50 protein-coding genes (1 of these 50 only partly in view) are annotated in these 56,685 nt (G+C 66.6%); 24 read left to right on the top strand and 26 right to left on the bottom strand.

Translation table 11 applies throughout. The features are described 5' to 3' along the window. On the bottom strand, positions 1–1,452 hold the 5' portion of the coding sequence (locus G578_RS0107255; protein ID WP_028793667.1) for a hypothetical protein. The gene continues 21 nt to the left of window position 1, outside the view; only the first 1,452 of its 1,473 coding nucleotides appear in the window; its start codon is at positions 1,450–1,452; the stop codon falls past the left edge of the window. Positions 1,453–2,008: 556 nt separating this feature from the next. Between G578_RS0107255 and G578_RS0107250 the strand changes: the two genes are divergently transcribed. The 6 genes from G578_RS0107250 (at position 2,009) to pcaG (ending at position 9,268) form a co-directional block, all read left to right on the top strand. Continuing rightward, positions 2,009–3,106, top strand: coding sequence for a TRAP transporter substrate-binding protein (locus tag G578_RS0107250; RefSeq protein WP_028793666.1), 1,098 nt, complete (start codon positions 2,009–2,011; stop codon positions 3,104–3,106). A gap of 219 nt (positions 3,107–3,325) precedes the next feature. Continuing rightward, the gene (locus tag G578_RS0107245) at positions 3,326–4,252 is read left to right on the top strand and encodes a TRAP transporter small permease subunit (protein WP_211228878.1); all 927 of its coding nucleotides are present in this window, start codon (positions 3,326–3,328) and stop codon (positions 4,250–4,252) included. Positions 4,253–4,330: 78 nt separating this feature from the next. After that, positions 4,331–7,003 (top strand): TRAP transporter large permease subunit, encoded by a 2,673-nt coding sequence (locus G578_RS30150; RefSeq protein WP_028793664.1) that lies wholly within the window; start codon positions 4,331–4,333, stop codon positions 7,001–7,003. Positions 7,004–7,183: 180 nt separating this feature from the next. Beyond that, positions 7,184–7,984, top strand: coding sequence for a 3-oxoadipate enol-lactonase (pcaD, locus tag G578_RS0107235; RefSeq protein ID WP_051244225.1), 801 nt, complete (start codon positions 7,184–7,186; stop codon positions 7,982–7,984). Continuing rightward, the gene (pcaH, locus tag G578_RS0107230) at positions 7,977–8,690 is read left to right on the top strand and encodes a protocatechuate 3,4-dioxygenase subunit beta (protein WP_028793662.1); all 714 of its coding nucleotides are present in this window, start codon (positions 7,977–7,979) and stop codon (positions 8,688–8,690) included. Before pcaD ends, pcaH begins: the two co-directional genes overlap by 8 nt. Further along, entirely contained in the window at positions 8,687–9,268 is a 582-nt protein-coding gene (gene pcaG / locus G578_RS0107225) for a protocatechuate 3,4-dioxygenase subunit alpha (protein WP_028793661.1), read from the top strand. Before pcaH ends, pcaG begins: the two co-directional genes overlap by 4 nt. Positions 9,269–9,366: 98 nt before the next feature. Here pcaG and G578_RS0107220 read toward each other — a convergent pair whose 3' ends face one another. Beyond that, the gene (locus tag G578_RS0107220; RefSeq protein WP_028793660.1) at positions 9,367–9,576 is read right to left on the bottom strand and encodes a cold-shock protein; all 210 of its coding nucleotides are present in this window, start codon (positions 9,574–9,576) and stop codon (positions 9,367–9,369) included. 49 nt (positions 9,577–9,625) lie between these two features. After that, a complete protein-coding gene (locus G578_RS25205) occupies positions 9,626–11,194 on the bottom strand; it encodes a DEAD/DEAH box helicase (protein ID WP_084618742.1) in 1,569 nt (522 codons plus the stop codon). Between the two features lie 360 nt (positions 11,195–11,554). Between G578_RS25205 and G578_RS0107210 the strand changes: the two genes are divergently transcribed. The 5 genes from G578_RS0107210 (at position 11,555) to G578_RS0107190 (ending at position 18,181) form a co-directional block, all read left to right on the top strand. Beyond that, the gene (locus G578_RS0107210; protein WP_028793659.1) at positions 11,555–12,607 is read left to right on the top strand and encodes an alpha/beta hydrolase family protein; all 1,053 of its coding nucleotides are present in this window, start codon (positions 11,555–11,557) and stop codon (positions 12,605–12,607) included. After that, positions 12,604–13,575 (top strand): glucokinase, encoded by a 972-nt coding sequence (gene glk / locus G578_RS0107205; RefSeq protein ID WP_028793658.1) that lies wholly within the window; start codon positions 12,604–12,606, stop codon positions 13,573–13,575. Before G578_RS0107210 ends, glk begins: the two co-directional genes overlap by 4 nt. Positions 13,576–13,637: 62 nt before the next feature. Continuing rightward, positions 13,638–16,058, top strand: coding sequence for a GcvT family protein (locus G578_RS0107200; protein ID WP_028793657.1), 2,421 nt, complete (start codon positions 13,638–13,640; stop codon positions 16,056–16,058). A gap of 160 nt (positions 16,059–16,218) precedes the next feature. Continuing rightward, entirely contained in the window at positions 16,219–17,523 is a 1,305-nt protein-coding gene (locus G578_RS0107195) for an NAD(P)/FAD-dependent oxidoreductase (RefSeq protein WP_028793656.1), read from the top strand. A 10-nt stretch (positions 17,524–17,533) separates the two neighbouring features. Beyond that, positions 17,534–18,181, top strand: a complete 648-nt coding sequence (locus tag G578_RS0107190) for a TetR/AcrR family transcriptional regulator (RefSeq protein WP_051244222.1) — start codon at positions 17,534–17,536, stop codon at positions 18,179–18,181. A 59-nt stretch (positions 18,182–18,240) separates the two neighbouring features. Here the strand turns inward: G578_RS0107190 and G578_RS29860 are convergent, their stop codons facing one another. The 5 genes from G578_RS29860 to G578_RS0107170 form a co-directional block, all read right to left on the bottom strand. After that, positions 18,241–20,088 (bottom strand): cold shock domain-containing protein, encoded by a 1,848-nt coding sequence (locus tag G578_RS29860; RefSeq protein WP_169400832.1) that lies wholly within the window; start codon positions 20,086–20,088, stop codon positions 18,241–18,243. A 173-nt stretch (positions 20,089–20,261) separates the two neighbouring features. After that, the gene (locus G578_RS0107185; RefSeq protein ID WP_028793654.1) at positions 20,262–20,642 is read right to left on the bottom strand and encodes a nuclear transport factor 2 family protein; all 381 of its coding nucleotides are present in this window, start codon (positions 20,640–20,642) and stop codon (positions 20,262–20,264) included. A 51-nt stretch (positions 20,643–20,693) separates the two neighbouring features. Further along, positions 20,694–21,614: a homoserine O-succinyltransferase gene (locus G578_RS0107180; protein WP_028793653.1), complete on the bottom strand. Its 921-nt coding sequence runs from the start codon at positions 21,612–21,614 to the stop codon at positions 20,694–20,696. 56 nt (positions 21,615–21,670) lie between these two features. Further along, entirely contained in the window at positions 21,671–22,903 is a 1,233-nt protein-coding gene (locus G578_RS0107175) for an aminotransferase-like domain-containing protein (RefSeq protein WP_028793652.1), read from the bottom strand. Positions 22,904–22,941: 38 nt separating this feature from the next. Next, the gene (locus G578_RS0107170) at positions 22,942–23,730 is read right to left on the bottom strand and encodes a short-chain dehydrogenase/reductase (protein ID WP_028793651.1); all 789 of its coding nucleotides are present in this window, start codon (positions 23,728–23,730) and stop codon (positions 22,942–22,944) included. 207 nt (positions 23,731–23,937) lie between these two features. Between G578_RS0107170 and blaOXA the strand changes: the two genes are divergently transcribed. Next, a complete protein-coding gene (gene blaOXA, locus G578_RS0107165) occupies positions 23,938–24,765 on the top strand; it encodes a class D beta-lactamase (RefSeq protein ID WP_028793650.1) in 828 nt (275 codons plus the stop codon). A gap of 174 nt (positions 24,766–24,939) precedes the next feature. Here blaOXA and G578_RS0107160 read toward each other — a convergent pair whose 3' ends face one another. Next, complete coding sequence (locus G578_RS0107160; protein ID WP_028793649.1) at positions 24,940–25,440, bottom strand: hypothetical protein; 501 nt, start codon at positions 25,438–25,440, stop codon at positions 24,940–24,942. A 100-nt stretch (positions 25,441–25,540) separates the two neighbouring features. Next, on the bottom strand, positions 25,541–26,188 hold the full coding sequence (locus G578_RS0107155; protein ID WP_028793648.1) for an RraA family protein: 648 nt from the start codon (positions 26,186–26,188) through the stop codon (positions 25,541–25,543). Between the two features lie 89 nt (positions 26,189–26,277). Between G578_RS0107155 and G578_RS0107150 the strand changes: the two genes are divergently transcribed. Then, the gene (locus G578_RS0107150) at positions 26,278–27,651 is read left to right on the top strand and encodes a glutamine synthetase family protein (RefSeq protein ID WP_028793647.1); all 1,374 of its coding nucleotides are present in this window, start codon (positions 26,278–26,280) and stop codon (positions 27,649–27,651) included. Between the two features lie 23 nt (positions 27,652–27,674). Here G578_RS0107150 and G578_RS0107145 read toward each other — a convergent pair whose 3' ends face one another. The 4 genes from G578_RS0107145 to G578_RS0107130 all read right to left on the bottom strand — a co-directional run bounded on the left by G578_RS0107145 (position 27,675) and on the right by G578_RS0107130 (position 31,132). Further along, positions 27,675–28,142 (bottom strand): methyltransferase family protein, encoded by a 468-nt coding sequence (locus tag G578_RS0107145; protein ID WP_028793646.1) that lies wholly within the window; start codon positions 28,140–28,142, stop codon positions 27,675–27,677. Positions 28,143–28,146: 4 nt separating this feature from the next. Further along, complete coding sequence (locus tag G578_RS0107140; protein ID WP_028793645.1) at positions 28,147–29,259, bottom strand: serine hydrolase domain-containing protein; 1,113 nt, start codon at positions 29,257–29,259, stop codon at positions 28,147–28,149. A 379-nt stretch (positions 29,260–29,638) separates the two neighbouring features. Then, complete coding sequence (locus G578_RS0107135; protein ID WP_028793644.1) at positions 29,639–30,823, bottom strand: pyridoxal-phosphate-dependent aminotransferase family protein; 1,185 nt, start codon at positions 30,821–30,823, stop codon at positions 29,639–29,641. A gap of 15 nt (positions 30,824–30,838) precedes the next feature. Then, positions 30,839–31,132, bottom strand: a complete 294-nt coding sequence (locus G578_RS0107130; protein WP_028793643.1) for a DUF1330 domain-containing protein — start codon at positions 31,130–31,132, stop codon at positions 30,839–30,841. Between the two features lie 158 nt (positions 31,133–31,290). On the opposite strand from G578_RS0107130, the gene G578_RS25200 reads away from it, so the two are divergent. Next, on the top strand, positions 31,291–31,623 hold the full coding sequence (locus G578_RS25200; protein WP_051244219.1) for a hypothetical protein: 333 nt from the start codon (positions 31,291–31,293) through the stop codon (positions 31,621–31,623). 164 nt (positions 31,624–31,787) lie between these two features. On the opposite strand, the gene G578_RS0107120 is transcribed toward G578_RS25200, so the two are convergent. Further along, positions 31,788–32,531 carry a dienelactone hydrolase family protein gene (locus G578_RS0107120; RefSeq protein WP_028793642.1) on the bottom strand — a complete coding sequence of 248 codons (744 nt, stop codon included), beginning with the start codon at positions 32,529–32,531 and terminating at the stop codon, positions 31,788–31,790. A gap of 285 nt (positions 32,532–32,816) precedes the next feature. On the opposite strand from G578_RS0107120, the gene G578_RS0107115 reads away from it, so the two are divergent. Beyond that, a complete protein-coding gene (locus G578_RS0107115) occupies positions 32,817–33,845 on the top strand; it encodes a class I SAM-dependent methyltransferase (RefSeq protein ID WP_028793641.1) in 1,029 nt (342 codons plus the stop codon). 294 nt (positions 33,846–34,139) lie between these two features. Here the strand turns inward: G578_RS0107115 and pyk are convergent, their stop codons facing one another. Next, entirely contained in the window at positions 34,140–35,555 is a 1,416-nt protein-coding gene (gene pyk, locus G578_RS0107110) for a pyruvate kinase (protein ID WP_028793640.1), read from the bottom strand. Between the two features lie 143 nt (positions 35,556–35,698). Between pyk and G578_RS0107105 the strand changes: the two genes are divergently transcribed. From G578_RS0107105 to G578_RS0107095, 3 genes are all read left to right on the top strand, one after another. Continuing rightward, positions 35,699–36,691 (top strand): DMT family transporter, encoded by a 993-nt coding sequence (locus tag G578_RS0107105; RefSeq protein WP_028793639.1) that lies wholly within the window; start codon positions 35,699–35,701, stop codon positions 36,689–36,691. A gap of 108 nt (positions 36,692–36,799) precedes the next feature. Continuing rightward, positions 36,800–37,987: a thiolase family protein gene (locus tag G578_RS0107100; RefSeq protein ID WP_028793638.1), complete on the top strand. Its 1,188-nt coding sequence runs from the start codon at positions 36,800–36,802 to the stop codon at positions 37,985–37,987. 36 nt (positions 37,988–38,023) lie between these two features. Further along, a complete protein-coding gene (locus G578_RS0107095; protein ID WP_028793637.1) occupies positions 38,024–38,614 on the top strand; it encodes a PAS domain-containing protein in 591 nt (196 codons plus the stop codon). 4 nt (positions 38,615–38,618) lie between these two features. On the opposite strand, the gene G578_RS0107090 is transcribed toward G578_RS0107095, so the two are convergent. The 6 genes from G578_RS0107090 to amrS form a co-directional block, all read right to left on the bottom strand. Beyond that, on the bottom strand, positions 38,619–39,923 hold the full coding sequence (locus tag G578_RS0107090; protein ID WP_028793636.1) for a glycerate kinase type-2 family protein: 1,305 nt from the start codon (positions 39,921–39,923) through the stop codon (positions 38,619–38,621). Beyond that, the gene (locus G578_RS0107085; RefSeq protein ID WP_028793635.1) at positions 39,923–40,648 is read right to left on the bottom strand and encodes a ribonuclease activity regulator RraA; all 726 of its coding nucleotides are present in this window, start codon (positions 40,646–40,648) and stop codon (positions 39,923–39,925) included. The genes G578_RS0107090 and G578_RS0107085 overlap by 1 nt, the downstream gene beginning before the upstream one ends. A gap of 63 nt (positions 40,649–40,711) precedes the next feature. Further along, the gene (locus tag G578_RS0107080; protein WP_028793634.1) at positions 40,712–41,029 is read right to left on the bottom strand and encodes a virulence factor; all 318 of its coding nucleotides are present in this window, start codon (positions 41,027–41,029) and stop codon (positions 40,712–40,714) included. Between the two features lie 7 nt (positions 41,030–41,036). After that, entirely contained in the window at positions 41,037–41,717 is a 681-nt protein-coding gene (locus G578_RS25195; protein ID WP_038013809.1) for a DUF1638 domain-containing protein, read from the bottom strand. 32 nt (positions 41,718–41,749) lie between these two features. Then, entirely contained in the window at positions 41,750–42,466 is a 717-nt protein-coding gene (locus G578_RS0107070; protein WP_028793633.1) for a corrinoid protein, read from the bottom strand. Positions 42,467–42,599: 133 nt separating this feature from the next. Next, positions 42,600–43,724, bottom strand: coding sequence for an AmmeMemoRadiSam system radical SAM enzyme (gene amrS / locus G578_RS0107065; RefSeq protein ID WP_156907230.1), 1,125 nt, complete (start codon positions 43,722–43,724; stop codon positions 42,600–42,602). Here amrS and amrB point away from each other — a divergent pair. Both amrB and G578_RS0107055 read left to right on the top strand, forming a co-directional pair. After that, positions 43,660–45,240 carry an AmmeMemoRadiSam system protein B gene (gene amrB / locus G578_RS29005; RefSeq protein ID WP_156907229.1) on the top strand — a complete coding sequence of 527 codons (1,581 nt, stop codon included), beginning with the start codon at positions 43,660–43,662 and terminating at the stop codon, positions 45,238–45,240. The genes amrS and amrB overlap by 65 nt on opposite strands. Positions 45,241–45,257: 17 nt before the next feature. Then, the gene (locus tag G578_RS0107055; RefSeq protein WP_156907228.1) at positions 45,258–45,839 is read left to right on the top strand and encodes a hypothetical protein; all 582 of its coding nucleotides are present in this window, start codon (positions 45,258–45,260) and stop codon (positions 45,837–45,839) included. A gap of 37 nt (positions 45,840–45,876) precedes the next feature. Here G578_RS0107055 and G578_RS25190 read toward each other — a convergent pair whose 3' ends face one another. Continuing rightward, positions 45,877–47,448: a gamma-glutamyltransferase gene (locus G578_RS25190; RefSeq protein WP_051244217.1), complete on the bottom strand. Its 1,572-nt coding sequence runs from the start codon at positions 47,446–47,448 to the stop codon at positions 45,877–45,879. 195 nt (positions 47,449–47,643) lie between these two features. Here G578_RS25190 and G578_RS0107045 point away from each other — a divergent pair, with 195 nt between their 5' ends. Beyond that, on the top strand, positions 47,644–48,222 hold the full coding sequence (locus tag G578_RS0107045; RefSeq protein WP_169400831.1) for a hypothetical protein: 579 nt from the start codon (positions 47,644–47,646) through the stop codon (positions 48,220–48,222). A 79-nt stretch (positions 48,223–48,301) separates the two neighbouring features. On the opposite strand, the gene G578_RS0107040 is transcribed toward G578_RS0107045, so the two are convergent. After that, entirely contained in the window at positions 48,302–49,615 is a 1,314-nt protein-coding gene (locus G578_RS0107040) for an NAD(P)/FAD-dependent oxidoreductase (protein ID WP_038013805.1), read from the bottom strand. A 169-nt stretch (positions 49,616–49,784) separates the two neighbouring features. Between G578_RS0107040 and G578_RS0107035 the strand changes: the two genes are divergently transcribed. Then, positions 49,785–51,419: an ABC transporter permease gene (locus G578_RS0107035; RefSeq protein ID WP_038013803.1), complete on the top strand. Its 1,635-nt coding sequence runs from the start codon at positions 49,785–49,787 to the stop codon at positions 51,417–51,419. A gap of 79 nt (positions 51,420–51,498) precedes the next feature. Here the strand turns inward: G578_RS0107035 and lepA are convergent, their stop codons facing one another. After that, positions 51,499–53,301 (bottom strand): translation elongation factor 4, encoded by a 1,803-nt coding sequence (gene lepA / locus G578_RS0107030; RefSeq protein WP_028793626.1) that lies wholly within the window; start codon positions 53,299–53,301, stop codon positions 51,499–51,501. Positions 53,302–53,481: 180 nt separating this feature from the next. Between lepA and G578_RS25185 the strand changes: the two genes are divergently transcribed. Continuing rightward, positions 53,482–54,303 (top strand): phytanoyl-CoA dioxygenase family protein, encoded by an 822-nt coding sequence (locus G578_RS25185; protein WP_038013801.1) that lies wholly within the window; start codon positions 53,482–53,484, stop codon positions 54,301–54,303. A 21-nt stretch (positions 54,304–54,324) separates the two neighbouring features. Next, positions 54,325–55,089 carry an aldolase gene (locus G578_RS0107020; protein ID WP_051244846.1) on the top strand — a complete coding sequence of 255 codons (765 nt, stop codon included), beginning with the start codon at positions 54,325–54,327 and terminating at the stop codon, positions 55,087–55,089. Between the two features lie 26 nt (positions 55,090–55,115). Here G578_RS0107020 and G578_RS25180 read toward each other — a convergent pair whose 3' ends face one another. Then, positions 55,116–56,462, bottom strand: coding sequence for a globin-coupled sensor protein (locus G578_RS25180; RefSeq protein ID WP_084618739.1), 1,347 nt, complete (start codon positions 56,460–56,462; stop codon positions 55,116–55,118). Between the last annotated feature and the right edge of the window lie 223 nt (positions 56,463–56,685).

The following is a 56,685-nucleotide window of genomic DNA, read 5'->3' as shown; positions in this document are numbered from 1 at the left end:
CAGGCCGTCGGCGAGCCGGACCGAGAGCTGCCGCGCGCCGTCCGCCCCCCGGGCCTCGACCAGCCTCCAGCAGGCCGGGTGATCGGCCAGGGCGGTCCGTGCGGCGTCGAGCAGACGGATCGCGGCCAGCGGGGCCATGTCGGCGATGGCGTCGGCGTCCGAGCGCCGGGTCCCCCACGGATCGATCCAGTCGACCTCCACCGCCATCAGCAGCACCGATCCGTCCAGCCGCCGGCAGACCAGGGTTTGGCCCGTCGCTCCGTGAAAGGCGAGCGCCGCCGCCATCACCGCGGCACAGGCCTGCGGCGACAGGGCGGCCCGTCCCTGCCGCGCCAGCGCCCAGATCGCCTGCCGAACCGCGTCGCGCACGGCCCCCAGACTGCGATCGATCAGCACCACCGCCGTCCCGCCGACCACGCGCAGCCGCAGGTCGGAACAGCCCGCCTCCGCCCGCAGCGCCAACCAGTCCCGCGACCCGACCGACAGGGTGGCAAGCGTCACGGCGTCCCTGCCCCACCGGGTAAGCGGGCGGCCCAGCATCCGATCGAAGGCACAGCGCCGTGACGTCGGCAGGCCCGTCAACCGCCACTGGGCGATCGAGCGGAACAGCCCCCGGTCGGCCGCCGGATAGATGGGGATCACCGTCGGCCGGGGCTCGGGTCCAATCGGCCGAGCCTCCCGGCCCACGGCACAGGGAAGCCTTGCCGCCGCGGAACCGACCGGCAGCCGCCGCAGAAGCAGGCGCGTGAGCACGACGGCATCGGGAAGGTTGTCGCCCTCCGGCCCCACGGTCGACCCCTCGATCCGGCTCTCCAGAGCGGCAACGCCGAAAGCCACAGGGCCGGACCATCGTTTCGCACATGCGGGAGGCCCGGCCGCACCGCCCTCCGTCGCCCGCGTCGCGAAATCGCAGAGCAGGCCGGCGATCTCCGGTGCCGTGGCCGCGACCGCCGCGACGCCCGATGCCGGGAGCACCGCCAGACGGCCGAGACACACCAGTTCCCCCCGCACGGCCGGGGCGTCGAAACGCAGGGACGCATCCGCCGGTACCGCCCCATGGTCGGCGAGCGCGCGAAACAGGGCCGACAGGGCGTCCAGGGCCGGCGTGGCCGGCCACGGGACATCCGCCGCTCCGTGGACCGCTGCCGACAGACCGGAACGGCCGGCGACGACGGTCAGCGCCAGGCCGATGAAATCCGCGGCCTCGAACCGGCGGGCACGGGGGCTTTCCGCGCTGGGTGCGGGGACGGCGGAGCGGGCAGAGCGGATCGAGCGGATGCGCCCCGCGTCCATCAGCGCATCGACCAGCCGCCGCCGGGCGCGGGCGATGACGATCACGGCGGCGGTTGGGCCGGGGTCCAGGGTGTCCGAAACAGCAGGCGTGATGCGCGATCCGAAGCCATCGGCATGGCCGGAGGTCCTTGTGGAGTCGGTCGCCGCGCGTGCTGCCATGCTAGCCTCCTGATTTTAGATGGCCACATTATATACACGCTTTGATAGTTATTATCGTATTTTTCCGAAAGAACATAGGAGAAACTCAACATTTCCCGCAGCGCACCATTCCCGGCCGCCTAAGCCGAGTGAGCTCAACGGATTTCAATCCCGGCGCAGAGCTGCGTGAAACCAACTCAATCTTGCGAAAGACCGGCTTTCCGCGACCCACGGCGGCACATCTGCGTCACCCGGCCGCATCGCGATGCGAGATCGGTGGTTTCCGATCCGAACCCCAATTTCCCGCCATGGGTAAAAGGGCGCAAACCGCCACACTCGGCCACTCAAACTCGTTGTCGCAACGTCTGTGGCATTCGTGTTAAGGAGCATCCAACAAGAAGTCACGAGGCCGGGGGACGCGGCTCGCGTGGACATTGATCATGTCATGGCGCAGTGCACACTTGGGCTTTACCAAAAATCGCCGCTAGGTATGATCGCCCCCGGAAAGCTTAAGTGGGGCAACGCTTTCAATTGACCATACGTCCCAGAAACGACCTTAAGCAGGGAGCAGACAACCATGAAACGTCGTGAATTTATCAAGAACGCAGGCATCGCTGCGGTCGGCGGTGCTGCTGCATCGACCACCCTTGCGGCGCCGGCGATCGCGCAAGAGCGCATCGAGATGGTGATGGTTTCGACCTGGCCGCGCGACTTCCCGGGTCTGGGCACCGGTGCCCAGCGTCTGGCACAGCGCATCCAGGACGTCTCCGACGGCCGCTTCCAGGTTCAGTACTTCGCCGCCGGCGAGCGCGTCGGTGCGTTCGACGTGTTCGACGAAGTCGCCTCGGGCAACGCGCAGTGCTACCACGCGGCCGACTACTACTGGAAAGGCAAGCACCCGGGCTGGGCGTACTTCACGTCCGTTCCGTTCGGCCTGACCGAGAACGAAATGGGTTCGTGGATCCACTTCATGGGTGGCCAGGAGCTCTGGGACGAGCTCGCCGGCGAATTCGGCCTGAAGTGCCTGGCCTCCGGTAACACCGGCGTCCAGATGGGCGGCTGGTTCAACAAGGAGATCAACTCGGCGGAGGACTTCAAGGGGCTGAAGATCCGCATGCCGGGCCTCGGCGGCGACGTCATGGCCAAGCTGGGCGCCTCGCCGGTGTCCCTGCCGGGCGGCCAGATCTACGAGAACCTGGTCTCCGGCGCCATCGACGCCACCGAGTGGGTCGGTCCGTGGAACGACTACTTCCTGAAGTTCTACGAGGCCGCGAAGTACTACTACTATCCGGGCATGCACGAGCCGGGCGGCTTCGACTCCCTCGGCATGAACAAGACCTGGTGGGAAGGCCTGAACAAGTCGGATCAGCTGCTGATCCAGGCCTGCGCCTACGAGGAGTGCCAGGTCATGATGTCCGAGTACAACGCGAACAACGGCCGCTACCTCGCCAAGCTCGTCAACGAGCACGGCGTCGAGCTGAAGGAGTTCAACGACGACGTCTATGACGCGTTCGGTGACGCCTCGGCCGAGGTCTACGAAGAGGCCCGCGCCCACTCCGAGCTGGCCAACCGCATCCATGAGAGCTTCGCCGCCGCGCGCGCCGATGTCGGCTCCTGGATGAAGCTGTCCGAAGGCGCTTACTACTCTCAGCGCAACCGGGTGCTCGGCCTCTAAGGTCGATACGCCGGACATTTCCGGGGCAGACGGAGCGCAAGCTCCGTCTGCTTCCCTGTTTCGGCCGACGGGAACGTCCCGCGGTCTGATCGGACCGGTCCTTCTCAAGGGTTAGACATGAGCACGGCAACTGACGGCGCCTACGCGGACGCCATGGGCGCAGACGCATACCGACCCGGAACCGCGGTGATCCGCACTTTCGGCTGGATATCCGTCACGATGGCCTTTGCCTACGTCATCAACAATTTCCTGTGCTTCTGGCTCGAATGGCCTGGCGTCTTCGCGCTGATCGCCGAGCCCCGGCCGACCGGCACCGGGCTCGTGCTGGCGCTGCTGCAGACGGCGCTTTTCGTGCTGAGCATCGTCCTCGCGATCGTGTTCGTGACCCGGTCGCCGTCGCGCAACCTGCGCGCCGATGCCATGGCGATGGCCGCCATCGCCAATTTCGTCGTGCGCTTCGCCTTCTGGAGCGTGCTGCTGATCGGCCTGGTCGACGCTGTGATCTCCTTCCTGCGGGTCGAAGCGCTGGCCGACCAGCTCCTGGGCGCCGAACTCGGCACCGAGCTCGGCCGATCCCGCTTCCGCGGTCCCTTCGTGCACGCGCCGATGCTGATCGTGGCGCTGGTGATCGCCGCCCGGTCCCGGTCGCTCGGTTTCCACTGGCTTGCCCTGCTGGTCGTCCTGGCCGAGCTGGGCATCGTTCTGAGCCGCTTCGTGTTCTCCTACGAGCAGGCCTTCCAGGGCGACCTGGTGCGCTTCTGGTACGGCGCCCTGTTCCTGTTCGCCAGTGCCTACACCCTGTTCGAGGACGGGCATGTCCGCGTGGATGTGCTGTATGCCGGCTTCAGCGACAAGACCAAGGGCCTGATCAATGCGATCGGCGCCATCTTCCTGGGGCTGCTCCTGTGCTGGACGATCATGATCCTCGGCATGTGGAATCAGTCGAGCATCATCAACAGCCCGCTGCTCGCCTACGAGGTCTCGCAGTCCGGCTTCGGCATGTATGTGAAGTACTGGATGGCCGGGTTCCTCGCGATCTTCGCCGTGACCATGTGCGTCCAGTTCACCAGCTGCGTGCTGGAGAGCATCGCCAATTACCGCCAGGAGCCCGGCGCGCGCGAGATCGCGCCGAGCGCTGCCGCCTAACCGACCGCCAATTCACCGACCGACCGCGGTCTCGACCCCGGATACGGAACGCCCCGGACTCAGGAAAGCCAAAGCGTCATGGAAGTCCTTTTCGTCGTCATTCTGGTGCTGCTTATGGCCGGGGCTCTCGCCTCCGGCTTCCCGGTCGCCTTCGCGCTGCCGGGATCGGCCATCATCAGTATCCTGCTCGCCGCTGCCGCCGGCATGCTCGCGACCGGAAACCCGGACGCCTTCTTCGCCCAGGGCGGGCCGACAAACTGGCTGAGCGCCGGCGTCACCAACTTCCGAGGAATTTACTGGGAGGTTGAACGCGACACGCTCATAGCGATCCCGCTGTTCGTGTTCATGGGGATCATGCTGCAGCGCTCGAAGATCGCCGAGGACCTGCTGGTCTCCATGGCGCAGCTCTTCGGTCCGATCCGCGGCGGTCTCGGCATCTCGGTGGTGTTCGTGGGCGCGCTGCTGGCGGCGACGACCGGCATCCTGGGCGCGACCGTCGTGGCCATGGGCCTGATCTCCCTGCCGGCGATGATGCGCAACAACTACGCCAACTGGCTGTCGACCGGCACGATCGCCGCCTCCGGCACCCTGGGCCAGATCATTCCGCCGTCCATCGTGCTGATCATCCTGGCCGACCAGCTCTCCAACGCGGTCGACCAGGCCAGCAGCCTGCGTACCAACCTGTACAAGGCGGCGACCGGCGAGTTCGCCATGCCGAGCGAGTTCGCCGTGTCCTCCACCAGCGCCGGCGACATGTTCATGGGCGCGCTGGTCCCGGGCCTCGTCCTGGTCGGCCTGTACATGCTGTTCATCTTCGTCGTGGCCTTCATCCGCCGCGACATCGCCCCGCCGGTGCCGTTCGAAGGGTCCTATGACCGTCGCTTCGCGATGCGCGTCACCCTCGCCCTGGTCCCGCCGCTGACCCTGATCTTCGTGGTGCTGGGCTCGATCATCACCGGCATCGCGACGGTGAACCAGGCCGGCGCCATCGGCGCGGTCGGCGCCACGGTCATGGCCGGCTACCGCCTCTACGACGGCAAGGCGCGGACCTACTGGCCGGCGATCCTGGCCGGCGGCGCGGTGGTCGCCATCCTGATCATCACCAGCGTCTGGCACGTCAACATCCGGGCGATCAACGGCCCGTCGGATCAGCTCGGCGTCACCCTGGCGGTCATCGCCACCGTGGTGTTCCTGATCGGCGTCGTCTGGAGCCTGATCCGCACCTACCGGACCAACGAGACGCTGCAAGGCGTGATGATGGAGACGGCGAAGACAACCTCGCTGGTGTTCATCATCCTGCTCGGCGCCGCCATGCTGACCGCCGCCTTCCGCGGCTTCGGCGGCGAGGAGCTCGTGAAGGAGTTCCTGCTGGGTCTGCCCGGCGGGTTCTGGGCCCAGTTCATCATCGTCATGGCGGTGATCTTCGTCCTCGGCTTCTTCCTGGACTTCATCGAGATCGCCGTCGTCGTGGTGCCGATCGTGGCGCCGATCCTGCTTGCCGACCCGTCCGCCAACATCACCGCCGTCTGGCTTGGCGTGATGATCGGCCTGAACATCCAGACCTCGTTCCTCACCCCGCCCTTCGGCTTCGCCCTGTTCTACCTGCGCGGCGTCGCTCCGGCGGCCGTGCGGACCCTGGACATGTACAAGGGCGTGGTGCCGTTCATCACCCTGCAGCTCATCGCGCTGCTGATCGTCGGCGCCAACCCGCCGCTGGTGAACTATCTGCCGTCGCGTCTCTCGCTGCTCGGCGAGACCGCGCCGCCGCCGCAGAACCCCCGCCTGCAGGCCTGTATCGAGGAGTACGTGTACCAGGCGTTCCAGGAAGAGGGCGATACCATCCGCTCCGCCATCCAGACCGCCAAGGGCTGGGATCTGTCCGGCGTTCCGAAGACGGTTGCGGGCGAAGTGACCCGGGCCGTCAACGGAGCCGAGAACGCCTTCCAGGCCCTGGACGACGCGCGTGCCACCAGCGCGGCGATCGCCGCCGCTGCAGGAACCTACGATCCGGTTCGCACCGAGGTGCGCCGGATCGAGGCGGCCCTGCGCCGCAACGCCGAGGAGTTGGAAGCCGCCCAGCGCCGGGCCGGTCAGCTTCAGCGCCAGGCGCCGGACGAAGTCGAGGACATCGAGCGGCTGCAAAACCGGGCAGAGGAACTGACGGCAGAAAAAGAAACCCTGATGTCCGAGATGCCGAGCAACTGGGATCAGGTGCACGGCGAATTCAAGAAGCTGCTCTCCGAGGAGAAGCGGGCCTATCTGAACTACCGCCGCGTCGTCGACAACGCCTACGAGCCGATCCAGACCTTCATGCGGGTCCTGCGGGGCGCCGACCAACTCGTCGCACTCGAGAGCGAGATCAAGGCTCTGGCGGACACCATCCGCACCAAGGATCCGGAAGTGGCGATGGAAGAGATCCAGGCGGTCGAAGGCCGGGTCGGCGACATCGAGGGAGCGGGCGACATCCGTTCGGCCCTGTCGAAGGCCCGCCGCGAGCTGCGGACCACCAACACCAGGCAGCCGGATCCCGACCAGGCACTGGCCGAGCATGCCGAGGCCGTCGCAGCACTGGAGGCCGACATCGCCTGGCGGGCTGAGGCGTCCGACGCCCTGCTGCCGCAGGTGGAGGCCTATGAGGACGCGATCGACGACACGATCGGCCTGCGCCAGCAGGCGAGGCTGCCGCGCGAGGTCGCCCTGTACGTCGCCTCGTGCAGCTCCGAGCACCGCAACATCTCGCTGAACTTCTAAGCACCCGGAAGCGGACGGGCCGGTCCCGCTCCGCTTCCGGTCGGCCGACCTTCGCCTCGCGAAGCCAATGCCCCGGTCAGGTCTGGCCGGGGCATTTTGCTGTCGGCGGGCAGCGCACTCGACGTCCCTCTCCCTTGGAGGCAGGATAGGCGAAAGACCGCGTCACCAAGGGGAGGATTGATGGCATCGACTTTCGTCGACGTGGGCGGGTGCGTGCTGCATGTCCGCCAGGACGGGCCCACCGACGGACCCGCCCTGCTGTTCTCGAATTCGCTCGGCACCGACTTGCGCATCTGGGATGCGGTGGTCGAGGCCCTCTGCGACCGCTGGCACTGCATCCGCATGGACAAGCGCGGCCACGGCCTCTCGGCGTTGGGCGGCGCCCCGATCACCATCGAACGCTACGCCGCCGACGCCCTTGGGGTGCTGGACCATCTGGGCGTCACGCGTACGGTCATGGCCGGTGTCTCCATCGGCGGGCTGATCACCCAGGCGGCCTACGCCGCCCGGCCCGAGGCCTTCGCCGGGCTGATGATGTGCGACACGGCGGCAAAGATCGGTGCCGCCGATCTCTGGCAGCAGCGCATCGACATGGTGCGCACCGACGGGCTTGAGGCGATGGCGGACACTGTCCTGCAGCGCTGGTTCGCGCCGGTCTTCCACCGGGACCGGGCGGTCGATCTCGTCGGCTACCGGCAGATGCTGACCCGCACCCCGGCCGACGGCTACGCCGCCGCCTGTGCCGCCCTGCGCGACGCCGACTACACCGCCAAGGCCGCCGAAATCGCCGTCCCCTGTGTCGTGATCTGCGGCGCCGAGGACGGGGCGACGACGCCGCAGGTGGTCTCCGCCTTCGCCGCCTCGCTGCCGACCGCACGCTATGTCGAGCTGCCCGATGTCGGCCACCTGCCCAGCATCGAGGCGCCCGACGCGGTCGTGTCCGAGCTGAAGACCCTTCTGAAGGAGGTCAACCATGGCTGACGGAAACAGCATCACACCGCGGGACTGGGCGGCCCATCCGCCGCTGATCCATCCCGACTATAAATCGACGGTCAAGCGCGGGCCGACCAAGCCGCTGGTTCCGATCCGGCACTCCCTGTCGGAGCTGACCGGCCCGGTCTACGGCCACGAATCCCTGGCGCCGCTGGACAACGACCTGACGAAGAACGGGGCGAAGAACGGCGAGGCCCTGGGCGAGCGCATCGTGGTCACCGGCCGGGTGCTCGACGAGCTCGGCCGGCCGCAGCCGAACGCGCTGATCGAGATCTGGCAGGCGAACGCCGCCGGCCGCTACGTGCACGAGAACGACCGGCACGACGCCCCGCTCGATCCCAACTTCTTCGGCGGCGGCCGGGCTGTCACCGATGCCGAGGGCCGCTACAGGTTCTACACGATCAAGCCGGGCGCCTATCCCTGGCCGAATCACGCCAATGCCTGGCGGCCGAACCACATCCACCTCTCCCTGTTCGGCCCGGCTTTCGCCAGCCGACTGGTCACCCAGATGTATTTCCCCGGCGACCCGCTGCTGGCTCTCGATCCGATCTTTCTGGGGACGCCCGAGGGCGCCCGCAACCGCCTGGTCAGCGACTTCTCCCTCGACGTCACCGAGGAGGGCTTCGCGCTGGGCTATGTGTTCGACATCGTGCTGCGGGGGCCGAGGGAAACGCCGATGGAGGCCGGCCGATGAGCCAGTGGAAGCAGACGCCGTCGCAGACCGTCGGCCCGTATTTCGCCTATGGCCTGACCGCGCGGCAATACAACTACCCACAGACCTCCATCGCCGAGGGCGCGATGGCCGGCGAAGAGGTCGAGGGCGAGCGGATCCGGGTGGAGGGCCGCGTGCTCGACGGCGACGGCGCCCCGATCCCCGACGCGATGATCGAGATCTGGCAGGCCGACACCCGGGGCCGCTATGCCCATCCGGCGGACCCGCGCGGCTCCAACGCGGGTTTCACCGGCTTCGGGCGCACCGGCACCGGGACCGATCCGAAATGCCGCTTCGTCTTCGACACCATCAAGCCGGGAGCCGCCGCCGAGGGCGACGCGCCGCATCTGAACGTGATCGTGTTCATGCGCGGCCTGCTGACCCACGTCTATACGCGGATCTACTTCTCCGACGAGGCGGACGCGAACGCGGCCGACCCGGTGCTGAGCGCGGTTCCGGCGGACCGCCGCAATACGCTCATCGCGGACCGCGACGGGAATACCTACCGGCTCGACATCCGCATGCAGGGCGACAACGAGACGGTGTTCTTCGACGTGTGAGCCCCGAGCGAGCCGTCCCCGTCAGGATGACGGCAAGAAAGAAGCCCCGCCGGTTTCCCGGCGGGGCTTCCTGATGGGCGTGCCTTGGCTCAGGGAGCTCAGGCGGCCGACAGATTGCCGGCGAAGACCTTGTTGCGGCGCGGGTCAGACTGCAGCTCGTACTCGATCTTCTGACCTTCGTTCAAGCTGTGCATGCCGGACTGCTCAACGGCGCTGATGTGCACGAACACGTCCGCACCGCCATCATCCGGCTGAATGAACCCATAACCCTTGGTGGTGTTGAACCATTTCACCGTACCGGTGGCCATAACGTCGCTCCTTTCATTACTGACGTTTACTGGTATTCCGTCCGCTCTCTCAGGCGCGCACAGGCGCCGGAGAACGGAATCCCTTTTGCTGCTTGCCGCCGCGGGGCGTGCCGCCGGCGATCCGCGCGACGCCGGCGTCTAGCGCCTCGCCGCCCGAGCGCTTCGGCCGGGCATCGCCGCCATTGGGCTGATTCGGACGCGTATTGCTCTTCGGAGCCTGCTTCGGTCGGCCGTCGCTCTTGGCGGCCGGCTTCTGACGACCGTCGCCGTTGCTCTGCTGGGCACGGGCGCCGCCGACCTGCTTGGGGCGGCTCTCGCCATGGCTCTGCTGCGGGCGGCCTTCGCCGCGGCTCTGCTGCGGGCGACCTTCGCCGCGGCTCTGCTGCGGGCGGCCTTCGCCGCCGGCCGTCTGCTGCGTGCGCGACCCGCCGCCACGGCGACGGCTGCGCTTCGCCTTGCCCGACCCGGCGGCCCTGGGCTTCGGCGCGTCGCGATCGATCGCCTCGCCGGTGATCAGCGACCGGCCGATCAGCCGCTCGATATCGCCGAGCAGCTCCATCTCCTCCTCGTCGACCAGCGACACGGCCACGCCCTCGGCGCCGGCCCGCGCGGTGCGGCCGATGCGGTGGACATAGCTCTCGGGAACGTTGGGCAGCTCGTAGTTGACCACATGGGTGACGCCGTCCACGTCGATGCCGCGCGCGGCGATGTCGGTGGCGACCAGAATGTTGGACTTGCCGGTCTTGAAGGCGTCCAGCGCGCGTTCGCGCTGGCCCTGGCTCTTATCGCCGTGGATCGCCTCACTGGCGAGCCCGGCGGAGGCCAGATGGCGGGCCACACGGTCGGCGCCGCGCTTGGTGCGGGTGAAGACGATGGCCCGGCGCACGGCCTCGTCGGCCAGGATCCTGGCCAGGGCGTTGCGCTTCTCGGCACGCGCCACCTGCACCACGCTCTGCTGGATCCGCTCGATCGGGGTCGAGGCCGGAGTCACGGCGATCTCGACCGGATCGGTGAGGAAATCGTCGGCCAAAGCGCGGATCTGGTTCGGCATGGTGGCCGAGAACAGCACCGTCTGGCGCGTCTTCGGCGTCATCGCCAGGATGCGGCGCACCGCCGGCATGAAGCCGAGGTCGAGCATCTGGTCGGCCTCGTCCAGCACCACGACGGCCGTATCGGTCAGCTTGATCGCGCCGGTCCCGATATGGTCGAGCAAGCGGCCAGGTGTCGCCACCAGGAAGTCCAGACCCTGCGCACAGGCGCGGATCTGTGGTCCCGGCTTGGCGCCGCCGACCACGACGGTCGAGCGCGGGCGCACGTTCTTGCCATAGGCCCGCACGGCGTCATGGATCTGGGCGGCCAGCTCGCGGGTCGGGGACAGCACCAGCACCCGCGTGCCCTTCGGCTTCGCGGTACCGCCGAGCTCGGCGAGCCGGCTCAGCAGCGGCAGCACGAAAGCGGCGGTCTTGCCGGTGCCCGTCTGGGCGATACCGACAACGTCGCGGCCTTCGAGGACCAGGGGGATGGCTTTGGCTTGGATCGGAGTGGGAGTGTCGTATCCCTCGGACGTAACGGCCCGAAGAACGGTCTCGGCAAGGCCGAGGGTCTTGAAGTCTGTCAAAATAAGTCTTTCGTTTTATCCGCCCGGCCATGCCGGTCGGCATTCAATTCCTGTAAGCAAGCATGCGCGGAACAGCCAGCCAATGATGCCCCTTCAGACCGAAGAAGCAAGGTGATGGCCTTTCCGCTTAAAACTAAGGGCGTCCATCCGACTGCGCCAACACTGCGGGTATCCGTCACGTCCACGCTTGGCACCGTCTCTTGCACCGCAAAATGGGGCTTGCCGTCGCGATTGCAAGAGAATTCGTGAATCCCGCACATTTCCGCCCTTTCGATCCCCGATACGCCGGCAAAGTGCCTTGAAATTCGGCGCGGATACCCGTCAGGCTCCCAGGGGCGGATACTTGTTGAGGGAACGCGGATGACCCAGGCGGGAACTGCTTTCGGATCGGTTGTCGGCGCGGCATCCGGCCTTTTCCTGGACCCGACGCGCTCGGACTGGGACGGGACGGATCCGCGGCCGATCGCCTGGACCGCTTGGTATCCGGCCGCCGCCGACACGCCCGATCCGGCACCCGCCACAACCGGCCCGCATGACCTGTTCCTAGCGCCGGCGGTGGCGCAGGGTGCGGCGCTGTCGCCGGCCCGGGCGCGATGGCCCGTTGTGCTGCTCTCCCACGGCACCGGCGGCCGATCCGAGGGCCTGGCCTGGCTCGGCGTCCGTCTCGCCGGCGCAGGCTACGTCTGTCTGGGGGTCAGCCATCACGGCAATACCGAGATCGAGCCGTACCGGGCGGAAGGCTTTCTGTGCTGGTGGGAGCGGCCACGCGACCTGTCCGTCGCCCTCGACATGCTGCTGCAGGACCCGCTTTTCGCCGACCGGCTCGACATGGACCGCACCGTCGCCGCCGGCTTCTCCCTGGGCGGATACACCGTCCTGTCGCTGGCCGGAGCGGTCACCGAGCTGGCCCGCTTCCAGGACTGGGCGCAGACCCAGCCGGGCGCTCCGGGCGGCCCCCGGGAATTCCCCGATCTTTCCGACCGGTTCGAGGACCTTCTCCGGAGGTCCGCGCCCTTCCGCGCCTCGCTCGAGCGGCAGTCACGCTCCTATGCCGACCCCCGGGTGCGCGCCGTCGTCGCCTTTGCCCCGGCACCGCCGGTCCGCGGTTTCCGCCCCGACAGCCTCGCCGGCATCCGCCTTCCGGTCTCGATCATGGTCGGAAGAGCCGACCTGGAGGCCCCGCATGAGGACTGCGCCCTGTGGCTGCGGCAGCAGAATCCCGCCTTCGCGGTGGAATTGTTGGGGGAGACGGTGGGTCACTATGTCTTTCTGAACGAGGCAACGGATTTCGGACGGGCAGAAGCGCCGGAGATCTGCCTCGATCCTCCCGGTATCGACCGGCGGGCGATCCACGACCAGGCCGCGGCCTTCGCCGAGGCGCATTTCCGCAGAACCCTGGAGGCAGCCGTATGACCGGCCCCATCCTCATCGCCGATCTCGGCGGCACCAACCTGCGCTTCGCTCTCACCGACGGGAAGACCACGCGCGAGGAATCGTCGATGGAGGGTGACCGCTTCGCCAGTCTGGACGACGCCGTCGGCGCCTATCTCGCCAAGATCGGCCGGGAGACCCAGCCCGAACGGGCGATCTTCGCGGTGGCAGGGCCGTCGGACGCCGAGACCATGGTGTTCACCAACCGCGACTGGACGGTTCCCGTGGCCCCGCTGCGCAGCCGCTTCCGCCTGAAGCAGCTCGCGGTGGTCAACGACTTCGCCGCCGTCGCCTACGCCCTGCCGCATCTGACACCGGACGACTACCGCACGGTCGGCGCGGAGCGGACCGCCCGTCCCGGCGCCATGGTGGCGATCGGTCCCGGCACCGGCCTGGGCGTCGGCCTCGTCGTGCCGGGCGACGGCGGGTTCAAGGTCGTTCCCGGCGAAGGCGGCCACGCCACCCTACCGGCGCAGAACGGCCTGGAGGAACGGGTGATCGGCTATCTGCGCAACCTGCACGGCCATGTCTCCGCCGAACGGGCCCTCTCCGGGGCCGGGCTCGCCGACCTGCACGACGCGGTCTGTGCGGTGGAGGACTTGCCGGCCCGCCGGCTCGACGCCGCCGCCATCGTCGCCGAAGGGGCGACCGACCCAGGCTGCCGGGAAGCCCTGGGGCTGTTCACCGACTTCCTGGCCACCGTCGCCGGCGACCTCGCCCTGACAGCCGGAGCCAGCGGCGGGGTGTTCATCGCCGGCGGCATGGTGCCGAAGCTCGGCGATCTTTTCGACGGCGGACGCTTCCGCCGCCGCTTCACCGCCAAGGGCCGTTTGGCGGGCTATCTCGACCCGATCCCCGTGCGCCTGATCACCCATCGCGAGTCCGCCCTGCTCGGGCTGAGCCGCTCGGCGGAGGCAATTTTGAGGAACGATCTGGACACTTCTGTCTAGACACAGATCCGCACGCGCGATTAGCCTTCCCCGGTCCGCCACCAGTCCGGGAGGGTGAGCCCATGAAATCCCAGTACCGCGCGGTGATCATCGGCGGCGGCGTGGTCGGCGCCAGCGTGCTGTATCACCTCACCAAATTCGGCTGGACCGACATCGCCCTGATTGAGCGCGCGGAGCTGACCGCCGGCTCCACCTGGCATGCGGCGGCCGGCTTCCACCCGCTGAACGCCGATCCGAACATCGCCGCGCTACAGGCCTACACGATCAAGCTCTACAAGGAGATCGAGGAGGAGAGCGGCCAGGCGGTCGGCGTGCACATGACCGGCGGGGTCAGCATCGCGTCCAAGCCGGAGCGCTGGGAATGGCTGAAATCCGCCTGGGCGGTTTTCCAGACCATGGGCGTGGAAGAGGCCCGGCTGCTGACGCCGGAGGAGATCCGCGAGCTCAATCCCATCGCCGACCTGTCCGACGTGATCGGCGGCCTGTACGACCCGCATGAGGGGCACCTGGACCCCTACGGCACCACCCATGCCTATGCCGGGGCGGCGAAGAAGCGCGGTGCCGACGTGATCCTGCGCAACCGGGTGATCGAGCTGAAGCCCCGGGCGGAAGGCGGCTGGGACGTGGTGACCGAGCAGGGCACGATCATCGCCGAGCACGTGGTCAACGCCGCCGGCCTCTGGGCCAAGCAGGTCGGGCTGATGGCCGGGGTCGACCTGCCGGTCACGCCCATGGAGCACCACTACCTGGTCACCGAGCCGATCGCCGAGTTGGAGGGCCGGGAGCGCGAGATGTGCATGCTCACTGACCTGGAGGGCTTCACCTATTCGCGCCAGGAGCGCGGCGGGTTGCTGGTCGGGGTCTACGAGCTGACGCCGAAGCACTGGAACATGGAGGGTGCGCCCTGGGACTACGGCATCGAGCTGATCCCGGAGGATATCGACCGCATCGCCCCGGAACTGGCCAAGGGGTTCGAGCGCTATCCGGTGCTGAACGACACCGGCATCCGCAAATGGGTCAACGGCGCCTTCACCTTCGCGCCGGACGGCAACCCACTGGTCGGGCCGGTGCCCGGGGTGCCGAACTACTGGCTCGCCTGCGGGGTGATGGCCGGGTTCAGCCAGGGCGGCGGTGTCGGCAAATCCCTGGCCGAATGGATGATCCACGGCGAGCCGGAAGCCGACGTCTTCGGCATGGACATCGCCCGCTTCGGCAGATGGGCGTCGAACCGCGAGTACCTGCGCCAGACCACCGGCCAGTTCTATTCGCGCCGCTTCGTCATGGCCTATCCCAACGAGCAGCTTCCCGCCGGCCGGCCGCTGCGGGTCTCGCCCAGCCATGACGCCCATGTGGCCGCCAATGCCCGCTTCGGCGTGAGCTGGGGGCTGGAGGTGCCATTGTTCTTCGCCCCCTCGAAGGGTTTCGAGGAGACGCCGACCCTGAAGCGTTCGAACGCCTTCGACATCGTCGCCGCCGAAACCCGCGCCGTGCGCGAAGGGGTGGGGCTGCTCGATACCTCGGGCTATTCCCGCTACGAGGTTAGCGGGCCAGGTGCCGAGAAATGGCTGGATCGGATGCTCGCCTGCACGTTGCCGACGGCCGGCCGGGCCCGTCTGGCGCCGATGCTCTCGCCCACGGGCCGGCTGATGGGCGATCTCACGGTGTTCAACTGGGACGGCGAGACCTTCTGGCTGATGGGCTCCTACTACCTGCGCCAGTGGCACATGCGCTGGTTCGACAGCCACACCGCGGCGGACGTGAGCGTCCGCGACATTTCCGACGCCTGGACCGGCTGGCTGGTCTCCGGTCCGAACGCCCGCGCACTGATGCAGCGGGCGGTGGTGAACGACAGCGTGGCCGCCGATGACGTCCGCTTCATGGCCTGCCGCGAGATGGATATCGGCCTGACCCGGGCCAGGGTCGGCCGGCTCTCGGTGCTGGGCGAGCTCGGCTACGAGATCAACGTGCCGGCGCCGGAACACCGGATGCTGCGCGACGCGCTGGTCTCAGCCGGCCAGGGACTGGGCCTGGCACCGGTCGGCGGCTATGCGGCCAACGCCATGCGGCTGGAGAAGAGCTACGGCGTGTGGTCGACCGAGTTCACCCAGGCCTACACCCCCGGCATGACCGGGCTCGACCGCTGGATCGCCTTCGACAAGCCCGGTTTCATCGGCCGGGAGGCGGCGCTGCGGGAGAAAGAGGCGGGGGCGCCGGCACAGCGGCTGGTGACCCTGGCGGTGGATGCCGACGGTGCCGACGCCCGCGGCTTCGAGCCGGTCTGGATCGACGGTAAACGGATCGGGTTCGTGACCTCCGGCGGCTACGGGCATTCGGTGGGCATGAGCCTTGCAATGGCGCTGGTGGACAGCGACGTGGCGGTCGAAGGGACGGCGGTGGACGTGCACGTGGTCGGAGAGAAGCGCCCGGCCCGGATCATCGCCGACAGCCCCTACGATCCGAGCGGCGCCCGGCTGCGGGGATGAGCACGATGGGTCCCGTCACGCGGAAAGGGTCGCCCCGGAACAGGTCCGGGGAGTCTGACCTGCTTGAACAACTGCACTCACTCCCCGGACCTGTGCCGGGGGCCGGATATGCCGCTTGCCGGAACCCCGCAAACGCCGCACCGATGAAAGGATCGCCCCCATGACCAGAACCGCAGACGCCGTCATCATCGGGGCCGGGGTGATCGGGGCCGCGATCGCCTTCGAACTCGCCAAGAACGGCTGGAAGACCCTCACCGTCGACCGCAACGCCCAGGCAGGCCACGGGTCGACCAGCGGGTCCTGCGCCATCATCCGCACCTATTACTCGACCCTGGATGGCACCGCCTTCGCCTGGGAGGGCTACCACTACTGGCGCGACTGGGCCGACTACCTGGAAACCGGTACGGAGGGCCTCGCCCGCTTCAAGGAATGCGGCGCGCTGGTCATGAAGACCGAGGGCAACGACTTCATGGCCCGCCACATGGAGAACGCCGATATGCTCGCCGTGCCCTACGAGGAGTGGAGCCCGGAACGGATCCGGTCCCGCCTGCCCGGCACCAGTCTGGCGCAGTTCCACCCGGCCAAGGCCGTCAGCGATCCGGAATTCGGCCATCCCACGGGCAGCGACCTGCGCGGGGCGGTGTTCTGGCCCAAGGCGGGCTATGTGACCGACCCGGCCCTGGCCGCCCAGAACCTCGCCGATGCGGCAAAGGCCAAGGGTGCGGCGTTCCTCTATGGCGCGACCGTCACCGAGATCCTGAAAAACGGAGGCAAGACCGCTGGCGTCCGGCTGGCCGACGGCGCCGAGATCCACGCCCCGGTCGTGATCAACGTCGCCGGCCCTGCCTCCGCCCGCATCAACGCGTTGGCCGGCGTCACCGACGAGATGACCATCTCCACCCGCGCCCTGCGCCAGGAGGTGGTCCACGTCCCCGCCCCCGCCGGGCTCGACTTCGAGCGCGACGGCATGGTCCTCTCCGACAGCGACATCGCCGTCTACTGCCGCCCGGAGCACGGCAACAACATCCTGATCGGCAGCGAGGACCCGCCCTGCGACGCCCATGTCTGGGTCGAGGACGACACCGACTACGACCGCGAGTTCTCCGAACAGTGGCGGGTCCAGGCCCTGCGCTACGCCCAGCGCCTGCCGAGCCTCGGCATCCCCAGCCGGATGAAGGGCGTGGTCGATCTCTACGACGTGACCGAGGACTGGATCCCGATCTACGACAAGACCTCGCTCGGCGGCTACTACATGGCCTGCGGGACCAGCGGCAACCAGTTCAAGAACGCTCCGGTGGCCGGAAAGATGATGGCGGCCCTTGTCGAATACGACGCGGCCGGACACGATCACGACACCGCCCCGCTCTCCTTCCGCCTGCCCTATCTCGGCCGCGATATCGATGTCGGCTTCTATTCCCGCAAGCGCAGCATCAACCAGGAGAGCAGCTTCTCGGTGCTGGGATGAGGAATGCATCGTGAATGACGCCGGCCCGCCACCGAACGCCCGCCTGACCCATACCAAGGCCACACGGGAAGACTGGATCCGGGTCGCGCTGGAGACCCTGATCGGCGAGGGGGTGGACAGCGTGAAGGTGCTGACCCTGGCGGACCGGCTCGGCGTGTCGCGCTCCAGCTTCTACTGGTACTTCCGAAACCGGGAACGGCTGCTGGACGCCCTGCTGGCACACTGGCAGGACACCAACACCCGCGCCGTGGTCGAGCAGGCGGCCCTGCCCTCCACCTCCATCGTGCATGGGGTGACGAACATCTTCCGCTGCTGGGTCGACGAGCGGCTGTTCGATCCGCGGCTGGATTTCGCCATCCGCGACTGGGCGCGGCGGTCCGAGCAGGTCCGAGCCGAGTTGGACCGGGCCGACGAGACCCGCGTGGCCGCCATCGCCGAGCTGTTCCGACGCCACGGCTGGGAGGAGCGCGAAGCCTTCGTGCGCTCCCGCGTGCTGTATTTCATGCAGATCGGCTACTACGCCCTGGATCTGGGCGAGACCCTGGAACAGCGCAAGGCCCTGACCGGGCACTACCTGAAGGCCTTCACCGGCCAGGCCCCGACACCCGACGAACTCGACCCGTATCTCGCCTGGATGGACGAGATGGCGGCGCGCTAGGCGCAAAAATTAGAGAGATCTGAATCGAAAAGACACCACAATGCCATTAATTTTTTGAATTATTTTTCAACTTTAACACTTCCAGCCCGCCATTTTCCGTCACGCATAACTGGATCATAAGACACTTTGTCGCCAATTCTGATAAGCATTCCCTTTTGAAAATCGGAAATGTGAAAAAAATAATCCTTCTGCGACGCTCCTCCTCGAATGAATCCAAATTTCTTGTTTGCATCAAACTTCACAATACTTCCGATTTCACGCGCAGACACTCGTGGCTGCAATTTTACCTTACGCCCGACATTTAAGGCTTTGGTCAATCCATAGAATATCTCATAATCAGTGTTAGCTCTAACTTTCGGAGACGGGTTTGCGGGGGATCTTTCTCGAAAGCACCATCTAATAAATTTCTTTTCATAACCTTCATCATCTGTTTCAAAATAACATATGACATTGTGATCGTACAGAAACTGCAAGAATACTTCTGCTGTATCGAAAAATTTTGGCAACGCCTTACCTGACGCCGCACAGTCCGCGCAGAATCTAGTGAACGCAGAATAGTATTCTTCGTAACTAAATTTTTTCTTTCCATTTAAATAAGAGAAAAATGATATAAATTGATCATAATCGGACTGTGTGTAGTAAAAAAGAAGTTGATCACGCACTTCTCCGAGAAGATAGTTTGCGTGCGCATCTCGAAAAGTAGGGTCATTAAAATCAGATCGCGAAACGGTTTTTGACCCGCCACGAGCGGTAAGTATTTTTTGCATCGTATCCATCATCGCATTTACATCACGCGGACGATGATAGCAAAATCTTAAGAACGAAAGAAAAGAGCTGACACTTTCTTTTAATCCATCATCTTGATACTCGATATTGTCACTTTGAAATGGAAAATAATGATCCCACGCCGTACCTTTTCTTATCTCATCACTTTCATTTGATTGCTGTGACGATAAAATCCTATCCGCCACAGAAAATAGCCGCGACGTTCTATAATCTTTATATGTTGTTTGCCAATCAAGATATACTGAATTATCTCTTATTTTCGTATTTACATTATGAAGCCCAGAAGTGAGAAGAATATCGGGACGCACCAATAATACCACACGAATCCTTCCTCTACTATCTCGAATATTTGACAAAAAGTCAGTGTTTATCGACCACACAGCATCAATGAGACCACGAACGCAATCAAAATACTCTTCATATGCGATCTCAGATGGGCGAATATCAATTCCATCAATGAATAAAATAAAATCTTCATCTAAATTGAGCTGAGATACCGCATCTTCGAAAGATCTACGCAAGGTTAGCAAATTTGTCTGAAAGGTCGTTTTTTTATCCTCGACCTTTCCACTAATTTTTCCTGAAGTTTTAGCTCCACTTCCGCCGTACTTGGCCACCAGTTCCGAACTTAGCTCTGAAGATTCGATAAACGTCATAACCTTAGATACTTCGGGCGAGAATGCATTTCGATAGAATTCATCCATCGCATCTTTAATCCCGCGCAGCTTTGAGAAGCGCTGTAAAAATTTAGGCGTTGAGGAAACATCAATAATACTGGAAGCACACAATATCATCAACAAAGTACGCCAGACTTCACTATAATGACTAAGCGGAAGATATCCAGATTTCTTAAGTTCTAAAAATTTTTGATACTCAGTTTGGCGTATATCATAAGTGAATGCATTCTTTTCTTTATACCGACTATTTCTCATGTAAGTAGAATAAGCTGTCTTTCCAGTGCCTTTTTCACCAATCAAAAAGAAAACATTGGGATTGAGGAGCCTCTCGAGATATTCGTCTCGGACAAAATATTTTGAAAGAAGCTCCTTATTTGATCTAGCTCTATAGTTTTCGGCATTGGTAAACCCAATGTTAAGGCTGGTGAAATCTATGAATTCCATGATTTTACACTCTTCTTCCCTTGCGCGCAGCGACGGTGGCGTTGCAGGTCCCGACTGGTATTTCTACGAACAGCACACCGCTTCCCGCGTCCTTTCTACCATGAATCGTCGATATGGAAGAAACGCCTTGCGGCGATCATGGAAGGCTCAGCGATGGATTGAAGCGGACCGGCCTACCGGACGATCTTCCAGTAGGTGTCCTTCTTGGTCACCTTGCCGCCCTCGAATTCCCAGAGGTCGCAGCCGAGATAGGCGAAGGGCTCGCCGCCTTCGGGCGTGCCCTTGACCACCCATTCGGAGATCGCCTTGCTGTCGTCGACGATCCAGTGGCGGATGTCCTCCCAGCGCATGTCGGGGATCTGCTTGTAGCGCTCGGTCAGCACCTGGCCGATCTCCGCCTTGCCGTGACAGACCCGCCCTTCAGGTGGTGTCGGACCGCTGGCCATGACCCACACGCACTCCTCCACGAAATGCGACAGGATCCCGTCGACATCGTGGCGGTTGAAACCGTCCTGGATCTCGTCCAGCAACGCGATGGTGATCACTCCGGCCATGGGCCCGTCTCCTCTGGTTGGGGTCAGTGCAAGGCGGTCAGCGCGCGTCCTTCAGCGGTGGCCGATATCGGTCATGTCGAACGGCGTGGTCTGGTAGATCTCGTTGATCCAGTTGCAGAACAGCAGATAGGCCTGACTGCGCCACCGGTTTTCCGGCGGCAGGGACGGATCGTTGTTCGGGAAATAGTCGTGCGGCACGTCGATCGGCTTGCCGCTCTCCACGTCGCGGAAGTACTCCTCCCCGAGCGACAGGGAGTCGTATTCGATGTGGTTGAACATGTGCAGCGACCGGCATTTCGGGTCGTCGAGCAGGCACAGCCCGGTATCCTTCGACTCCACCAGCACCTCCATCCCGCTATCGGCCGGGATGTCCTCGGACCGGACCTCGGTCCAGCGCGACACCGGGATGACGAAGTTGTCGGAGAAGCCGCGCAGGTAACGCGAGGTGCTGTCCAGCGCCCGGTGCCGAAACACACCGAAGGCCTTCTTCGGCAGGTCGTATTTCGGCATGCCGTGGAAATGGTGGACGGCGGCCTGCGCCCCCCAGCAGATGTTCAGGCAACCGTGCACATTGGTCTGGGTCCAATCGAAGATGCGGCGCAGCTCGTCCCAGTAGGTGACCTCCTCGTACTCGAGCTGCTCGATCGGCGCGCCGGTGATGATGAAGCCGTCGAATCGCTGGTCCCGGATATCCTCCCAGTTCTCGTAGAACGAGATGATGTGGTCGCTGGAGGTGTTGCGGGCGACGTGATTGGTGATCTTCACCAGCGTCAGCTCGACCTGCAGCGGCGTCGCACCAAGCAGGCGGGCGAACTGGGTCTCCGTACGGATCTTGTTCGGCATCAGGTTCAGCAGGCCGATCCGCATCGGGCGGATGTCCTGGCGGATGGCGGTGGCTTCGTCCATCACCGCCACACCCTCCGCCTCGAGCTGGGCGCGGGCGGGGAGATCGTCCGGGATCTTGATCGGCATCAGCGGCCCCCGCTCTCAGCGAGGACCGACGCAGTCGATGACGATTGGGTCAATTTCTAACTCCGTTCCACATTTCGGCCGCGTGCCGGGACACCGAATTCGCGGTGGCAGATCTCGGCCAGCCGGGCCATTCCTTCCCTGATCGTCTCCGCCGGCGGGTGGGCGAAGCAGATGCGGATGCGACGCTTACCGGATTCCGGGTCGGCCGACCACTCCGCACCGGGGTTTACCGCAACGCCCTCGGCAGCCGCCACCTGGGCGAGACGGGTGGTGTCGACCTCCTGGGGCAGGGTGACCCACAGGAAGATACCACCGGTCGGCCGGGTGAACTCGGCGGCCGTACCGAACTCGGCCTCCAGCGCCTCGACCAGGGCGTCGGCCTTACCCTTCAGCACCTTGTTCAGGTTGCCCACATGGGCGTCGAAATCCTGGGCGAACTCGGCCAGCAGGAGCTGTTCAACGGCCCCGGTCCCGCCGTCCGACTTCTGCGCCAGGATGCGGCTCAGTACCGGCCAGTCGGCGACCACGTAGCCGACCCGCAGGGCGGGGGCGATCGACTTGGAGAACGAGCCGCAATAGACGACCCGGCCACTGTCGTCGAGCGCGCGGATCGCCGGCGGCCGCTGGTCCGCATAGGGACCGTCGAAGATCAGATCGCAGTAGCAGTCGTCCTCGAAGATGGCGATGCCGTGCTTCTCAGCCAGCTTCAGCATCTCGTGGCGACGCGGCAGCGACAGGACCGTCCCGGTCGGATTCTGCACCGTCGGGATGGTGTAGATGAACTTCACCCGCTTGCCGGCCGCCTTGAGGCTGTCCAGGGTCTCGGCCAGGGCGTCCATGCGCATGCCGTCACCGTCCACCGGCACCCCGACCCAGTCGACGCCGAGCTTCTTCAGCTTGGTCATGGCCCCGCCGTAGCAGGCCTCCTCGATGATCACAGTGTCGCCCGGCTCCAGCAGGGCGTTGTTCACCAGATCCATGGCCTGCAGCGAGCCGCCGGTGATCAGCACCTCGTCCGGATCGGTCTTCATGCCGGCCCGGCGCTCCAGGATCTGCGCCACCGCCTCGCGCAGGGGACGGTAGCCCTGCGGTCCGCTCTGCATCCCGTAGGTCGCCAGCGTATCGCCCTCGCGCAGCAGCGCGCGGCTGACCGCATCGGCCAGGGTCTGCACCGGGATGCTGCTGCCGTCATTGTGGCCGCCGACGAAATTGTACTTCGGGAATCCGCCGAATTTTCCGGCGGCAGGAGGCAGCTTGGGGTTCAGCAGCGGGGCGAAATCGAAAGGCATCGGGTTTCCTCCGGGAGTCTCGTTAGGACCGTTCTTGATTATTTGTTGGTGAAGCTGCCGCCGCGCGACCCCTGGCCGCCATCGACGGTGACGACCTGGCCGGTGAAGTAGGTCGCCCGGTCGCTGACCAGGAAGGCGACGGTATCGGCCACCTCGGGAACCGTCGCGGCGCGCTGCATCGGCATGCCGGACATGTAGCTCTGCCAGTTGTCCTCACTGCCGCCGTCCTGCACCGCGCGGGTCTTCAGCAGGCCGATCAGCCGCTCGGTCTGGACCGGACCGGGGCTGACGGCGAACACGCGCACGCCGAATTCCAGGCTGACCCCGCCGATCGCCTTGGTAAAGGCGTTCAGGCCGGCATTGCCGGTGGTGCCGGCGACGTAGTTGAAGTCGGTCTTGTCGGCGGCGAGACCGGTGACATTGCAGATCACGCCGTGGCCGCGCTGCTTCATGGCGGCGAAGAACGTCCGGGTCATATTGATGTAGCCGAAGACCTTGAGCTCCCAGGCGTCGCGCCAACGCTCCTCGACCATGGCCTCGATGTCGCCGGCCGGAATGGCGCCGGCATTGTTCACCAGGATGTCCGGAATGCCGGCGGCGGCCAGTTCGTCGATCACGCCGGGCGCGGTGATGTCGCAGGCATGGACGGCGACCGTCACCCCGTAGGCGTCGCGGAGTTCGGCGGCGGCCGTCTCCAGCATGTCGCCGGAGCGCGCGGCCAGGCGCAGGTTACAGCCCTCGGCGGCGAGGCTCTCGGCCACGCCGCGGCCGATCCCCTTCGACGCGCCGGTGATCAGCGCGGTCTTTCCCTTTACGCCCAGGTCCATGCAGGCCTCCCCATCGGATTGCTTGTTGATTGGCCGGCAAGCATGGCAAAGCGCGGCGCCGCTGATAAGCACCTATCGGAGACGGGCTTATTGCCCAACAGAACCCGGTCGCAAGGCGACGGTATTGCGGCAGCCGGCGCCATCATGCTGACCTCTTGCCGCGTCCTACTCCGCGCACCGCTTCCGCAACCGATCGAAAGGCCCGTCATGCGCCGCCTCCTGCTCTTTCTCATCGCAGCCCAGGCCATCCTCGCCGCGCCGGCGACCGCCGAGAGCCGGATCGTGTGCACCCTGATCGAGGAGGCGGTCGGACCGGCGGCGGAGGCTCCGCGGACCCTGGTACAGGAGGGCGACTGCGACCAACGCCACTCGCCCGCCTCGACGTTCAAGATCGCGATCAGCCTGATGGGATACGACGCGGGCATCCTGACCTCGCCCACCGCCCCGGTGATGCCGTTCCGCGAGGGCTATGTGGACTGGCGCGAAGCGTGGAAGCAGCCGGCGGATCCGGTACGGTGGATGAAGGAATCGGTCGTCTGGTATTCGCAACAGGTCACGGCCAGGCTCGGGTCCGATCGCTTCGCGGCGTATGTGGAGGCATTCGGCTACGGCAACCGGGATCTCTCCGGCAAGAAGGGCGAGGGCAGCGGCCTGACCACGGCCTGGCTCAGCTCGTCGCTGGCGATTTCCCCGGTGGAGCAGGTGGCGTTCCTGCAGCGCATGCTGGCCGGCGAGCTGCCGGTCTCCGAGGCGGCGGTAGAGAACACGGTCTCGATCCTGGACTACGGCGTCCGGCCGGGCGGCTGGCACGTCCATGGCAAGACCGGCTCGGGCCTGCCGCGGGAGGAGAACGGCAGTCTGATGTGGGGCCAGCCGTTCGGATGGTTCGTCGGCTGGGCCGAACGCGACGGCCGCAGGGTGGTGTTCGCCCGGCTCATCCACGAGAGCGAGAAGCCGGAGAAGCCGGCGGGTCCGAAGACGCGGGACGGCCTGTTCGCGGCGTATTTCGACCGGGCGGAGGGCCTGCCCGAGTGAGGGTGAGGCGCCGCGAATACGCCCTTCTTTCACTCCCCGGATTTAGTCCGAGGCCGACGGTGCAGCGTGACCTGGATTGGACCGTGCGGCCCCTTTGGTAGGCCCCGGACTAAATCCGGGGAGTGAAGGAGGAGTAGGGAGCGGACGTAGGAGAGAGTGGGAGGAACCAGTCCCCTACTCCCGTGTTTCGGCATAGCGGCGGGAGAAGTTGTCCACCAGTTCCACCGCCATGGTTCCGATCGCCTGGTCGAGCACATGGTGGGAGACGAGCAGCCGTTCCTGGTCGTACAGGCTGGTCATCTGGAAACTCTGGTCCTCGGAGACGTCGAGGGAATTCACCCGCACCTGCAGCACGCCCACACAGGACAGCCGCTTGCGGTACCGCCCCGTCGCCGAGGGATGGCCGATGGCATAGATCACCAGATTGACCGGTGCCTCCGCGTCCACCCCGATGCCGTGGCGCGTCAGGGTGCGGGCGATATCGTCGACCGTCCCCTCCCGGTCCGCCCAGCAGCCGCCTCTGACATTGTCCTCCACCGCGATGGACAGCGACAGCTTGTCTTTCGGACCACCGAACCATGGGAAATCGGCTGCCGCGTCGCGGGCGGACAGGCCGATCGTCAGAAGCGGCACGGCCCCGAGAAGCACCGCCGCCAGGATGTGACACATGCGCATGCCGTCAGATCCTTCCCTGCCGGTTGCCGCTGCTGCCCCGTCACCCTGCCGCGAAGTGTACCCGACACCCCGCCGCCGCTCCAGAGACCGTGGGGCCCGATCAGAACTTGCCGAACTTCAGGTAGGCCTCCTCCGGATCCATGCCGTCGAGGATGGCCTTGCGCATGTCGCCCTCGGTGGAGACCACCTTCTCGGTCTCGGCGACCACCTCCTCGGCGATCTCGCCCGGGATGATCACCACCCCGTCCCGGTCGCCGATCAGCCAGTCGCCGGAGCGCACGGTCACCGTGCCGATGGTGACCGGCTCGCCTAGCGCGTCGTAGGTCCAGCGCTCAACGATATCGGCCGGGGTGTTGAGCTCGCAGAACACCGGGAAACCCATGTCGAGGATGAAGTCGGTGTCCCGGCAATGGCCGTCGACCACATAGCCGCGGGTGTCCTTCACCGTCAGCGCCTGGGCCGACAGCTCGCCCATCAGCGCCACCGCCTTGGTGTTCGGTTGGCAGACCAGCACCTTGCCGCCCGGCACCTTGGAGAGCACCCGAGACCAGCGCAGCAGCGTCTCGTGCCGGCTCAGGGTCTGATCGATATGGCCGGAGATGGTGTAGATCTCGCCCGCCACCCGCTTGGTCGGATCGAGCGGCCGGATGGTCGGCGGCAGCACCTGGTTACCGTGGCCCATGACCCGCAGGACGTCGTGCACCGCGCTCGCGTAACAACCGAGCAGCCGATCGGCGAGATCCGCCATCTTCCTCTCCCTCGCACAGGCGGCTTTAAGTCCGCCATTGGTTGTCTTTAGAGTAGCCGCGTCGAACAACGCGAACAGGAGTGTGGCGCATGGAGTCGAGCGACGTCAAAACCGCAGAGGACGTGCTGGCGCTGGTGGACGAGCGGGCGCTGACCCACGTCAAGGTGGGCGTATTCGACATCGACGGCATCTTCCGCGCGAAATGGATGGCGCGGGACAAGTTCGCCAGCGCGCTGAAGGGCGGGTTCGGATTCTGCGACGTGGTGCTCGGCTGGGACAGCAACGACCAGCTCTACGAGGATCCAGCGGTGGACGTGACCGGCTGGCATACCGGCTATCCCGACGCCGAGGTCCGCCTGCTGCCGGATACCGCCCGCGACGTGGCGTTCGAGCCGGACATGGTCATGGTCCTGGGCGAGTTCGCCGGCAAGTGGGAGGCGGTCTGTCCGCGCGGCACCCTGCGTCGGGTGCTGGACCGGGCCGACGCCATGGGCTTCGCTGTCAAGGCGGCGGCCGAGTACGAGTTCTTCCTGTTCGACGAGACGCCCCATTCGGTGCGCGAGAAGGGCTACCGGAACCTGAAGCCGCTCACCCCCGGCTTCTTCGGCTATTCCGGCATCCGCTCGTCGGTGCACGCCGACCTGCACCTGATGTTCCTGGAGATGTGCGAACTGATGGACATGCCCGTGGAGGGGCTGCACACCGAGACCGGGCCGGGGGTGATGGAGGCCGCGATCAAGGTGGACGACGCCCTGGTCGCCGCCGACCGGGCCGCCCTGTTCAAGACCTTCACCAAGGTGTTCTTCCAGCGCCACGACATCATGGCCAGCTTCATGGCCAAATGGTCGATGGACTATCCCGGCCAGTCCGGCCATATCCACACCTCGTTGACGACCAAGGACGGCGCCCCGGTCTTCCACGACCCCAACGGCGCCCACAGCATGTCCGACACCATGCGCTGGTTCGTCGGCGGCCAGCAGGCGCTGATGCCGGAGCTGCTGTCGATGACGGCGTCGACGATCAACTCCTACACCCGGCTGATCCCCGGCTTCTGGGCGCCGACCCATGCCAACTGGGCGGCCGACAACCGCACCACCTCCCTGCGGGTGATCGAGGGCTCACCGAAGTCGCAGCGGGTGGAGTACCGGGTGGCGGCGGCCGACGCGAACCCGTACCTGGCGATGGCGGCGGCGATCGGGTCGGGCCTGTGGGGCATCGAGAACAGGATCGAGCCGGGAGAGGGCGTGACCGGCAACGCCTATGCCAAGAAGTTCCCGGCCAAGGCCGCCCTGCCCGGCTCGCTCGGCGAGGCGGCGGCTCGGCTGAAGCGCTCGATGGCAGCGCGCGAGCTGTTCGGCGACGGCTTCGTCGACCACTTCTCCGCCAGTCGGATGTGGGAGGAACGCGAATACCGCCGGCACGTCACCGACTGGGAACTGGCGCGGTATTTCGAGATCATCTGAGAGCCGGGGCGACGGTAGGGGCCTTAGAGCCACCGCCGCACCCGGGCCTTATAGGCCCGGTATGCGTCGCCGAATTTGGCTTCCAGATAGGCCTCCTCCCGGCCGATCACGGCAATCTGCATGATCACCAGGGTTGGGAGCAGCAGACCGAGCATCCAGGCGCTGTTAACCCAAAGGCCGATACCGGCCGATACCGCCGTCAGCGCCACATAGATCGGGTTGCGGGAGAACCGATACGGGCCGGAGGTCACGATCGCCGTGCTCGGATGATGCGGCTGCACCGCTGTTCCGGCGCGCCAGAACAACCCCGCGCACCACAGGGCCAGGAGCAACCCGGCGACGATCAGGGCGATGCCCGGCACCGAGCCGGCGCCAGGCTCCAGCACAGGCAGCGGGACCAGCCAGTCGAGGGCCGCTCCCACGGCCAGGGCACCGCCATACAGAACCGGCGGCGGCGCGATGACTCCAGGATGATCGCCCCGCGCCGCCATCGCGTTACCCCAACGCCTTCATCAGCCGCTTGGCGAAGCCGTCGAGCGAGGCCTTGTCGATCCAGCGCAGGACCACGACCAGGTCGTGCTCCGGGTCGATCCAGATCACGTTGGAGCCCACGCCCATGGCGAAGTAGCTGCTGCGCGGGGCGCTGGGGACGTGACGACCGTCGCCGTTGAGCCACCACAGATAGCCGTAGCTCGGGTTCAGGTCGCAGGGCGTTGTGCAGGCGTCGATCCAGTCCGGGGAGAGCAGAGGTACGCCGCCCCACATGCCCCGGCGCAGCATCAGCAGTCCGACCCGGGCGTGGTCGCGGGCGGAGATGAACAGGCCGCCGCCCCAATGGGCGCCGCCGGAGACCGACTGCATGGGCTGGCCGTCGACCTCGACCCAGGAGTTGATGTAGCCGTTCCAGCTCCAGGTGTCGGACCCGCCGATCGGATCCAGAATGCGGGTCTTCAGGACCTTCGGCAGCGGTTTCTTGTGAACCCGCATGAGCGACAGCGACAGCCGGTTCACCCGCACGTCGTTGTACTCCCAGAATTCGCCGGGAGCGGCCAGGTCGCGGTGGGTTCCCTTTTTCGACGGGGTGCCCGGCGGCAGGGAGAGATCGCGGTTGCGGTCCACCAGATCGGGCTTGGAGAACAGGGTGCCCTCCCATTCCGAGGTGTTCTGCAGGAAGTGCTTCCAGGTGCAGGTCTTGTTCTGGTCGGCGTCGAAGCCGCCATCGTCGACCAGCGCGCCGACCGGCTCGTTCACGTCGGCGATCAGGCCGTCGTCGACCGCCAGTCCGGCCATGATCGAGAGATACGACTTGGTGCAGGAGAAGGTGATGTCGGCCCGGTCGGTCGGACCCCATTCGGCCAGAATCCGGCCGCCCTTGAGCACCAGACCGGCGGCCGGGCCGCGCGGCGCGGTCGGACCGATGATGTCGCCCAGCGGCGGCGGCTCGGAGAAGTGACCGCCCTCCAGCGCCTTGGCGATGTCGCGGTTCATCTTCGACTCGTGGTCGATGGCGAAGGTCACGGCCTCCTGCAGCGCGGCCGCATCGGCCCCCGCCTCGGCGGCCTCGATCCGGGCCCAGTCCTCGCCGGCACCCGGCACGTAGTCGGTCATGCGATCTCTCCCAATGGGTTCGGCCGCGATGCTAGCGATCTTTGCCGCCGCGCCAAGCCATGGAATCTTGCCCCGCCCCCACCGCTCCGTCGCCGTCTGCCCGGGCTCGACCCTGGGTCCAGAGCGACGCGTGCTGAGGCACCATCGACAACGCTCCGGTGCTCCAGCACGCGGACGTCTCGATCCCGGGCAAGCCCGGGAAGACGGAGCAGGAGGCGCTCGCCCCCCCTCACTCACTCCCCGGACTTGTTCCGGGGCCTACGTACCGGCTCGACCCTGCCGCGTGAGATAAGCCGCCGGCATGGGCGCACGCCCTGGCCTGGGTCCCAGAATAGATCCGGGGAGTGGAAATGTGGTGGGGAGGAGAGAAGCTCCGCCCCTACCGCGTCTCCGCCAGATATTTCACCGCCGCGTCGACGCCGCCCTCACCATGGGGGATGCCCTGGCGCTTGAGCTGCATCTCCACAGTGGCGAGGCAGCCCAGGATCATCGGCTCGTTCAGATCGCCCAAATGGCCGATGCGGATGACCTTGCCCGACAGCCGCGACAGCCCGCCGCCCAGCGCCACGTTGCTCTCCGCCAGCACCTTGCCGCGGAACGCATCGGCATCGAACCCGTCGGGCATCCGTATCGCCGTCACAGAGTTCGACAGCGCCGCCTCGTCGCGGCCGAACAGGCTCGGCCCGTTGCCACGGCCCCAGGCCTTGACCGCCCGCCGGGTGGCCTCGGCCAGCCGGGCGTGGCGGGCGAAGACATGGTCCAGCCCCTCCTCCAGCAGCATCTTCAGCCCCTCGCGCATGGCGAAGAACAGGTGGCTGGGCGCGGTGCCGGCGAAACGCAGGCGGCCGTTCTCCAGTGCCTTGATGCCGTCCCAGTCGAAATACTTGCGCGGCAGGGTGGCGGTCTCGCTCGCCGCCATCGCCTTGGCGCTGACCCCGGAGATGCCGAGGCCGACCGGCAGCATCAGCCCCTTCTGGGAGCCGGCCACGGCGACATCCACCCCCCACTCGTCCATGCGGAAATCCATGGAGGCGAGCGAGGAGATGGTGTCGACCATGAACAGCGCCGGATGCCCCGACGCCTTGATGACCTTGCCGATGCCTTCCACGTCGTGGGTGATGCCGGTGGAGGTCTCGTTATGGACGACACAAACCGCCTTGATCGCGTGGTCCTTGTCCTCGGCGAGGGCCTCGGCGACCCGGTCCGCCTCGAACGCCCGGTCCCAGTCGTTGGCCAGCGTGACCATCTTGAGGCCCATGGCCTCGGCCATCTCGCCCCAGGACTCGGAGAACCGCCCTGTCTCGCACATCAGGATCGTATCGCCCGGCGAGCAGGTATTGGTCATCGCCGCCTCCCACGAGCCGTGGCCCGAGGCGGCATAGACCATGATCTCGCCCTCGGTCTTCAGGACCTTGGCGAGGTTCTCCTTGCACTCGACCTGCACGTCCCAGAATTCCGGGGTCATGAAATCCAGGGCGGGACGGTGCATCGCCTGAAGCACCCGGTCCGGAATGTTGGTCGGACCGGGGATGTTCAGGAACTGGCGGCCGGGCTGTCGGGACATGCGTCTACTCCACTGTTAATCAACGCCTTCCACGAGGATCGCGTTGGCCACGCTGCAGGACTGGCGCAGCTCCTTGGGGCCTTTGTATTCCTCGCTGTGGTACCAGGCCTTCGCCTGCTCGTAGCTCGGGAACTTCAGGGCGACCATGCGGCCGAGGGGCTCCGCCCCTTCAAGCTTCTCGAATTTGCCGCCGCGAACCAGATACTCGCCGCCATACTGCGCGATGGTGGCCGGCACCTGGGCGCGATAGGCCTCGAAGGTTTCCTGGTCCTTCACGTCGACCTGAACGATCACGTATCCGAAAGCCATGTCCTGTTCCTCCTCGCTGAGTTTCATGTTGGCGCATTCGCGGACGCCGCGCGCGCAAGACAATCTCATAGACCCATGAGCTGGATTTGTCCGTAGCCCAGCCGCGCATGCTATCGTCGCGGAAGGGAAATCCGACGACAGCAGGTGTGGAGGGAGCGATGACATCCGAGGTTGGCGCGCCGGCCGGCGAGGGCGAGATCCTGCTCACGGTCATGCTGAAGCACCAGAAGGACAAGAACCTAGCCGAGATCAACGCCAGGCTCGACGCCGCCGGATTCTGGAAGAAGTTCCCGCCCGAGGGGATCGAGGTGGTGTCCTGGTACGTGATGATGGGCATCGGCCAAGTGGTAACCCTCAAGGTCCCCGGCCACCGGCTGCGCGAGGTCAACCTGGCAATCGAACAGAGTGCGTGGGGCGGCTTCGACACCGAGTTCTACCCGACCTACGACTTCCGTCCCGTGTGGGAGGGGATCAAGGCGAAGCAGGGGTAGCACCCGCTTCTCTGCCCCTGAACGTCATCCCGGGAGCGCCCCGGGCTCGACCCGGGGGCTGCCCGGGACCGAGCCCCGACGGCGCGACTGGGTCCCGGCCGGGTCCCGGATCACGTCCGGTCCCCGCCGGGATGACGTCTAGGACTGAGGAAAGGACAGCGGCGTTACTCCGCCGGCAGGTTCGCCGCCAGGAAATCCTGGAAGGCGTCCCAGGACTGGGTGTCCGCCACTTCGCGGTAGCGGTCGCTGTCGAACACCGTGAAGGCGTGCGGCGCGCCGGAATAGACCTGGATCTCGTACATCACGCCGGCCTTCTCCAGTTCCTCCGACAGGGCCGCGACCTGGCTCATCGGGATCGCGGTGTCGGCGCCGCCATGGGCGACCAGGATCGGCGACGTGTCGGCCGGATAGCTCTGCCCGTCCGGCGTGGCGAGCCCGCCGTGGAAGGTCGCGTACCCGACGACGTTCGCGCCCTTGCCCGAGCGCGCCAGCTCCAGCACCGCCGCCCCGCCGAAGCAGTAGCCCATCACCACCGTCTTGCCGTCGCGGTCCTTGCGCGCCTCGGCGAGGCCGCCCAGGATCAGCGAGCGCATGCGCTCGCGGTCGGTGTAGAGCTTGCCGGTCTCTTCCTTCTTGGCCCCGGTCTCCACCGGCCGGTTGCCCTTGCCGTAGAGATCGACGGCGAAGGCGTCGTAGCCCAGTTCGGCCAGCATCTCCGCCCGCTTCTCCTCATAGGCGGTCAGACCGTCCCAGTCGTGGATGATCAGCACCAGCCCCTTCGACTCGCCGGCGGCCTCGGCCCGATAACCGGTGAAGCTCTCGTCGTTCACGGTGTAGTCGACAGACTCGCCGGCGAGGGCGGAGAACGGCAGCAGGGCGGCGAACGCCGCAGTGGCCAGAAGTCGCATGGGTTGGGTCTCCCTGTAACGCGGTCGGTGGGAACGAGGTCGGTGTTTCGCCTGAAGAGTCAAATGAGACCCGTCCGCCGTTTCTCAAGCCGAACCGAGCAGCGGATCGACAAAATCCCAACGCGCAAAGGGGTTTACACTGTTCTCCCAGCGACGTGAATCCGCCGAAATGTCGGTTTCACTACATTCGGGGTTTGGTCCGGGACGCGCATCGGTTAAGGTTCTGCTGCGCTGCAACACGCGCAAATCCGAAAGTCCCATCAACGACCCAGGAGGAATACTCCCGTGAAACCGATCGAATCCGCCGAGGACATTTCCGAGCTCGCCTTCGGGTTCATGGCGTCGAAGGCTCTGTTCGCGGCCCTGCATGTGGACGTGTTCGGGGCACTGTCCGACGGCCCGAAATCGATCACGGATCTGGCGGCGGCGACGAAGGTGCCCGCGCAGCGCATGCAGACGCTGGTGACGGCCCTGGTCTCGGTCGGCCTGCTCACCCGCAACGACGGCAAGATCGCCAACGCGCCGGCCAGCGACGCCTATCTGGTGCGCGACAACACCAACTATTTCGGCGATTACCTGCGCTTCCAGATCGATCGCCAGATGTATCCGTTCATGGAGAACCTGGACAAGGTTCTGCTCGGCGACACCGACGACATCGAGTATCCGGACTACGCGTCCTGGATGGCCGACCGGCACCATGCCGAGCTGTTCAGCCGCTCGCAGCATTCCGGCTCGCTCGGCCCGGGCGCGGTGCTGGCCAAGCGCCTGCTCAAGGAAGGCGCGGTCTCCGAGGATGTCGGCTCGATGCTTGATGTCGGCGGCGGCTCCGGCGCGTTCTCCATCATGTTCTGCAAGCGCTTCCCGAAACTGCACGCCACGGTGCTCGACTTCCCCAACGTGATCGAGGTCGGCAAGACCTTCGTCGCCGAGGAGGAGATGTCGGACCGGATCGACTTCGTCGCCGGCGACGGCACCAACGCGAACTGGCCGAACGACCAGGACATCGTGCTGATGAGCTATCTGTTCTCCGGCGTGCCGGAGGAGGCGATCGACAAGCTGTGCTCCGATGCGTTCCGGGTGCTGAAGCCGGGCGGGCTGATCGCGATCCACGACTTCATGGTGACCGACGACCGCAAGGGCCCGGCCCTGGCGGCGCTGTGGCAGCTCCAGCACATGGTCTACACGCCGGACGGTGTCGGCATGACCCCGGGCTTCGTGGAGAAGCACCTGAAGAAGGCCGGGTTCGAGATCGAGATCGACGACGACCTCATTCCCGGCATGACCCGGGTGATGACCGCCCGCAAGCCGGGCTGAGGCGACCCAACCCGTCACCTCTTCCCGTCATCCCGGTGGCGCCCGGACTAGAGCAGATCGTGCGGTGACGGGATCACTTCGTGATCGCGTCGGCGTGCGTGAATCTGCTCTATCTCATTGTTTTAGAGACAAATTCACCGACCATATCGAATCATGAAATGATTTGATATGGTCGGATTTGGCTCTAGATCCGGGTGCCGCCCGGGACCCGGCATCCGCGCAGTCTGGGTTCCGGCCGACCTCCGGGTCAGGCCCGGAGCTCGCCGGGATGACATTTGAGGATCTACCTAAGGCTTAAGGTATCCGTTCCACCCGCAGCACGTTGGTCGACCCCGGCTTGCCCATGGGCACGCCGGCGGTGATCACGACCTTGTCGCCGGTCCCCGCGAAGCCCTCGCTCTTGGCCACCTCTGTGGCGCGCTGGACGATGGCGGAGAACCGCTCCTCCTGGGCGATGGCGACCGCGTGGACACCCCAGGCCATGGCTAGGCGCCGGGCGGTCTTCATCGAGGAAGTGATGCACAGGATCGGCACCGTCGGCCGCTCGCGCGAGGCGCGGATCGTGGTCGAGCCCGACGTCGTGTAGGTGACGATGCAGCCCGCGTCGATCGCTTCAGCCACCTCGCGCGCCGCCAGGGTCATGGCGTCGGACACGGTGCGGTCGGGCACCGGCTGATTGGCATGGGCGGCGGCGAGATAGAAGTCGTCGCTCTCCACCGTGCGGATGATCTGGTTCATCATCGTCACGGCCTCGATCGGATATTTGCCCGCCGCCGTCTCGGCCGAGAGCATCACCGCATCCGCGTTGTCGTAGACGGCCGTCGCCACGTCCGAGGCCTCGGCCCGGGTCGGGGACGGCGCGTAGACCATGCTGTCCAGCATCTGGGTGGCGACGATCACCGGCTTGCCGAGCGACCGGCACAGCCGGACGATCCGCTTCTGGATCGGCGGCACCTGCTCCGGCGGCAGCTCCACGCCCAGATCGCCGCGCGCGACCATCACCGCATCGGAGATTTCGACGATCTGGTCGAGCTGTTCGATGGCGGCCGGCTTCTCCAGCTTGACCAGCACCGCGGCCCGGCCGGCGATCAGCTTGCGCGCCTCCGCCACGTCCTCCGGCCGCTGCACGAAGGACAGGGCGATCCAGTCCGCCCCCATGTCCAGGGCGAAGCGCATGTCGTCCTGATCTTTCGGCGTGAGCGCCGAGAGCGGCACGACGACGCCGGGCACGTTCACGCCCTTGCGGTCGGACAGCGGACCGCCCGTGATCACCTCGGTGTCGGCCGACTTGTCGTCGCATTTCACCACCCGCAGGCGCACCTTGCCGTCGTCCAGCAGCAGGTCGGTGCCCGCCTCCAGGGCGGCAAAGATTTCCGGATGGGGCAGGGTCACCCGCTTCTGCGTGCCCGGACCGTCCTTCAGCTCCAGGCGGAATTTATCGCCGGTCTTCAGCTCGATCGGGCCGTCGGGAAAGGTGCCGATGCGCAGTTTCGGTCCCTGCAGATCGGCCATGATGGCGATCGGCCGGCCGGACTCGGCCTCCAGGGCGCGGACGATGTCACAGCGCTTCTGGTGGTCCTCGTGACTGCCGTGGGAGAAGTTAAAGCGGAAGACATCCACCCCTGCCTCGAACAGATGGCGGATCATATCGGCGTCAGAACTGGCGGGTCCCAGCGTTGCGACGATCTTGGTGCTTCGGAAGCGTCTCATGGGCAAAGACATCGCATGGATTGATGACAAACGTAAGCATAACGAGGACGCACCGATCGGTCCAAAGGACGATCAACGCGGGTCTTTCCAGACCGTTGCCCATCCAATAGTCTGCTAGGCAACGAATAAGCCGGAGGACGATCATGAGTTCGAACAACGGCGCGGCGGGGACAGGCCCGGCGCGCCCCCTGGCCCTGCTCGCCTATCTCGCGGCCTTTGCCGGGGTGTGCGGCCACGCCTCGAGCGAGTTCGTGGTCAAGCTGACCCAGCTCCAGGGCGCCGAAGTCACGGTCTGGCGCTTCATGCTGGGCGGGGCGGCGCTGGTGCTGGTCTCGCTGAGCCGGGCGCAGACCCGCGACCTGATCACACCGCTGCGCGAGAACTTCCTCGCCGTGGTCGGCCTGTCGGTCTTCGGCATGGCCTTCGCCCAGTTCCTGTTCCACTGGGCGCTGGACTACGCCAGCGTGGTGCAGGTGGCGACCATGGTGACCACCATGCCGATCTTCGTGGTCTTCGTCCTGCGGATCGTCGACGGGACGACGATCACCGCGCCGAAGCTGGTCAGCGGCATCGGCGCCTTCCTCGGCTGCCTGTTCCTGCTGACCGACGGCGTGCTCGACCGGCTGGACGGCGGCGAGAGCTCGCTGCCCGGCATTCTGCTGGCCGTCGGCTGCGCCATCGTCGGCGCCTTCTACCTCGTGCTGGTCCGCCCGCTGATCAAGCAGTACGGCGCCATCCGCATGACCACCTACACCTTCGCCCTGGGCGCGGTCGCCATGTGGTTCGTCGCCGGTTTCCTGTGGGGGATCTGGGTCGACCCGACCACCCTGTTCGACCGGCCGGGCGACCAGGCGGCGGCGCTGATCACGCTCGGTGTGTGGAACACCTGCATTGGCTTCATCCTGTGGCTGTGGGGCCTCGGCAACGTGCCCGACCCGGCACGCGGCAATTACCTGTTCTTCCTGAAGCCGGTGATCGCCGCCTTCCTGGCCTATTTCATCCTCGGCGACACCATCACCGTGCCGCAGCTCCTGGCCATCCTGGCGATCACGGGCTTCGTGCTGGGCGAGATGTTCTACGACGACATCCGCACCGCGCTCGGCCTGCGGAAACCGGACGACGCAACGGAGCGCTGACCGGCCGCGACCTGGCGTTCCGGCAGGCCAGGTCGCGGCGGTTTCCCCGGCTTGTCCTCCGACCGCCGCCGCGCCACTGTGCGCGACATATGGATCACGGAGGACCAGATGCCCGCTCAAGAGATCGTCATCGCCGGCGGCAAGCGCACGCCGTTCGGCGACTTCGGCAAATCGCTGAAGGACATTCCCCTGTCGACCCTGGCAACCCACGCGGCCAAGGCCTGCGTCGAGGAGGCCGGCCTGAACCCGGAGAGGATCGATCACGCGGTCTGGGGCAACGTGCTGCCGGTCGATCCCGACGGCTACTATGTCGGGCGGGTCGCGGCGCTGAACATCGGCATGCCCGACAGCAGCTGCGCGCTCGGCGTGAACCGGGCCTGCGGATCCGGCACCCAGGCGATCCTGACCGCGGCCCAGCAGATCATGTCGGGCCATTCCTCGATCGCCATCGCCGGCGGCGGCGAGAACTTCTCGCGCGGCGCCTACGCCCAGACCGGCATGCGCTGGGGCGTGACGCGCGGCCAGCAGTCCCTGGAGGATACGGTCGAGTGGGCCTATTCAGACCCCTTCGGCCATGGCCTCATGGGGGCGACGGCGGAGAACCTGACGGAAGATTTCCAGTACCGGCGCGAGGACATGGACGCCTGGGGCGTGATGTCCCAGCAGCGCGCGGGTGCCGCGATGGAGAGCGGCTTCCTGGCCCGGCAGATCGCCCCGATCGAGGTGCCGGAGGGCCGCAAGGGCACGCGGCTGATGGAGATGGACGAGTTTCCGCGCCCCTCGGTCACGGTGGAGAAGCTCGGCGCCCTGAAGCCGGTGTTCCGCAAGGGTGGACAGGTGACGCCGGGCAACTCCTCGGGCGTGACCGACGGGGCCGCCTGGGTGGTGGTCGGCGACCGCGCGGCGCTGGAGGCCGAAGGCGTTCGGCCCCGGGTCCGTCTGGTAGACTGGGCGATCGTCGGCGTGCCGCCGCGCATCATGGGCTGCGGCCCGGTGCCGGCGATCCGCGCCCTGTGGGAGAAGCGCGGGCTGAAAGCCTCCGACATCGACTACTACGAGATCAACGAGGCCTTCGCGGTGGTGAACCTGCATGCCGAGAAGGAGCTGGGCGTGCCGCGCGACATCACCAACCTCTATGGCGGCGGCATCTCCATCGGCCACCCGCCGGGAGCGACCGGCGTGCGGATGGCGCTGGTGGCGATGCAGCATCTGGAGGACACCGGCCAGCGCTATGCTATCCTGTCCATGTGTATGGGTGCCGGTCAGGGCATGGCCGTTCTGCTTGAGCGGCTCTGACGCCACCGGCTAGGACGCCATCGGCTCGGGCGCCCGATGCCCGAGCCGATCCTTCCATTTCAGGAGGCCGCAATCGCGGAAACGCCGCACCCTCAGGACGCCGATCTGTCGCGCGTTCCCGCCTTGTGGCCCGGCCCGATTTCTGCGGAGGATCTCGGCGACGACGATATCGGCCAGTTCGGGCGCTATTGGCTGTCCCTGGCCGACGCTGCGGGCGGTGTGCCAGACCGGTCGGATTTCGACCCGACGAGAATCCCGGCACTGCTGGCCTACCTGATCGTGCTTGAGCACCTGGGCGGCGATGAGTTCCGCTACCGGCTGCTCGGCACCGGCGTCGATATCTTCACCCGGCGCTCCTATACCGGCCTGAAGACCTCGGAGATCGACGGTCACGGCCCCGGCAACCGCATCCACACCCTCTACATGGAAACCCTGCGCCAGGGCTGCATGATCGGCTGTGCCCTGCCCTATGTCGGACGCAGCAGCATCTGCAAGTCGGTGCGCCAGATCGCCGTTCCCTTCCGCACGGCGCAGGGCGGCGGGCAGGTCATCTCGCTGATCGAGTTCGACCTGATCTCCGGCATCGAGACCAAACGCCTGCCCCAGGCCCGGCGCTGGGTGCTGTAGGTCTCTACAGGATCAGCACCGCGCGGAAATCGTTCACGTTGGTCAGGGTCGGCCCGGTCACGATCAGCCGGTCGAGGGCGGCGAAGGCACTGTAGCCGTCGTTGTTCTCCAGATGCCCGACCAGGTCGATGCCGGCCGTCTCGGCCCGCTCCAGATCCCCCGGCACGAACAGCGCACCGGCATTGTCCTCGGTGCCGTCGATCCCGTCCGTGTCGCAGGCCAGGGCCGCGATCCGGTCGGCCAGCTCCGGCATCCGGCGTTTCAGCGTCACCGCGAAGGCGCAGAGGAACTCGGCATTGCGCCCGCCCCGCCCGTCGCCGCGCACCGTCACCGTGGTCTCACCGCCGGACAGCAGCACGCAGGGGGCCGCCGCCGGCTGGCCGTGACGCGCGACCTGGGCGGCGATACCGGCCATGACGGTGGCCACGTCGCGGGACTCGCCCTCGATGGCATCGCCCAGGATCACCGGGGTCACGCCGGCGGCGCGCGCGATTTCCGCCGCCGCCTCCAGCGACGCCTGCGGCCGGGCGGCCATCACCGTCTCCGCCTTGCCCAGCACCGCGTCGCCCGGCTTCGGCGTTTCGTTCGCCGCATCGTCCAGCGCCTTGGCCACGCTCTCCGGCGGGGTGATCGCGTATTTCCTCAGCACCGCCTTGGCATCGGCCAGGGTGCTGGTATCGGCCACGGTCGGGCCCGAGGCGATCACGTCCGGGTCGTCGCCCGGCACGTCGGAGATGAGGAAGGCGTGCAGCGCCGCCGGGGCCGCGGCGGCCGCGAGACGCCCACCCTTGATCGCCGACAGGTGCTTGCGCACCGCGTTCATCTCATGGATCGTCGCCCCGCTTTTCAGCAGGTCGCGGTTCACCGCCTGCTTGTCCTCCAGGCTCACCCCGTCCATCGGCAGGGTCAGCAGGGCCGAGCCACCGCCGGAGATCAGCGCGATCACCCGGTCCTCGGAACCCAGGCCGGACACCAGGTCCAGAATGCGCCGGGCGGCGTCGCGGCCGGCGGCGTCGGGCACCGGATGGGACGCCTCCACCACCTCGATCCGCGTGGTCGCACAGCCATGGCCGTAGCGGGTCACCACCAGACCCTCCAGCGCGCAGTCCGGCGCCTCGGCGGCGAACAGGCTCTCCACCGCCGACGCCATGGAAGCGGCGGCCTTGCCGGCGCCGATCACCACCGTGCGACCCTTATGGTCGGCGCGGGCCAGGGGCAGCAGGTGCGGCGGCAGGCACTGGGCCGGATCGGCGGCGGCGATCGCCGCGTCCATCATCCGGCGCAGCAGGTCGTTCGGATCGAGACTCATCACAGGCCGCCGGCTGCCTTCCAGGCCTCGTACTCGGCCTTGGTCTCCGCGTTCGGCGGATAGAGACCGATGGTCGGCCGCCCCTCTTCCACCCGCGCCTGCACCCAGCCCTCGAACCGGTCCTGCTCGACGGAATCATCGGCCACCTCGGCGGCGAGCTTGGCCGGGATCACCACCGCCCCGTCGCCGTCGCAGACGATCACGTCGCCCGGAAACACGGTGACATCGCCGCAGGCCACCGGGATCTCCACGTCGCCGCCGGAGAGCTGGGTGATGCTGGCCGGCGGGGCCGCACCCAGGCACCACACGTCGAAGCCGGTCGCCGACACGCCGGCGCCGTCGCGCACCGCGCCGTCGACCACCATCCCGGCGACGCCGCGCTTGGCGAGGCGGGCGGTCAGGATGTCGCCGATGGTGCCGGTGGTGGCGATGCCGCGCGCCTCGACCACCAGGATCGCGCCCTCGGGACAGGCCTCGATCGCCACCCGCGGGCCGTAACCCGGCGCACCGAGCACCGCCGGATCGGACAGGTCCTCGCGCAGCGGCAGGAAGCGCAGGGTGTAGGCCGGGCCGACCACGCAGCCCTGATCCGGTCGCAGCGGCTTCACGCCGTTGATGGAGACATGGCGCAGGCCGCGCTTGAGAAGCTGCATGGAGACGGTGGCCGTGCCCACGGCACGCAGCTTGTCGAGCGTATCTTGCGACGGGGCGGGGATGGAGGACATCGGGGGATCCGCACTGAGGAAGGGGCGCACAGTCTGCCGCGCCCGCCCGGCCGCCGCAATCGGTCAGCCGGGCTCTTTGCCCCCATTGCCGATCAGGTCGCGCAGCCGCTCCGCCGGATATGCGCCGTCCAGCTCCGCCGCCTTGGCGTTGGCCGTGCCTTCCAGGTCCTCGTCGGGCACCCCGACCGGCTCGGAGCGGGTCCATTCCTCCAGATAGGCGTCGGAGTCCTCGGCACCGCCGCGCATGGCGGCGGCGTCGATGGCGGCGATGAAGCGCTGGGGCAGCTCGACCTTGGCACTCTCGCGCCGCCGGCCGCGGCCTTTCTCGACGATGACCTGGGCCGGGATATCGCGCCAGGAGACGATGACCAGGTGTGCCATGGCGGAGCTATTCCGCGGCCTGGGCCGGGCCGGCGGCCGCGGCAACGAAATCGCCGATTTCGCCATAGCCCACGTGACGGTACTCGAAAGCCAGCCCGAGCCGTTCGGCCGCCTTGACCGCCTTGTCGCGCAGCCGGCTATCGGCGGTCTGGGCGAGATAGACCAGGGTGGTGTAGTGGCCGAAATAGTCGGGCAGAAGCTGCGGATATCGGTCCAGACCCAGTCCCTTGATGATCAGCCGGTCGAAATGCCGGACCAGATAGTCGGTCAGGTAGAACTGCCCCGGATCGCGGTCGGCCATCTCGGTGAAGGCGGCGGTGCCGGCGAACATCTGATAGCAGTGCGGGCCGGGAATCCGCTCCACCCCTTCGGCCGCCAGCATCCGGTCGAGCTCGCCACCGGTGCCGCAATCGCCGTACAGCACATAGACCCGGTCGTATTTCGTGCCGGCCGCGCGGATCTTGCGCAGCACCGCCGGGGCGATCTTCTGCGGCGTGTTGTGCCAGTGGGCTGGCAGGCAGGTGATGGTCAGCTCGGCCCAGCCGGTCATCCGCTTCAGATCGACCAGCTCGCGGGCCAGCGCCCCGCAGGCGATGAACAGCGCCTGCGGGCGGGGCGGCCGCTGCTCCTCCGGCCAGAGGGGGGCGGCCTGTTCCGGCGTCACGCCGTCGATCGACGGGTCGTCCATGGCGGTGTCACTCCCATGGCTGTCGTCCGCCGCTACTGTCCGGCGGCCTCGGAGTTCGAGCGCCGGCGCTCGGCGATGAGCTGCTTGGCGGTCTCGACCGCAACGGCCGCGTCGCGGCAATAGGCGTCGGCGCCGACATTCTCGGCGAAGGCCTCGTTCAGCGGCGCGCCGCCGACCAGCACGATGTAGTCGTCGCGCAGGCCCTTCTCCTTCAGGGTGTCGATGACGACCTTCATGTAGGGCATGGTCGTCGTCAGCAGGGCCGACATCCCGAGGATGTCCGGCTGGTGCTCCTCGATGGCCGCGAGGTAGTTCTCCACCGGGTTGTTGATGCCGATATCGATCACCTCGAAGCCGGCACCCTCCATCATCATGGAGACCAGATTCTTACCGATGTCGTGGATGTCGCCCTTGACCGTGCCGATCACCATCTTGCCGACGCGCGGCGCGCCGGTCTCGATCAGCAGCGGCCGCAGGATGAACATGCCCGCCTTCATGGCATTGGCGGCCATCAGCACTTCCGGCACGAACAGGATGCCGTCGCGGAAGTCGATGCCGACAATCCGCATCCCCTCCACCAGCGCCTTGGTCAGCACCTCGTACGGGGTCCAGCCACGCCCGAGCAGGATGTTGACGCCCTCTTCGATCTCGTCCTTCAGGCCGTCATAGAGATCGTCGTGCATCTGCTGGACGAGGTCGTCGTCGTCGAGCTCGGAGAGAACGATATCCTCGCCATCATCTTCGGCCATGGCCAACTGCCTCCAACATTCGCACTGCGCAGGCCGATCCCGTCGGCTTCGAGACTAGCAAGAGACATGGAATGGCCGGGTGGCGCTGCCATCCCCGCGACCGGTCGTGTCGGATCGGCGACAGGCGGCGGGGTCAGCCGATCGAAACCGGCAGCCGCTTGCGTCCCCACACCCCCGGCGGGCCGTCGAACACGCCGGGCAGTCTGGTGCCGCAGGACGTGCAGCCCCCGGCCGCGTCCAGTTTCCAGGCGCCGAGTTCGTACCAGTCGCGCTCGATGACCCGCTCGCCGCAGGTGTGGCAGTAGCTCGACTGCCGGCTCACGTCGTGGACGTTGCCGGTATAGGCGTGGCGTACCCCGTTCTTGCGGGCGATTCGCCGGGCCAGGGCCAGGGTCTCGAACGGGGTGCGCTGCTTGTCCAGCATGCGGTAGTCGGGATGGAAGGCGGAGAAATGCATCGGCACGTCCGGGCCGAGCCGGTCGACCACCCACTGGGTCATCGCCTCCAGTTCCGCCTCGCTGTCGTTCTCGCCGGGGATGAGGAGATTGGTGATCTCGACCCAGACGTCCGTCTCGTTGACCAGGTACTCCAGCGTGTCCAGGACGACGGCGAGCTCGCTCTTGGTGACGTCGCGGTAGAACCGCTCGGTGAAGGCCTTCAGGTCCACATTGGCGGCATCCATGTGCCGGAAGAAATCCTCGCGCGCCCGCTCGGTGACGTAGCCCGCCGTGACGGCGACGTTCCTGATGCCGCGCGCGTGGCAGGCCTGGGCCACGTCGTCGGCGTATTCGTGAAAGATCACCGGGTCGTTGTAGGTGAAGGCGACCGAGCGGCAGCCCAGCCGTTCGGCGGTGGCGGCCAGCGCTTCCGGCTGCGCCTCTGCCTGCATGGCGTCCATCTCCCGGCTCTTGGAGATGTCGTGGTTCTGACAGAAGTTGCAGGCGAGGTTGCAGCCCGCCGTGCCGAAGGACAGTACCGGCGTGCCCGGCAGGAAGTGGTTGAGCGGCTTCTTCTCGATCGGATCGACGCAGAACCCGCTGGACCGGCCGTAGGTGGTCAGCACGATGGCGTCGCCCTGCCGCGCCCGCACGAAACACAACCCGCGCGCGCCTTCCTTCAGCTTGCAGAAGCGCGGGCACATCTCGCACTGAACCCGGCCGTCGTCGAGCCTCCGCCAATGCGTGGTGGGGACGATGGGCCCCTTGCCGGACAGCGCCGGCGGGCGGGTTTCGGACAGGGTCGGGGTGGTGTGGGTCACGACGGCGAAGTCTCCCAAGCTCAGGGGCCCATCCTACCAGTCCGATGGTACCGCATCATCCGCCGATCTGGAGACGCGTGGCCTGCTGTGCTACGAATTAACCATGAGAGAATTGGCGAATACGGCGGTAATCCGCGCCCCCGAAGTCGCGGGCATGTTCTATCCCGACGGGCACAACGCGCTGGCCGACACGGTGGAGCGCTGCCTGGCCGCCGCCCGGCCCGATGGCGGGGTGAAGCCGAAGGTGCTGGTCGCCCCCCATGCCGGCTACCGGTTCTCCGGCGAGATCGCCGGCACGGCCTATGCCGGGCTCCGCGGCCGGGGCGAGGAGATCACCCGCATCGTCCTGCTCGGCCCGGCCCATCGGGTCGCGTTCCAGGGGATCGCCACCACCAGCGCCGATGCCTGGGCCACGCCGCTCGGCACCGTGCCGGTGGACTGGGAGGCCCTGCGCGCCGTCCTGCACCTGCCCGGCGTGACGGTACAGGACGCCGCCTTCGCCCGGGAGCACAGCCTGGAGGTCCACGCCCCGTTCATCCAGCGGGTGTTCGAGCGCGCCGCCATCGTGCCGCTGCTGGTCGGCGACGCCTCGGCCGCCCTGGTCTCCCAGGTGGTGGAGGCGCTGTGGGGCGGGCCGGAGACGCTGATCGTCGTCTCCTCCGACCTGTCCCATTTCCACGACTACGCCACCGCCAGAAAGCTGGACGCGGCGACGGCGGCGAATATCGAGCTGCTGCGGCCCGACCGGATCGACGGCCAGGGCGCCTGCGGCCACCGGGCGCTTGCCGGGGTGCTGGATCAGGCGCGCCGGCGCGATCTGCGGGCGACGGCGCTGGACGTACGCAATTCCGGCGACACCGCCAGCGGCAAGGATCGGGTGGTGGGCTACGGCGCCTTCGGTCTGGAATACGCCGAGTCCGCCCGGATCGGCGAGGCGGACCGCCGCCAGCTCGTGGAGGCCGCCCGTTTCGGCGTGACCTTCGGGCTGAAGCACGGACGCGCGCCGGGCGTGGGGATCGGCGCCGGCCTGTCGCCCGCCCTGTCGGCCCAGCGCGCCGCCTTCGTCACCCTGATGCTGGACGGCCAGTTGCGCGGCTGCATCGGCTCGGTCATCGCCCATCGCCCGCTGATCGTCGATGTGGCCGACAACGCGTTCAAGGCCGCCTTCGCCGATCCGCGCTTCGCCCGGCTGACGGCCGAGGAGGCGGAGCGGATGGAGGTCTCCGTCTCGGTACTGTCGACGCCGCGCCCCATGAGCTTCAGCGACGAGGCCGACCTGGCGCGCCAGACCCGGCCGGATATCGACGGGCTGATCCTGAGCGACCGGGTGAACGGGCGCGACCATCGCGGCCTGTTCCTGCCGAGCGTCTGGTCCGTCATCCCGAAGGCCGAGGATTTCGTGCGCCGGCTGAAGAACAAGGCCGGGCTGGATATGGCACACTGGTCGGACAGTCTGACCATCCAGCGCTATACCACCGAGAGCTTCGGCGGCTCCTTCCGAGAAATCGCCGCCTGACCGAAGGCAGACGTCGCGTGTCCGCAACGCCGAAGGCATCGAGCCACGCCATCGAAATGCCCGCGCCCTACGGCCTCGCGCCGGCGCCCGGCCTGCGATGGAACCCGGAGGTCGACTTCGCGGCCAGGAATATCCGTGCGCTGATCGACCTCTGGAAAGCCCATCGCCCGACGCGGCGCGGCCTGCCCAGCTTCGGCCGATTCGATGGCCTCGAGCTGCGTCCCTGGGCGGACAACCTGATCGTGCTGGACACCGAACCCACCCTGTTCGGCGGTCACAGCTACAGATACCGCATGGTCGGTCCCGCCGCCTCGACGGTCGAGGGCGGCAATTTCACCGGCCTGTATCTCCAAGACGCCCTGTCGAGCGCGCAGGCGGCCCCCCGTGTCAGGCTCTACGACCGGGCGCTCCAGTTCCGCGCGCCGGTGGAGGTAAGCGGCCGGGTCGCCCTTGGCGGAACCTCGCCCGCCACGCCCGGAACCGCACCCGGGTCTGCGCCCGGAACGGCACGATGGGACACGGTGGCACTGCCCCTGTCCTATGTCGGAGAGCGGGCCGACCACCTGATGGTGCTGACCTATGTGGAGGCGCTGGACTGAGGCCTGGGCCCCCGTCCAGCACCGCCGGCGTGTCGCGTTACGCCGGCACCGCCGCGTTCAGCGGGCCGAAGACATGGGCCGCTGCCATCGGCCCTTGCGGCGTGACCATCACACCGCAGGGGATCGCCCAGGAGCCGGGGAAGGCGCTGGTGCTGGCCTGTTCCACCGGAACGACACCCTCCAGGGCGGCGATCACGTCCGCCGCGAGGCGGTCATCCGCGATGATCTTCTCCATCAGGCTGATGTCGATGCGCGGCTGCAGGAAGGCGGCTTCCAGATCCATGCCGAAATCGTTGATGAACGAGGTGAGCTGGAAGATCGCCGGCATGATCTTGCGCCCGCCCGAGGCGCCCAGGCCGAAGGCGGCCTTGCCGTCGCGGGTGGCGAGCATCGGGCACATGTTGGACAGCGCCTTCTGGCCGGGTGCCAGGGAGTTGGCGCGGTCCGGGCGCGGGTCGAACCAGTTGATGCCGTTATTCATCAGCACGCCGGTCTTCGGCAGCACCACGCGGGAGCCGAAGCGCGACAGCAGGGTGGTGGTCATCACCACCATGTTGCCCTCGGCGTCGAGCACCGAGAGATGGGTGGTGCAGCTCCGGTCGCCCACATCGCCGGCGTGACCCATGGTCGACAGGCGCACCTTGTAGGACTCGATCAGCGCCTCGGCATGGGCCTTGTAGGCGGCGGCGTCGATCGGGCCGCTGAACTCGGGCAGACGTGACAGGGCGCCGGCGAAGGTCGGGCCGGCGGTGTAGCCCGGCGCCAGGTTGTACTCGGTGCCGCCCCGGGTGCGCTTGATCGGCTCCAGCACCTTGGCCTCGTAACCGGCGAGGTCCTCGGCCGTGATGCGCGAGCCGCCGGCCTGCAGGTCGGCCACCAGCGCCTTGGCGATCTCGCCGGTGTAGAAATCCTGCGGCCCGGCATCGCGCAGCCGCTTCAGCGTGTCGGCGAAGTTGCCCATGGGCATGCCGCGGTTGGTGTGATCCGAGATCACCGGCGCCTCGCCGTCCGGCAGCCAGACCGAGGCCGAGGTCTCGTATTGCCGCAGCCAGGCGATCTCCGAGGCCACGTTCAGCGTCGTCCACCAGGTCAGCCGATGGCCGCGCTCGGCCATGGCCACCGCCGGCGAGATCGCGTCGGCCCAGGACCAGGAGCCGAATTCCGACAGCAGCGTGGCGTAGCCGGCGCAGGAGCCCGGCAGGGCGATGGAGTGGTAGCCCTGCAGGTTGCGGTCCTCCAAGACGGCCGGCCAGCCGAACATGTCCGGCGTGCCCTCGGCGTCGCTCACCAGGGGGTAGTCGGCCGGGTCGAGCTTGCCGCCCGCCTGCATGCCGAAATCGATGCAGCGGGTGGTGCCCGACTTGGCGTCGTAGACGATCGCGTAGCCGCCGCCGCCCAGGCCGCTCATCCACGGCTCGGCCACGGTCAGCGCCAGCGCGGTCGCGACGGCCGCGTCGGCCGCGTTGCCGCCCGCCGCGAGCACCGCGGCGCCGACCTCGGAGGCCTGAACGTTCTGGGACGCCACCACGCCCTTGGTCCCGCGCACGGGCGGCTTGGATTGGGTCCAGGTCTCGATGGGTGAGGTTTCGGGAAGCGAGATCGCGGGCATGCCGCCCTCCTGATTGTGTGCGGGGTCCACCGTCGCATCCGCCGTCATGGGGGCGCTTGACCGTCGAAGCGGCGCTCAGCACATGGTAAGACGGCGGGCGGGACCGAAAGGAGCGGATACGGTATGGCGGTCGGGAATCTGTTGTCCAGCCTTCGCCTTGCAAGGGTCTCATGTCCCCTGCTGATCGGCTTGCTGTTGTCGGGGCCGGCCGCCGTCCAGGCCCAGGCGCCTGCCGCTCCCGGCGGTGGGGGAGCCGCCGCGGCAAATGCCGACTGCAAGAAGCTCCCCGGCGGCAACGCGCCGGTGCAGCGCATGGCGCGGCTGCAGGGCGGCATGTCCGTGCGCAACCTGGAGCTGACATATTTCGGCAAGCCGCTCTACGCCCTGTCGGACGCCGACATCGCCTATCTGAATACGCTGTGGCCGGAGTGCGGAACCTACGACGCGACGGTGGCCGACGAGATCGCCTCCAAACTGCGCACGCTGATCAGCGATGCCAAGGGCGCGCGGCAGGATTCCCTCGACTGGATCGCGTCGGTGGAGAAGGACATCGCCACGCTGAAGCCGGGCGAGGAGGCGATCCGCAAGATCCACGACCTGTGGCAGGAGATGCTGAACCGGGAATTCGAGATGCTGCCGGGCGACCTGCAGTATCTGGCGAAGAAGCTCTCCGACAAGCGTGAGGAGCTGTACACCGGCCAGCAGCAGCGCCAGCGAACCCTGGTGAACCCCTTCGACCCGGGGGCACCGGATACGAGGAGTATCAAGGAGTAAGCGATCCGGCTCCTCCTCACACACTTCCCGGCACAGGGCCGGGGAGTTCACGGTGGGGGGATTGGGTAGCGCCGGAGCCCTACGCCGCCCGGCGGTCCATCCAGTCGCGGAACTTGTACCAGGCGCCCACCGTCGGCAGGAACCAGGGTACGCCGGTGTAGAACGGCCGGCTCTCGAACGGCAGGCCGTCGAAGGCGCTCGGACGGTTGGTCTTGCCGAGGATCTTCAGCGCCACCCGGTGGCCCAGATGGCTCATCATCACCACGCCGCTGCCGTTGCAGCCCATGGCATAATGCACCCCGTTCTCGACGCCCATATGCGGCACCCGGTCGAAGGTGAAGGCGACGTTGCCGTTCCAGGCATGGGTGATCTTCACGCCCTCGAGCTGCGGGAAGATCCCCAGCATGTACTGGTACAGCACCGGCGCCGTCTCCAGCGCGGTGCGCGCCTGGAAGCTGGCCCGGCCGCCGAAGATCACCCGCGTGCCGTCCGGCGAAGGCCGGAAGTAGTATAGCACCCGCTTGGTGTCGGCGATCATCCGGCCGTCCGGGAACAGCTCGCTCACCCGCTCCTTGCCCAGCGGCTCGGTGGCGATGATGTAGCTGGCGATCGGGATCACCCGGCGTCGGTGCCACGGGGTCGCCTTGCCGGTATAGCCGTTGGTGCCGAGCACCACCTCCCTGGCCCGCACCGGCCCGCGCGAGGTCCGCACGGTGAGGTCGCCGGCCGGGCCGTCGATGCCTTCCACGCGGGTATGGGCCGAGAGATGGACGCCGGCGGCGCGGCAGGCCCGGCGCAGGCCCTTGTGGTACAGCGACGGGTGCACCCCGCCGGCCCGGTCGACGGTCATACCGCCGTGGTAGTACTCGGTGTTGACGTGGTGGCGCTGGCGCTCCCGCGCGACCAGGGCGGCGCCGGCATTGGCGTACTTGTTCAGGTCCTCGGCCTTGGCCGCCATCGCCTTGAAGGCGGCCGGGGTGTGGGCGCCGACGAACCGGCCGGTGCGGGCGTAGAAACAGTCGATGTTCTCGCGCCGGATCACCTCCTCCACGTGGTCGTAGCTGTCGCGCGCCTCCGACAGCATGTCGTCGACCCGCTCGCGGCCGAACTGCTTTTCGATATCGCCGCCTTTGCCGACATTGACCCCGCCGGACATCATGCCGCCGCTGCGGGTGCTGGCCCCCTCGCCGAAGCGCTCGGCCTCCAGGATCACCACCTTGACGCCGTTGCGCGCCAGCTCCAGCGCGGCCGACATGCCGGTATAACCGCTGCCGACGATGGCCACGTCCACCTGCTCCGGCGGCGGGGCGTCGCCCTCGTCGTCCGGCGGCGCCGCGTCCCACCAGTAAGGGTCGGTCCGGAACCCGTCGGCAAAGATATCGGTCGGCATCATCGCCATCTCCAGTGAGTGTTTCGTCCGACTGTAAGCCCTCCCCACAGCGGCGAGAAGTTGACACTTTCACGGCTCGTTGCCATAACGCGCCACCGTCTGTTGCGAACGCTTCGCAAGTATCCCGATGGCTCTCGGGGTTAAGGACAGTTCCGCGCGCCACGGGAACCGCATGCCCTTTCGCGATCGCTTCTTCCTCGCTCCCGCCGTGATCTGCGCGCTGGTGGCCACGCCGATCCTGGCGGTGGCCCTGCACGGCCTGGCGCAAACCGATCTGATCACGCACCTGATCAACACGGTGCTGCCGACCTACGTCGCCAATACCGCGCTGCTGGCCCTGGGCGTGACGGTGGGTACCGGAGTGATCGGCGTGGGAACGGCCTGGCTGGTGACCATGTGCCGGTTCCCCGGGCGCCGGGTGCTGGAATGGGCGCTGGTGCTGCCGCTGGCGGCGCCCGCCTATGTGCTGGCCTATACCTATACCAATTTCCTGGAGCATGCCGGCCCGGTGCAGGAGCTGCTGCGCCAGACCTTCGACCTCGGGCCGCGGGAGTACTGGTTTCCCGAAGTGCGCTCGCTCGGCGGCGCCATCGTCATGCTGACGGCGACGCTGTTCCCCTACGTCTACCTGCTGTCCCGCGCCGCCTTCCTCGAGCAGTCGGTCTGCGTGCTGGAGGTCAGCCGGACCCTGGGCCAGTCGCCGGCCCGGGCCTTCCTGCGGGTCGCCCTGCCCCTGGCGCGCCCGGCGATCGTCGCCGGCGTGGCCCTGGCACTGATGGAGACGCTGGCCGATTACGGGACCGTCTCCTATTTCGGCGTTCAGACCTTCACCACGGGGATCTACCGGGCGATCTTCTCGTTCGGCGACCGGGTGGCCGCCGCCCAGCTCGCCACCGGGCTGCTGGCCTTCGTCGTCCTGGTCATCGCCCTGGAGCGGGTGTCGCGCGGCCGCCGGCGGTTCGACCACACGACCAACACCCACCGCGCGCTACCCGGCTTCAGGCTCACCGGGATCAAGGCGGCCGGCGCGATCCTGGCCTGCGCGCTGCCGGTGTTCGTCGGCTTCGTGCTGCCGACCGTCCTGCTGATGCACATGACCGCGATCGGCGGGCACAAGCTGTTCGGCGCGCGCTACCTGGCCCTGACCCTGAACAGCGTGACCCTGGCCGGGATCACCGCGATCCTGGCGGTGCTGGTCTCGCTGCTGCTGGCCTATGCCAACCGGCTGTCGAAGAACCGCACCACCCACGTGCTGACCCGCCTCGCCGCGCTGGGCTACGCCGTGCCGGGCTCGGTGATCGCCATCGGCATCCTGATCCCGTTCTCCATCGTCGACCGCAGCGTGGACGACGCGGCGCGCAGCCTGTTCGGCGTGTCCACGGGCCTGCTGGTCACGGGGACCATCGTCGCCCTGATCTACGCCTATCTGGTGCGGTTCCTGGCGGTGTCGCTGCAGACCGCCGAGGCGGGGCTGACCAAGATCACCCCCAGCATGGACCAGGCGGCCCGCGTGCTCGGCCATCCGCCCCGGGCGACGCTGAAGCGGGTGCACCTGCCGATGCTGCGCGGCAGCCTGCTCACCGCCGGGCTGATCGTGTTCGTGGACGTGATGAAGGAGCTGCCGGCGACGATGATCCTGCGGCCGTTCAATTTCGACACGCTGGCGGTGCAGGCCCACAACCTGGCGGCCGACGAGCGCCTGACCCAGGCGTCCACCCCGGCGCTGACCATCGTCGCGGTCGGGCTGCTGCCGGTGATCCTGCTGAGCCGGCAGATCGCGAAGTCGCGGGCGGGGCATCGGAGGTAGCCCCTCCCCCCGGCCCAACCCCGTTTTCCCGGCGCAAGGCCAGGAAGATGAACAGAGCGGAAAAAGGGAAAGACCCCCGTCAGGCGTCCATCTTCAACGCGGCGATGAAGGCGGATTGCGGGATTTCGACCTGGCCGAACTGCCGCATCTTCTTCTTGCCTTCCTTCTGCTTCTCCAGAAGCTTCTTCTTGCGCGTGATGTCGCCGCCGTAGCACTTCGCGGTCACGTCCTTGCGCATCGCGCTGACGGTCTCGCGGGCGATGACCTTGCCGCCGATCGCCGCCTGGATGGCGATCTTGAAGAGCTGCCTGGGGATCAGTTCCTTCAGCCGCGCGCACATCGCCCGGCCGCGGGGGTCCGCCTGGGAGCGGTGCACGATCATCGACAGCGCGTCCACCGGCTCGGCGTTCACCATGATCGACAGCTTCACCAGGTCGCTCTCGGAGTAGCTGTCCATCTGGTAGTCGAAGCTGGCATAGCCGCGACTGATCGACTTCAGACGGTCGTAGAAGTCGAACACCACCTCGTTCAGCGGCAGACGGTAGACCACCATCGCCCGGTTGCCGGCATAGGTCAGCTCGATCTGCTCGCCACGCCGCTCGGTGCACAGGGCCAGGATCGGACCGAGATACTCGTCCGGCACGAAGATCGTCGCCTTGATCCACGGCTCCTCGATGTGGTCGATCTTCATCACCTCCGGCATGTCGGCCGGGTTGTGCAGTTCGATCATCGTGCGATCGGTCTTGTGGATCTTGTAGATCACGCTCGGCGCGGTGGTGATCAGGTCGAGATCGAATTCGCGCTCCAGGCGCTCCTGGATGATCTCCAGGTGTAGCAGGCCGAGGAACCCGCAGCGGAAGCCGAAGCCCAGCGCCGCCGAGGTCTCGGCCTCGAACTGGAAGCTGGCGTCGTTCAGCCGCAGCTTCTCCAGACTGTCGCGCAGATCCTCGAAATCGGCCGCATCGACTGGATACATGCCGCAGAACACCACCGGCACGCTCGGCTTGAAGCCCGGCAGCGCCTTGGCGGTCGGCCGCTTCTCCTCGGTGATCGTGTCGCCCACATTGGTGTCGGCCACGGTCTTGATCGAGGCGTTGATGAAGCCGACCTCGCCCGGACCGAGCTCGTCGACGGCGAGACCCTTGGGCGTCAGCACGCCGACCCGCTCGACCATGTGCAGGGCCTCCGCCTGCATCATCTTGACCTTCTGGCCCTTCTTCAGCGCGCCGTCATGGACCCGCACCAGGCAGGTCACGCCGAGATAGCTGTCGTACCAGCTGTCGACCAGCATCGCCTTCAGCGGCGCCTCGCGGTCGCCCTTGGGCGGGGGCAGGCGCTCGATGATGGCTTCCAGCAGCGCGTCGACGCCGAGGCCGGTCTTGGCCGAGATCATGATCGCATTGGAGGCGTCCAGGCCGATCACGTCCTCGATCTGCTGCTTCACCCGCTCGGGCTCGGCCGCCGGCAGGTCGACCTTGTTCAGGACCGGGATGATCTCGTGATCGACCTCGATCGCCTGATAGACGTTGGCGAGCGTCTGCGCCTCCACCCCCTGGGCGGCATCGACCACCAGGATCGAGCCTTCGCAGGCCGCCAGCGACCGGCTGACCTCATAGGCGAAGTCGACGTGACCCGGCGTATCGATCAGGTTCAGGGTGTAGCGCCTGCCGTCCTTGGCGTCGTAGATCAGCCGGACCGTCTGCGCCTTGATGGTGATGCCACGTTCGCGCTCGATATCCATCGAGTCGAGAACCTGATGCTTCATCTCACGCTCGGTGAGACCGCCGCACATCTGAATCAGCCGATCGGCCAGGGTCGATTTGCCGTGGTCGATGTGGGCGATGATCGCGAAGTTGCGGATATGGGAGAGATCACTCGTCATGGCGCGGGGTTATGCCCGAAATCTTGGGGGTTGGGTAGTGTGCTCGCCAAAGGAAAAATACCGCACCCCGGCAGTCCGGCAAGAGCCGACGCCGGCGGGGCGGAGCGGCGGCGATATCGTCAGCCTCTTCACCCGGCCGGTTTGCAGGCCTAGCATGGCGAAAAAAGAGGAAACGCCGCCATGAATATCCACGCATCCGCCTCGCATCGGCTGTCCGATGCCGAGGTCGCGCACTATCACGATCAGGGATACGTCATCCCGGACTGGCGCCTGCCGCCGGCCGTGCTGGACCGGATGCGCGCCGATTTCGAGGCGCTGAAGGCCGCCAATCCGGGCGTCGGCTCCGACAACATGATCTGCCCGCACATCCCGGCGGGCGGCGTACAGGGGCTGAAGGGCGCCGGCGTCTGGCTCGACTACGCCCGCATCCCCGAGATCCTCGACATGGTCGAGCAGCTCATCGGTCCGGATGTCGCGCTGTGGGGCACCACCGTGTTCGGCAAGCCGCCGGGCACCGGCAAGCGGGTGCCCTGGCACCAGGACGGCGAGTACTGGCCGATCCGGCCGCTGGCCACCTGCTCGGCCTGGATCGCGCTGGACGACGCCACGCCGGAGAACGGCTGCCTGCGGGTCATTCCCGGCTCGCACAAGCAGCAGCGCCTGCGTGCCCATACCCAGGACGACAGCGACGAGCTTGCCCTGAACCAGGTGCTCTCGCCCGACGAGTACGACGAGGCCGAGGCGGTGGACTTCGTGCTGCAGGCCGGGCAGGTCTCGCTGCACGACGTCTATCTGGTGCACGGCTCCGAACCGAACCGATCGGACAGGCGCCGCGCCGGCTATGTCTGCCGCTACATGCCGACGACCTCGCATTTCGACCGCGAGATCGGCCGCGCGCTTCAGGCCAAGGGGAACCTGGTCGATTTCACCACCCGGCCGCTCTGGCTGCTGCGCGGCACGGATGCCTGCGGCCTGAACGATTTCCGGGTCGGACACGGTTGAGGAGGATCTGAGATGAACGAGATGAGCAAAGCCGCATCCCATGCGGACACCGTCCAACAGCTTCGCGTCGACCTCGCCTGCGCCTTGCGCTGGGCCGCACGGATGGGGATGAACGAAGGCGTGGACAACCACTTCTCGGCCGCCGTCCCGGAACCGGACGGCAGCATCAAGGGCGACAAGTTCCTGATCAATCCGTTCGGCTGGCACTGGTCGGAGATCACCGCCTCCTCGCTGGTGCTGTGCGACGTGGACGGCACGGTGCTCGAGGGCAGCGAGACGGTGGAGGCGACGGCGTTCTGCATCCACTCGCGCATCCACATCAACCACCCGAACGCCGCGGTGGTGCTGCACACCCACCAGCCCTACGCCACGGCGCTGACCCTGCTGGAAGGTGGACGGCTGGAGATGGTCGAGCAGAACGCGCTGATGTTCGACGACCGAATTGCCTATGACGACGATTACGAGGGGCTGGCCCTGGCGACCGAGGAGGGCGACCGGATGGCCGCCCAGATGGACGGCAAGCCGATCCTGATGCTGGCGTCCCACGGGGTGATGGTGAGCGGGCCGACCGTGGCCGACGCGTTCAACGACCTGTACTACCTGGAGCGCGCCTGCATGTTCCAGGTCCATGCCAAATCGACGGGCGGCACGCTGCGGCGGATCGGCGACAATGTCCGCGCCCGGGTAAAGGGTCAGATGGAGACCGAACGCAAGGCGGTGGCCGATCGGCACTTCACCGCCCTGCGCCGGATGCTGGATCGGGAGGAGCCGGGCTACAGGGCGTAAGGGATGCCCCGCAGCCTGGAGCCGGATCAGTTCATCGCGCTGATCTTGCCGACGAAGGCGGAGGACTGCTCCGTCAGCGATTTGATGTCGGCCATCAGGCCGTCCGCCGCCGTGGTGACCGAACCGGCGGCTTCCGACGTGCGGTCGGCCGTCCCCTGAACGTCCTCGGCGAGGCGGGTGACCTCCTGGGTGCCCTGGGTCGCCTGGGCCACGTTCTGGGTGATCTCCCCGGTCGCGGCGTTCTGTTGCTCGACCGCGCCGGCGATGGCCTGGGCCATCTCCTCCATGCGGCTGATGGTCTCCGAGATCGAGGCGACGATCTCGCAGCTCTGGCCGGAGGCCTGCTGGATGCGGTCGACCAGGGAGGTGATCTCCACGGTCGCGTCGCCGGTCTGCTTGGCCAGGCTCTTAACCTCGCCGGCGACCACCGCGAAGCCCTTGCCGGCATCGCCCGCCCGGGCCGCTTCGATGGTCGCGTTCAGCGCCAGCAGGTTGGTCTGGTCGGCGATGTCGCGGATCAGGCTCAGCACGTTGGAGATTTCCGTGGTGACCGTGGCGAGGTCGCCCACGGTCTCCGTCGCGTTCGACGCCAGAGTGGCGGCTCCGCGCATCTCGTTCACCGCGCCGTTCGCCTGCTGGGAGATCTCGGCGATGGTCGCGCTCATCTCCTCCATGGCGCTGGAGATGGTCTGGACATTCACGCTCATGTCGGAGGCGCGCGAGACCGCCATGGACGAGGCGTTGCGGGTCGCATCGGCTTCGCCGGTCAGCCCGGCCGCGGTCTGGCCCATCGCTTCCGCCGCGGTGGACAGGGAATGGGTGAGCTTTCCGATCGACTCGTCGAACTGGACGGAGAGGTCAGAGAGCCGCTTGTGATGGTCCCGCTCCTTGGCGTCCAGATACACCCCGATCACCAGATTGATGTCGAGCAGGATGACCTTGTCGAGTGCGGCGACCAGGTCCTCGGCGCGCTGAGCGGCCGCCTTCATGGAGAAGCCGGTCAGCGAATGGCGAATGGCGAGCTTGTGCAGTTCCGCGGTGATCCGGGTGTAGCCGTCGATATACCAGGAGGTCTCGAGGCCGAGCTTGTTGTGGACTTCGCCGATGCGCTGGACCGAGTCGAAATAGGACGGATCGTCCCCGGCCGTGAACATCCGCTTCCAGTGCGAGGCCTGAGCCCTGGCAGCACGGTTCTGCTGTTCCGACGAGCCGAACATCGCCGAAAGATGCTGGATACCCATCATCTTCTGATAGAAACGCTCAAGTATTCCATCCAGGTGCTTTTCCACCACCGGAAAGAACTCCGACAGCAGATTACGCTCACTTTTTGTAAGTTCAATAAAGTCAACATGGGCGCGCAGATCTTTTGTCATGTTGTTCCCCGTGATCCAGAACCTCAATCGCCACGTAAAAAGTATGGGGGAATGGTTATTATTACATTAAAATTACTTAAGATTGCATAAAATCTTAATGCCTCTACCATTCGTGCATGAATTGAGATTCATTTTCATAAAACTCTTTTATAATACTAATAGTTACGGTTTCATGACGCCGAACCGGGAGTAACCCTGGCGCGTAAAATTTTCCTAACAGGCG

Source organism: Thalassobaculum salexigens DSM 19539, assembly GCF_000423805.1.
GTDB lineage: Bacteria > Pseudomonadota > Alphaproteobacteria > Thalassobaculales > Thalassobaculaceae > Thalassobaculum > Thalassobaculum litoreum.
Note: the sequence above shows the minus strand (reverse complement) of the source record. Positions and strands in the feature narration are given on the sequence as shown.

What these genes read in the sequence shown, in the direction of transcription:
- G578_RS0107250 (WP_028793666.1), top strand. Translation starts at nt 2,009, where the DNA reads ATGAAACGTCGTGAATTTATCAAGAACGCAGGCATCGCTGCGGTCGGC.
- G578_RS0107245 (WP_211228878.1), top strand. Translation starts at nt 3,326, where the DNA reads ATGGCCTTTGCCTACGTCATCAACAATTTCCTGTGCTTCTGGCTCGAA.
- G578_RS30150 (WP_028793664.1), top strand. Translation starts at nt 4,331, where the DNA reads ATGGAAGTCCTTTTCGTCGTCATTCTGGTGCTGCTTATGGCCGGGGCT.
- pcaD (WP_051244225.1), top strand. Translation starts at nt 7,184, where the DNA reads ATGGCATCGACTTTCGTCGACGTGGGCGGGTGCGTGCTGCATGTCCGC.
- pcaH (WP_028793662.1), top strand. Translation starts at nt 7,977, where the DNA reads ATGGCTGACGGAAACAGCATCACACCGCGGGACTGGGCGGCCCATCCG.
- pcaG (WP_028793661.1), top strand. Translation starts at nt 8,687, where the DNA reads ATGAGCCAGTGGAAGCAGACGCCGTCGCAGACCGTCGGCCCGTATTTC.
- G578_RS0107220 (WP_028793660.1), bottom strand. Translation starts at nt 9,576, where the DNA reads ATGGCCACCGGTACGGTGAAATGGTTCAACACCACCAAGGGTTATGGG.
- G578_RS0107210 (WP_028793659.1), top strand. Translation starts at nt 11,555, where the DNA reads ATGACCCAGGCGGGAACTGCTTTCGGATCGGTTGTCGGCGCGGCATCC.
- glk (WP_028793658.1), top strand. Translation starts at nt 12,604, where the DNA reads ATGACCGGCCCCATCCTCATCGCCGATCTCGGCGGCACCAACCTGCGC.
- G578_RS0107200 (WP_028793657.1), top strand. Translation starts at nt 13,638, where the DNA reads ATGAAATCCCAGTACCGCGCGGTGATCATCGGCGGCGGCGTGGTCGGC.
- G578_RS0107195 (WP_028793656.1), top strand. Translation starts at nt 16,219, where the DNA reads ATGACCAGAACCGCAGACGCCGTCATCATCGGGGCCGGGGTGATCGGG.
- G578_RS29860 (WP_169400832.1), bottom strand. Translation starts at nt 20,088, where the DNA reads ATGGAATTCATAGATTTCACCAGCCTTAACATTGGGTTTACCAATGCC.
- G578_RS0107185 (WP_028793654.1), bottom strand. Translation starts at nt 20,642, where the DNA reads ATGGCCGGAGTGATCACCATCGCGTTGCTGGACGAGATCCAGGACGGT.
- G578_RS0107180 (WP_028793653.1), bottom strand. Translation starts at nt 21,614, where the DNA reads ATGCCGATCAAGATCCCGGACGATCTCCCCGCCCGCGCCCAGCTCGAG.
- G578_RS0107175 (WP_028793652.1), bottom strand. Translation starts at nt 22,903, where the DNA reads ATGCCTTTCGATTTCGCCCCGCTGCTGAACCCCAAGCTGCCTCCTGCC.
- G578_RS0107170 (WP_028793651.1), bottom strand. Translation starts at nt 23,730, where the DNA reads ATGGACCTGGGCGTAAAGGGAAAGACCGCGCTGATCACCGGCGCGTCG.
- blaOXA (WP_028793650.1), top strand. Translation starts at nt 23,938, where the DNA reads ATGCGCCGCCTCCTGCTCTTTCTCATCGCAGCCCAGGCCATCCTCGCC.
- G578_RS0107160 (WP_028793649.1), bottom strand. Translation starts at nt 25,440, where the DNA reads ATGCGCATGTGTCACATCCTGGCGGCGGTGCTTCTCGGGGCCGTGCCG.
- G578_RS0107155 (WP_028793648.1), bottom strand. Translation starts at nt 26,188, where the DNA reads ATGGCGGATCTCGCCGATCGGCTGCTCGGTTGTTACGCGAGCGCGGTG.
- G578_RS0107150 (WP_028793647.1), top strand. Translation starts at nt 26,278, where the DNA reads ATGGAGTCGAGCGACGTCAAAACCGCAGAGGACGTGCTGGCGCTGGTG.
- G578_RS0107145 (WP_028793646.1), bottom strand. Translation starts at nt 28,142, where the DNA reads ATGGCGGCGCGGGGCGATCATCCTGGAGTCATCGCGCCGCCGCCGGTT.
- G578_RS0107140 (WP_028793645.1), bottom strand. Translation starts at nt 29,259, where the DNA reads ATGACCGACTACGTGCCGGGTGCCGGCGAGGACTGGGCCCGGATCGAG.
- G578_RS0107135 (WP_028793644.1), bottom strand. Translation starts at nt 30,823, where the DNA reads ATGTCCCGACAGCCCGGCCGCCAGTTCCTGAACATCCCCGGTCCGACC.
- G578_RS0107130 (WP_028793643.1), bottom strand. Translation starts at nt 31,132, where the DNA reads ATGGCTTTCGGATACGTGATCGTTCAGGTCGACGTGAAGGACCAGGAA.
- G578_RS25200 (WP_051244219.1), top strand. Translation starts at nt 31,291, where the DNA reads ATGACATCCGAGGTTGGCGCGCCGGCCGGCGAGGGCGAGATCCTGCTC.
- G578_RS0107120 (WP_028793642.1), bottom strand. Translation starts at nt 32,531, where the DNA reads ATGCGACTTCTGGCCACTGCGGCGTTCGCCGCCCTGCTGCCGTTCTCC.
- pyk (WP_028793640.1), bottom strand. Translation starts at nt 35,555, where the DNA reads ATGAGACGCTTCCGAAGCACCAAGATCGTCGCAACGCTGGGACCCGCC.
- G578_RS0107105 (WP_028793639.1), top strand. Translation starts at nt 35,699, where the DNA reads ATGAGTTCGAACAACGGCGCGGCGGGGACAGGCCCGGCGCGCCCCCTG.
- G578_RS0107100 (WP_028793638.1), top strand. Translation starts at nt 36,800, where the DNA reads ATGCCCGCTCAAGAGATCGTCATCGCCGGCGGCAAGCGCACGCCGTTC.
- G578_RS0107095 (WP_028793637.1), top strand. Translation starts at nt 38,024, where the DNA reads ATGCCCGAGCCGATCCTTCCATTTCAGGAGGCCGCAATCGCGGAAACG.
- G578_RS0107090 (WP_028793636.1), bottom strand. Translation starts at nt 39,923, where the DNA reads ATGAGTCTCGATCCGAACGACCTGCTGCGCCGGATGATGGACGCGGCG.
- G578_RS0107085 (WP_028793635.1), bottom strand. Translation starts at nt 40,648, where the DNA reads ATGTCCTCCATCCCCGCCCCGTCGCAAGATACGCTCGACAAGCTGCGT.
- G578_RS0107080 (WP_028793634.1), bottom strand. Translation starts at nt 41,029, where the DNA reads ATGGCACACCTGGTCATCGTCTCCTGGCGCGATATCCCGGCCCAGGTC.
- G578_RS25195 (WP_038013809.1), bottom strand. Translation starts at nt 41,717, where the DNA reads ATGGACGACCCGTCGATCGACGGCGTGACGCCGGAACAGGCCGCCCCC.
- G578_RS0107070 (WP_028793633.1), bottom strand. Translation starts at nt 42,466, where the DNA reads ATGGCCGAAGATGATGGCGAGGATATCGTTCTCTCCGAGCTCGACGAC.
- amrB (WP_156907229.1), top strand. Translation starts at nt 43,660, where the DNA reads ATGGGCCCCTTGCCGGACAGCGCCGGCGGGCGGGTTTCGGACAGGGTC.
- G578_RS25190 (WP_051244217.1), bottom strand. Translation starts at nt 47,448, where the DNA reads ATGCCCGCGATCTCGCTTCCCGAAACCTCACCCATCGAGACCTGGACC.
- G578_RS0107040 (WP_038013805.1), bottom strand. Translation starts at nt 49,615, where the DNA reads ATGATGCCGACCGATATCTTTGCCGACGGGTTCCGGACCGACCCTTAC.
- G578_RS0107035 (WP_038013803.1), top strand. Translation starts at nt 49,785, where the DNA reads ATGCCCTTTCGCGATCGCTTCTTCCTCGCTCCCGCCGTGATCTGCGCG.
- lepA (WP_028793626.1), bottom strand. Translation starts at nt 53,301, where the DNA reads ATGACGAGTGATCTCTCCCATATCCGCAACTTCGCGATCATCGCCCAC.
- G578_RS25185 (WP_038013801.1), top strand. Translation starts at nt 53,482, where the DNA reads ATGAATATCCACGCATCCGCCTCGCATCGGCTGTCCGATGCCGAGGTC.
- G578_RS0107020 (WP_051244846.1), top strand. Translation starts at nt 54,325, where the DNA reads ATGAGCAAAGCCGCATCCCATGCGGACACCGTCCAACAGCTTCGCGTC.
- G578_RS25180 (WP_084618739.1), bottom strand. Translation starts at nt 56,462, where the DNA reads ATGACAAAAGATCTGCGCGCCCATGTTGACTTTATTGAACTTACAAAA.